Origin of the sequence: Glutamicibacter sp. NPDC090743, from assembly GCF_044769125.1 — a bacterium.
Lineage (GTDB): Bacteria > Actinomycetota > Actinomycetes > Actinomycetales > Micrococcaceae > Glutamicibacter.
Genome location: NZ_JBIVXE010000004.1, coordinates 1 through 57,671, shown reverse-complemented (window position 1 = coordinate 57,671; position 57,671 = coordinate 1). Strand labels below are relative to the sequence as shown.

The following is a 57,671-nucleotide window of genomic DNA, read 5'->3' as shown; positions in this document are numbered from 1 at the left end:
TTTCATTATAAAAAGAACTGGCTTCGATGACTGATCGCGTATCGCGGGTTCTAACAATGATGCAATCAATCCAGCGCTAATACCCACCAATAGCAGAGGTGGAATATCGTGACGGAGCGATTTTCCCTCTGGAAACCGTCGCGCAATTTCTGCTCGCCAAGTTCCCGATGCCATGGACTGACTGATCAAAGATGCAAAAGTATCCCGAGGGTAATACCCGACCTTCAGATCTGGATCGAACCATACCGTATGCCCGGCTTTACGAATTCGCAGGCAAAGCTCCCAGTCTTGAGCTCTCCACAGTTCTTCGTTGTAATAGCCAACTTCCTCAAACACTTCACGTCGGAAAATCCCAAGATATGCAGACTCAGCAGGTCCTTCCGGGGCACCCGAATGATAGGCCGGTCCACCAAAACCAAATTTAGAATGATAGGCAGCGGCGATTCCACGCTGAACCGACGTGCGCCCTCTGGCGTCCATAAGGCCGCCGACATCATAGGCGTTTGCTCGATAAAGCGTTTCAATTCCCCGTTTCGTATAATCCGCTGGTAGCTCGCTATGCGCATCTACTCGAATCACAATGGGTAAGCTTGAAGCGCGAATGGCAAGGTTTAGGGCAATCGGAGTCCTACCTTGAGGATTATTGACTAGGATAATCCTCGGGTCGTGCTCAGCCAATCGCTTTGCAACCGCGTTCGTATTGTCTGTACTCGGCCCTAGGGCCAAAACTAGTTCTTTGTCGCCGTCGTACTCTTGCGCCAGGATCGAGGCCACGGCCTCATCCAGATAATCCGCCTCGTTAAGCACAGGCATCACATAGGAGACACCGGGGAAATCAGACATTCGGCCCTTACTTCTTCGCCTTCAGATGTTGCTGATAGGCCCTGATCACTGTGGTTGGATCGCCGTCCATCATCTGAACACCCTTCTCGATCCAGATGACACGATCACAAGTTTGTTTGATGGAGTTCATCGAGTGGGAGACATTGAAAATAGTTCCCGCACTATCGCGTATCTCTCGAATCTTAGCTTCGCTTCGCTTTTTAAACTTAGCGTCGCCCACGGCAAGGGCCTCGTCAACGATGAGAATATCGTGTTTTTTAGAAGCAGCAATTGCAAACTTAAGTCGTGCGCTCATACCAGATGAATATGTACTCATCGGCAAGTCAATAAACTCTTGGAGCTCTGCGAATTGCGTGATTTCTTCACGCATTTCTTCAACTTTTTCACGGCTATATCCCAGCGCAAGGCCGCCCAAAGTAATATTCTTATCACCCGACAGGTCAGGGATCAGGGCAGCTCCAACACCCAGTAGACTCGGGCGAGAACGTGCATATACAGCACCACTCGAAGGTGGCGTCAACCCAGTAATTGCCTTGAGTAATGTAGATTTACCTGAACCGTTCGAACCGATGACTCCGATTGATTCGTTCTCATAGGCCACGAACGTAATTCCTTTGAGAGCGTGGACGGTGCGAACACCCTTCAACTTTGGACGCAACAATCGACGTGCGCCCGCGTTACCCACAGCTTTGCCGCTGGAAAATACCTCATACTTCACGTGCAGGTTATCGACTATAACTACGGGTTTTCGTGTCCTGTCGATGTTTAATTGTGAATTGGTGATTTCTTCCGGTTTGACCACATCGATAAAGGAAGTGTCATCAGAAAAAATAGGGGCTGGTTCGTAGTCAGGATGCAGCCCTGGATTAATTAGGTCATCAAAACTAATTCGCACGACCGTAACGCTCCTCTGCCTTCCAGAAGTAGATCATCCCGAACACAAATGTGCACACCGCCCACAAGGCTACTACCTGCCACGCCCATGGGTCATGCTGGTAATCATCCATGACCAAACCACGCGCTATCTGCAAGGTTTGGTAAATCGGGTGGACATTGAACACTGCGATTAGGCCCGGCCAGTGGCTCAACAGCCGATCAGCACTGAAGAGTACACCCGACGTGTAGAACATGACGCGCGTGAAAAGTGGGAGAATCTGGGAGAAGTCTCGAATGTGAACGGTTATCCTGGCACAGATCAAAGCCAGTCCCATGTTCAACACTGCATACACTCCTAGTAATGGAATTATACCTAACCAGCTCCATTTTGGCGTTGTCCCGAGGATCATCGCGTAGACAAACATAACACCCAGCATCGGCATCAAAGTCAAAAAGTTCTGGGTGACTTCCGCAACAGGAAGCGAAAGTCTAGGGAATGCGAGTGACTGCACTAATGACTTGTTTCCTGTTATAGACTTGGCACCGTTTGTCAACGATGCGCTGAAAAACTCAAAGAGGAAGACTCCAATAATGACAAAGACTGGATAATCCGGCCCACGACTACCGCCCATCAGAACACCAAAGATGGCACCGTACATCAACGCATTGAATGTTGGTTTGAGAACGATCCAAATCATACCCAGACGATTTTTTTGGTTTCTCGACTGAACGCGGGCCTTAGCAAGTTCGTAAATAAACTCTCGTCGCTGCCACGTCTGTTTCAGATAGCTGACCAGAGTAGGTCTTGCACCAACGCGGTGCAAGCCGTACTTTTCGGCCTCCTCTGCAACTGTCATGCGAAATTTGTCCTCTGTTCAAATGCGTATCGATGCATTAACGGCTAAGCATAGTTGTTCAAAGTCTAATTGATTACACGCTGTTCTTCTGTCTTTCACTCTTCACCACGGTGTAGTTCATCCCACATCCCGCATTATGGCGCTTCAGGAGGATTGACTCGGAGGTACTCGTCCATCGTGTCGTTCTGAAGCGCACTACTTATCTGGGCAATCGCAGATTCGCTCGCCAACTCGATCGACTCACCATCTGCGCTAGTCGAAGTCCCGGCAGTAGGCAGGGTAAACATCGCCATCTTATCTGGGTCAATATTCTTGAGTTCTAGCCCAAGGCCAACAAGCGTCGCAGCGTCAAATTCTTCGTCAAAAGTCAAGTACGGCGAGACTTTATCCACAATCTCGTACAGTCTTGTTGGATTTACGAGTGTGCCTGACGAGAGTAGTTGCTTCGCAGCAGCGGCGATGAATTTTCTCTGGTTTGCGACGCGTTGGTAGTCACCATTAGAAAATGATTTGCGTTCGCGGACGAATCGGAGCGCGCGGTCGCCAGTTAGTGAGATGTCACCGGTTGGGTAGTAATAGTCCGTGTTGTGAGCAGTGAAAGAAATTTCATTATCAACTATGACACCACCCAAAGCTGTGGAAAGTTCTTTAAAACCCTCAAAATCTACCAAGGCAACATGATCTACCTTAGTCCCGAGAAATCCTTCGATCGTCTGCAGTAAGAGAGGAACACCACCAAACATGATCGCGGCGTTCAATTTGTTCTTTCCATATCCAGGAATGTCTACGAACATATCGCGGACCATCGACATTACGTATACCTGTGATCTATCTTCTGGAATGTGTACAAGCATCATGGAATCGCTGCGTTGCGATACGGCACCATCTAGTGCAGCCACTTCGCCACTTCGCTCATCTGCATGATCGACACCAACCAGCAAGACGTTCATTGATTTATCATCGGGATGTTTAATAGGGCGGTCCTGTTGCTCAGTCTCAGAGAAGTCGAAAGATACAGTATTGGACTTGACATTGAATTGACGTTGCAAATCAAACAAGAAGTATCCTGCACCGAGCCCAGCCAAAAGCAACATTGCTACAATAGATGCAGCTACGACACGGATCTTCTTCTTGGTGCGTTCGACTCTGATCCGCGCACGTCGCGACGGAGCTGCCGAATTTCCGTTATTCCATATTTTTTTCATTCCTGCTCCACCTGGTCAGCGGTTCCCCAAAACCAACATTGATCCAGGGTGACTTTGTACAACGCTCTAGATTACATATGAAATTTGTGATTGTCCTGAGTCCCGAAGGAGTTTTCAGAGATTACAGTTGCATAGGCACGAAGACACAATCGAAGGTCACGTCGACTGCATTCGTGGGCGTTAGCTGTCTCTTTCTATGCAGAGCGAGAGGAAGGGCAGCCGAAGAATTTCGGTGCATCCCATGGCTGGGGAATTCAAGGGATGTGCTGTTGATACTAAGTAGTGAGCGCTGCGGGCTACGGATCGAAATAACTGAACCAGTTTGATATGGCAGTGGATCTGCTTACGAGGGTGGTGAAATCGTATAGTAAGGCTGTTGCATAAACAGCTACTAACTGAGGGTCTAGGAGTGATATCTCGTGACGGCACATTCCCTGAGCTTGCAGGATTTACTGACTACGGGCACATCAAGAGGTACGTGTCTGCCGTATACGAGACTGCACGCTATTCCCATTTTGACAATACGGAAAAATTAATTCGCCTTATTAGTTACCGACTGCGCGAAGGCCCAAGATGGCCCAACGCACAGTGACTAGAATTTTGGGTTCTACATAGTCTCGCGCAAATTCCCCAACATCGCCCTATACGTTTCTTCAGTGTAATGGAACGGGGCAGCACCCCACTTGTGACCTTCGGTCTGCGAGACCACATCGTCTTGAAGGGTTCTTACGATCTGAGCCCCCGCTTGGCCCGCTAGTTTGAAGTACCGCTCAGCCTTATGGTTAAAGTCCTGAGCACGCGTCGCAAGGCCATTGTGATCATTGCCGAATTCATCCTTCATCGCCCACGGAATTGCATTCAGATAAAGTCGATCAGACAGACCCCAACGCTCAAGTGTAGATACAAATTGCTTTAGAGCCTTACCCCACAATTCGAAGTGGTCATCTGCTCCAAACGACAAGGCGCGACCGAATGGCCCTGGATGCAACCCTTCAGCAACATGATTACGTGATTGAGTGACCATGCCCCCACTCTTGACGATTCGAACGCCTAGTCTCTCGTCGCAAAGATCCCAGAAGATGGCATCCGGCGTACTACGCCCAATTTCAAAGCGAAGACTTCCCTCAACATCACCCTTGCACATTCGGCTCTGAAAATTTGATTCGATCGGTCCGAAATCGAATTCGGTGGATTTAGAAGGCCTGTAGGCCGAAATTAATGATTGGCGCGCGACATACCCCACCATTTCTAGCCCATAGTCCTTAAACCACGGGACAGAATCTCGAGTGACGCAACTGCCGTAAATGAAAACTCGGGTCATGGTGATATATCTTATCTGACTAGATGCAGATATTTCGGAGGTTCGCAGGCACGAGCCATTCCTTCTTCTAAGCTTACTGAATTGTTGTTCTCGAACCACAGGATTGACCAGAGTTGTCAGGAATTGACAACCAATTGGAGATCTCGGCCTCCACAGTGTCGTCAAAGTTTCCTAGCAGTCGTAGCGTCACACCAATTAGGCCTCTGCAACAACTTCAGGTTCGATGCACATCGGACATTTTGCAGCAACCGCAATCTACTACTTTTTGGTCACCCACGGGCTGGATTACATGAAGTCAAGAAATAAGTCCGGGCCTCCATCGCTCAATCTATTCGTGGGTCACCCAATGTGAAAGTGCCTCCACAAGCCACTGGCCGGAACGGTCAAGTGTCGTTTGGCATAACCTGACTTAGCTCGTTTACAGTGAACTTACAAAATTCTTCAGCCAGGTCGTGAGGCTATCGCCCAGTTCATCGTTTTCTACGGCGAGGGCTATATTTGCTTGTAGATAGCTTAATTTATCGCCTGTGTCGTAACGTCGGCCTCGGAAAATCACGGCATGGACACCAGCTCCCTCGCCGTCGGCAATCGCTAACTCTTGAAGAGCATCAGTTAACTGAATTTCATTGCCTCTGCCAGGAGCAGTGTGCTCCAGAATTTCAAATACGCGAGGGTGAAGCAGGTAACGTCCAATCACGGCCAGGTTACTCGGTGCTTCTTCAGCGTTTGGCTTCTCAACCAATCCTTCAACTTTGACGTAGTCCGCACCCTTCACATGAGATATATCTGCACATCCGTAGGCACTAATCTGTTCTGGATCTACTTCCATCAGCGCAATAACTGAACCACCCGTCTTTTTCTGGGCTTCAATCATGAAAGATAGCAGGTCATCGTCCTCATGGATCAAGTCATCACCTAGAAGGACCGCGAATGGTTCATCGCCAACATGTTGCTTTGCACATAAAACTGCATGGCCGAGACCACGAGGATCTCGCTGTCGTACGTAATGGATATCCCCCAGTGCGGTGGCGTCTTGCACTAGCCCGAGCTTCTTCATGTCTCCCTTGGCTTCGAGTGTCGCTTCGAGGGACGGAACACGATCAAAGTGGTCTTCAAGAGCGCGTTTGTTTCGTCCGGTAATCATCAGGACATTATTAAGCCCAGCACGAGCAGCTTCGGCGACCACATATTGAATCGCTGGCTTGTCTACAACTGGGAGCATTTCCTTGGGCATTGCTTTTGTTGCTGGAAGGAATCGTGTCCCTAAACCGGCTGCCGGAATGACCGCTTTAGTAATGGCGCGAGGTGCAGACATAGTGTTGAATCCCCTATCTTCGGATTAGTTAATGGCGACAGTATTGCGCAACTACCTACGGATGAGTAAGCCTCTTGATTACAGCGCGCGGGAAGTATTCATCTACGTCCCCTCCAAGAGCCTGTACTTCCTTGAGCAGAGATGAGGAAAGATGCGTGTATCGCGTATCAGCCTGAAGGAAGACCGTTTCCACACCTGTGAGATGCCGATTCATCGTGGCCATGGGAATCTCATAGGCGTAGTCAACAGTGCTACGCAATCCCTTGACGATTGCTTCCGCTCCCTGCTCCTTGCAGAAATCAGCTAGCAGGCCCTGGCCCATCGGCACAGCGGAAACCCCACGCAGTCCACCGACAGTTTCTTCTACCATGGCGACTCGTTCGTCTTCGCTGAAGCGATACTTCTTGGAGTAATTCGTGGACACTGCCACGATCACCTCATCAAAAAGGCTCGCCGCGCGCGCAATGATTTCGACGTGTCCATTATGAATTGGGTCAAAAGAACCCGGGCATACCGCTCTTCGCATGAACTGAATCTATCAAGAACTCATGTCAAATTAGCGATCTGATGTGAATGTCTCGTAAAGATTCCATGACTTAATGCCCTTGTTCCTATGTACAAGACGATAATGGACTCATGAGCATTGAATTCACTCCATGGCAGCGAACCGCATATGGTGCCAACCTCCTAGATTCCACAGGCCAGCCTGGAGTGACGGTCTTTGAAGAAATCACCGCATTAGCGAATCATCACAAGGCCATCAATCTAGGCCAGGGGTTCCCTGATTCCGAGGGTCCACCAGAAATCAAGCAAATTGCCATGGACGCAATACAAGATGGCGCTAACCAATATGCACCAGGTTCAGGGACGCTGAACCTCCGCGAAGCTATCGCTGCGCATCAGGAGCGGTTCTATTCGCTGAAGCTTGACCCACAGACTGAGGTCGTCGTTTCCACTGGCGCAACTGAAGCCATCGCTGCTTCCCTGCTGGCTTTCCTGGAACCTGGCGATGAAGTTGTGACCTTTGAGCCTTATTACGATTCCTATGCAGCCATGATTGGGTTGACCAACGCTGTGCATAAGGTCGTTCAGCTCAAGGCTCCGAATTTCGAACCAGATTTGGATGACCTTCGACGTGCGGTCACTGACCAGACGCGGGTAATCCTTGTGAACAATCCCCATAATCCTACTGGCACCGTATTAGATGTATCAGTGCTCCAAGAAATCATTGCCCTGGCACATCAGCACAACTGCATCATCATCTCCGATGAAGTCTATGAACATCTGACTTTCGGTGTGCGACATGTTCCCATCGCGAGCCTGCCCGGTGGATCAGAACGGACCATCACCATTTCTTCAGCGGGCAAGTCTTTCTCCTTTACCGGCTGGAAAGTAGGCTGGGCAACCGGTCCTCGCCAGCTGATTACTGCTGTCCGAACAGTGAAACAGTTCCTGACCTACTCCTCGGGCCCAGCTTTCCAACCGGCAGTAGCGCAAGCCCTGCAACTTCCAGACGCCTTTTTCGAGCGCTTCGCTGCCGATCTCGGACAGTCGGGAGAAATTCTCGCATCAGGCCTGGAAACAGCTGGCATCCCAGTGATTCGCCCAAAGGGGACCTACTTCTTGGTTGCTGATGTACGTGGCTTTGAATTGAATGATGCTGCTGAAGTAGCACGAATGATGCCCGAGCGCCTCGGAGTTGCAGCGATACCGATGTCGGCCTTTGTCCATCCCGGAAACCGAAATGATTACCAGGGCCTGCTGCGCTTCGCCTTCTGCAAAAAGCCTGACGTGATTTCCGATGCGGTTCAGCGATTGCAGCGCCTGCCAGAGGTGCTCTCCAATTGACACGAAAGCCGGCTAAACGGTGGCTTGGTTTCGTCCAGGAACACGCCACGATTTACGACGATGACTTGGTCCCCGGGTCAAAAATACTCGCCATCGGCGACGCGCCCCAGTCGCATGTCAATCTTTCGCATCCGGAAGAAGTCTTCTACGAATATCTCGCGCGCATTGCCAATCATCTGAAGGTCCTGCGCCCAGAAGAGCGTCCAATGAAGATGCTGCATCTCGGCGCAGGCGCCTTGACTCTGGCTCGCTGGGCGAGTGTGGTTTATCCAGCAAGTACTCACGTAGCTATAGACATTGAGCGCGAACTTCTTGATTTCGTTCTCACGCATCTGCCTTTGCCTCAAGGCTGCGATCTATCCCCAATTGTTGCCGATGCAAGGAGCGTGCTTGCCGAACAACTGGTCGATGAAAAATTTGACGTTATCGTATTGGATATCTTCTCTGGGCCGGACGCACCTGAACACCTCACCACCGACGGCTACTATGCAGAACTCAGGAATTCGTTGGCCAATGACGGATTGCTGTTCGTGAACATTGGCGATGATCCTCCCTTGGATTTCACCTGTTCTCAAATTCAGGCAGCAGGTTCCAGCTTTGAATTCGTGATGCTGAGTTCAAGTCCGGAAATGTTTACCAAGCGCTTCCCTGGGAACTTGATATTGACAGCGTCCCGCCAACGATTCCGGGACGATCAAATACTCGAATGCCAGGCAGCGGGGCCATACCCGTCAGAGGTTCGCCATTCGATGGATCTAGATGGGTTCTGCAAACCATAGGTGCGTTTCGCCGTATTTCTTGTCGGCGAACTTCTCCATGGCGCTCGGCCATGTTGGTTCTGGTGAACGACCGGAACGCTCGACGATCACGGTGGCATCTTCAGCTAGGATTCTGGATATCTTCTCGAGCGTGACAGCTAGTTCTTCTTCAGTCAGCGGGTAAGGAGGATCCAGCAAGACCACGTCAAAGGTCTTGCTGGGCACTCCCGAAACCGCGTTGTAATACCCATCGAGGACGCTATCAACACTCCCGCGCTGAACCGTAACGGTATCGGTCTTCAGAACCTTATTCACCATTGCCGCATTTTGCTGGCAAACAGAGACCGCTTTGGGCGCCTTTTCTACCAGAACAACCCGCCGCGCCCCGCGGCTGGCTGTCTCGACGCCTAGCGACCCTGATCCTGCAAAGAGATCCAGTACTCGTGCGCCAGAGAGGATATCCCAGCTTTCCAAACGGGAGAAGAGAGCCTCTTTGACCCGGTCCGTTGTAGGGCGTGTTGCATCACCAGGTACGGACTTCAGTGGACGCCCGCCAGCGGCTCCAGCGATTATTCGGCTCATTGCCTAGATCTACCTTCAATCAGTTCTTATTCAAGTATTCTTTGGTGGATTCATCAAGCCAATTCCCGGCAACCGCCAGGAGTCCGGGGTGTTGACGTCCCCAGTTGCCATCGGCAAGGAGGAGACCCGCATCGGTTCTAGCCCGCTCAATAAGCGAGCGATCCTTGATGATGCTCAGTTCCCGCAACGACGATCGGCTACCCGATTGCTGAACGCCAAGGATATTTCCTTCTTTGCGTTCCGCCAAGTCTGCTTCAGCTAGCTCAAAGCCATCGATTGTTGACTCAATCGTCTTCAATCGTCCTACCGACGGATGGTCCGCGTCCAACCATGTGGTCATGAGGCACGTCCCGGGAAATCCGCCACGGCCTACGCGGCCACGCAGCTGGTGGAGCTGCGAGATGCCAAAGCGCTCAGCGTCCATGATCACCATCAACGTCGCATTATGAACGTCAACACCAACTTCAATGACAGTCGTAGAAATCAGCACGTCAATTTCGCCACGTGCAAAGGAATCCATGGTTTCTTGCTTGTCTGCTGCATCCAGTTGCGAGTGCAACGCTTCGGTACGTATCCCAACAAATTCAGGCATACCACCCAGCAACTCCTGCATGGCTTCGACGCTCATGGTTTGTCCGGCAGAGTCTTCATAGGTCGCTAGGAGTACGCCTTGTTCAGCTGTCGTGTCCGAAATTCTTGGACACACCACATAGACTTGGTGGCCCTTTTCCACTTCCTCAATGATCCTTGAGAACAACCTGTCCCGGAAACCGGTCAGCTGCATGGGCACAATATGCGTTTGGATCGGTGCGCGCCCGGCGGGCAGGCGCTTGATTGTCGACGTGTCCAAATCGCCGAACACGGTCATAGCGACGGTTCTCGGGATCGGCGTAGCGGTCATGACCAGGGTATGCGGAACAGAGCCGGCTGCCTTAGCCCGCAAGGCGTCGCGCTGTTCAACGCCAAAACGATGTTGCTCATCCACCACGACTAGGCCAAGTTCAGCAAATTGCACCTGATCGCCCAGCAGGGCATGCGTACCGATAACCAGTCCTGTTTCGCCGCTGGCAATACCTAATAGGGCTTCACGACGCTGTGCAGTTTTTGCAGAACCTGTCAGGAGCGCGACTCCAGTTCCTTCGCCTTCGCCGAACAATCCGGGTTCTGCAAGGTTGCCAAGCATCTTCTTGATAGACGCATAGTGCTGCGCGGCCAGGACTTCTGTCGGCGCTAGGAGCGCCGCCTGTCCTCCGGCATCGATCACCTGCAAGATGGCGCGAAGCGCGACAATGGTCTTGCCGGAACCTACCTCTCCTTGCAGTAAGCGATGCATCGGATGTGGCTGTGCCAGATCGGCAGAGATTTGTTCTCCGACAAGGAGCTGGTCTTCGGTCAGGGTAAACGGCAGGATGGCATCAAATTTATCGGCCAGTCGTCCTGGCACCTGTGGACGCGCGATAGCTTTCTGCGCTCCCAGCTGGCGACCGCGTTCCCCTAATGCCAGCTGCAGCATGAAGGCTTCTTCAAAGGCAAAGCGCTGTCGAGCCACGTAAGCCTGCTTGATTTCTTTGGGAAAATGTCGATCCAAGAACGCTTGATGGCGTACTGGGTAATGATGGGTGCGTAGCAGTTCTGCTGGAAGAAATTCAGGAAGATTCTGATCTGTGAATTGTTCCATCAACAACGCCATCAAATCCCTGATGCGCTTATTCGGCATCTTCGCCGAAGCCGGATAGATCGGGATAGGGCGCGGATCCGCCTGTGATGCCTCATCCAGGATCGCGTATTCGGGCTGGCTCAGCTGCAGATGGTCTTGGTACCAGCCAACCTTGCCGCTGAACATTGCAATAGTTCCAATATCCAAGTCCGTTCGGGCTTGGTAACCATTGAAGAAGGTCATCTTCAGCTCTTGGCCGCCTGCACTGAGCTCATCGCTAACGGTCACTTCAAAAATGAAACCGCGACGCGAGTGCATCTGCCGCTGGCTAACGTTGACCACCTGGGCTACAACGGTGACGTGCTCGTCAAAGGGAAGCTCTGAAATTGGCGTAAGTTCGCCTACTTCGACATAGCGCCGCGGAAAATGCCAGAGGAACTCCCCCACTGTGCTGTAGCCGAATGCCTTTTCCAGCGCGGTGGCGTTCTTATTACCGAGGAATGTTGAGAGTTCTGCATTCTCAAACGTGGTCAGCGTTGTTTCAGCCATCGTGGGTGCACAGATCGGTGACGCTGATATTCACTGGGTCACCGTATTTCTTGATCAGGTCCAAGGCTTTTTCAGACTCCGGGACATGCACATGTACGCGCCAACGGTAGGTGTCTTCTTCAAGCTGGTTTACCGGGGACATGATCACGGAATTGCCCATGGCATCTAGCTGACCGCGCAGAGTAGCGGCGCCTAATGCATCCAGAGAGACAGTGCACATGACTTCGACGCCGGTTTCAGTGTCATTGTTCAGGTGGACATGCGGATCCTGGACCTGATAGCCATGGAATTTCTCGTAGGACTCAAAATCAGTGGCGTCGCTTCGAATAGCAGCGCAAAGTTCATCGATGATGATCAGCATGCCCACCGCGCCCGCATCTACTACACCGGCTTCAACGAGGGACGGGAGCTCTGTTTCAGTTCCCTTCACTGCCAATCGAGCCGCTTGGCTCATCTGGGTCAATACCGTGTCCAACGCTGCACGGCTCTCTAAATCACACTTCAAGTGAGCAAGGGTCGATCCTGCGGCCAACGCGATGGCGTTGATCACGGAGAGCATGGTGCCTTCGACTGGTTCACTCAGTGCTGACCAGGAGCGCACCTTGGCACGTTCAAGCCCAAGGGCTAGCAGCGGCGCGGTAAGCCGCTCGTAACCGACCCACGGTTCACTCAGGCCGCTGAGGAATACAGCCAACAGGGTTCCAGAGTTGCCGCGCGCCGATTCCATTGACGCGCGCGCGGCAACTTCTAAGAAGCCACCGATGTCGTCGCTTTCCAGTTTACTCACTGCATCGTGACCTGCCCGTGCAGTCAGATACAGGTTACTGCCCGTATCTCCGTCTGCTACCGGGAAAACGTTGATGGCATTGAGCCGGTCAGAATGGTTCCCGAGACTCTTGACACTCCGTGCGAGCCATTCTCTGATGGCACGCACCGAGGTATCGAGTTTTTGGGGAGTCATGGAAAGTTGATCCTTCAGTGGAGTTATCGTGACAGGTCAGTAGTTTCTACGAACTCTGCCATCTTGTCTTCTTGCAGTGCCTTGCCAAACTTCTCAATCACTTCCATATCCGGAATGACAATTGACTGTCCGTCGGCAGAACGTCCCGGACCCTTGTTTGGAAGGGTGAAGAATTCCATATCGCTCGAACGCAGGTTCAGCATGGAGGAAGCGTAAGAGGCAACCTTGCCAGAATCCAGAGTTTCATCAACTGCAATGAACGGTGCAATTTGAGAAACAACTTCAGAGACCTTACCCGGGTTGGTCAGGGTTTCCTTGGACATCAACTGACCAAGCAAAGCCTTGACGAAAAGCTGCTGGTTCTTGACGCGCTCGTAGTCGCTGCCTGGGAAGGACTTGCGTTCACGGACAAATGCCAGTGCCTGTTCACCGTCCAGGGTTTGAACACCCTCTGGGAAGTACATGCCATTAACAATTGACTGCTTGAAGCCTCGCGGGTTATCAACGGTAACTCCGCCCACTGCGTCGGTTAGACCCTTGAATCCTTCGAAATCGACGGACGCGACGTGGTTAATGCGAACGCCAAAGAGCCCCTCAAGGGTTTCGACTGCTTTGGGCACTCCACCGCTGGCAAAAGCACGGTTGATCTTGGCAGTTCCTACGCCCGGAATATCAAGCCAGGTGTCGCGCATGACGGAGGTGACAAACACATTCTCGCGGTCTGCAGGAATATGAACCAGCATCATGGTGTCTGAGCGGCCACCGTTAGGCAGGGTACCAAAGTCTTCGCTGTCCTCATCCGCCTCACGAGTTGCGCGAGTATCGCTTCCGAGCAGCAGGATGTTGACGGCGTCCTTGGACTCGTCATTGACTTCAGGACGAGTTTCTTCCGCGGGGAAGGCATCCGTAATCGTCTGGCTTTCAGAGTCGAAAGTTCTGCCAAGGTTCCAAAGGTAACCGGCGGCAACAAGCGCCGCGACCATGACGAGGGCAAGCACGCTTAAGACGATGGCTCGCCCGCTGCGCTTTTTCTTTTTGCGCGGTCGCGCTGGGTGCTCTTCAAAGGACATTTGCTACCTTTCACAGTTTCAACTCTGTACATCCTATCTTTCAGAGTGCCGATGTAGTCTTATAACGTGTCTAAAATCAGCTTGAAAGCCCGACTGTCACCAAAACTTAACCGAAAACTTGCTCAAACTTCGGCATTGGTGATGAGCGGTACTTTATTACTACCAGTACTTGCAGGCTGCGCATCAGTCGCTTCCGTGGATGCTGCCCCGGACGCAGCCAACCCGCTTTGTGCGGAAATGATGGTTGTCCTGCCCGAAGCCATCGATGATGCCGAGCGTCGTTCAACGACCTCGCAGGCAACCTCGGCCTGGGGCGACCCGTCAAAAGTTGTCTTGCGTTGCGGTGTCGAAGTTCCCGGACCCACTACTGACCCCTGCGTATCCGTGAATGACGTCGACTGGGTAGCGAATGAGGATGAAGAATCAGGTATCTGGACCCTGACTACTTACGGCCGGACGCCGGCGACCGAAGTCGTCTTGGATCCTAACGTCATCCCGTCAAGTACCGTACTAGCCACGCTGTCGGATGCAGCCCAGAAGATCCCGGCTTCCAAAAAGTGCGTCAGTGTTGACAAGTCAGTGAGCTTGTAAGCGGATCGCCTACAAGCAAAACGTGAGGGTGTGTTGATTCTTCAACACACCCTCACCCTTTAACGGCTATTCCCGGATTAGCGCAAACCGATATTCCGGTCGGTAGCCAGCCCAATCAGCTCATCAATAAGTTCACGGTACTCAATTCCCGTTTTGGCCCACATTTGCGGGTACATGCTTGAAGGCGTGAAGCCGGGCATGGTGTTGATTTCATTGATGATCCACTCCCCTTCGGGAGTATAGAAGAAATCAACTCGAGATAGGCCTTCTGCATCAATAGCGTCGAAGGCCTTCACTGCAAGTTCGCGGATCTCGCGAGTGGCTTCTTCGCTCAGATCCGCTGGGCAGCTGAGCTCGGCGGCGGCGCCATCAACATATTTCGCTTCAAAATCATAGAACGTGTGCTCATTATCTGCCACCGCGATTTCGCCTGGCAATGAGGCCCGCGAAGGTTCGCAGCCGCGGCCTTCAAGAACACCGCATTCGATTTCACGGCCGACAATCCCCTGCTCGATGATCACCTTGGGATCTTCAGCACGGGCAATCTCAATAGCGGCACGAAGCCCCGAAGGCTCGTCTACCTTGGTGATGCCTACCGAAGATCCTGCACGTGCCGGCTTGACGAACAACGGGTACTGCAGGTCTTCGCAACGCTTCATGGCAGCTTCGCTGTTGCGCAGCCACTGCTTGTTGGTGATGACTTCGTACGGGCCTACCTTGAAGCCTGCCCCTTCGAAGACAACCTTCATGAAATGCTTGTCCATGCCCATCGCACTGGCTGCAATACCGGAGCCAACGTAAGAAACGCCAGCCATTTCCAGCATGCCCTGAATTGATCCATCCTCGCCAAATGGACCATGAAGCAACGGGAAGACCACGTCGATCTCGCCCAGATCTGCCACCGTGGAGTCCGAGTAGGACAGCAATGATGTCTTCTGCGCGTCGGTGGAAAGATGCACCGGATGATCCACCGAGGAAATTTCTGGCAGCTTGCCAGTATTCAGTGCCCAGCCTTCTGGATCCTCGTCCAGCAGGGTCCAACCGCCGTCGCGGGTGATGCCCACCGGAACAATTTCGAAACGCTCGCGGTCGATAGCGTGCATGACGCCGGCCGCAGTAACGCAGGAAACGGAGTGCTCTGAGGAACGGCCACCGAAGAGCAAGAGGACGCGGAGCTTGCGTTCAGTCATTAGTGACGTTCTCCTTCAGATTTCAATTCACGCGACAACAGGCGTGCAGCCATATTTTCAACGCTCAAGGTGCCCTCCAGGACCATGACCACCGCTTCGGTGATTGGCATTTCCACGTGATGGGCCTGGGACAAGTCGAATACGGCACGTGCTGATTTGATGCCTTCCGCAGTCTGAGACATGCGGTCATTGACCTCTTCCAAGAAGAGCCCCTGGCCAAGCAGGCGTCCTGCGGTGTTGTTGCGGGAGAGCGAGGAAGAACAGGTAGCCACAAGGTCGCCTAGGCCAGAAAGACCTGCCAAGGTGTCCAAACGGCCGCCCAAGGCGAGGACCAAGCGAGTGGTTTCAGCCAAGCCGCGCGTGATGACGGTGGACTTGGTGTTATCGCCCATTCCCATGCCATCGCACATGCCAACGGCAAGGGCGATGATGTTCTTGACGATTCCGCCAAGCTCAACACCCAAGACATCGTCATTCGTGTAGGGACGGAAGTATGCAGCGGAGCACAGTTCAGCAATCCACTGCGCAATATCAGAATCGGTGCAGGCCACGACCGAAGCCGTTGGCTGCTCGCGTGCGATTTCCATTGCCAGGTTTGGTCCGGACAGCACAGCGATCTGCTCTGCAGGCAGCCCGGTGACTTCGGCGATGACCTGGCTCATGCGCAGATCGGTCCCGCGTTCAAGACCCTTCATCAGTGAAAGCAAGACCGCACCGGGTTCAAAGAATTCTTTGAACTTCGCCAATTCCTGGCGCAACGACTGAGCCGGAATCGCCAAGACGACAAGGTCAGCGTCGTTGAGAACGGTCTTCGGATCCGATGATGCCGTGATGTTGGCCGGAAGCTTGGTTTCGCGCAGGTAGCGTGAATTGGTGTGGCGTTCATTGATTTCATTGGCGGCGTCTTCGCGACGGGCCCAAATCTGAACGTCGATGCCCTTGTCTGCAACGGAATCAGCAAGCACCTTGGCGAAGGTTGTCCCCCAGCTGCCAGCGCCCATGACGGCGATTTTGCGTGGTAGCGGCTTAGTCAATGTCAGTCCTCTGGAAGGTGTTGATCAAGGTAATTAGTTATCCGGGGTATCGAAATTGCGGCCAGTCTTCGACTGGCCATGCTTGCTGGGATCCCACCGCGCAGCTGGTGCTTCTTCTTGGCGCAGTTCTGCGGTCAGTGCGGTGATCGCGTCCATGATGCGATCGGTGGCTTCTTGCAGCACTGCCCGAGTCCGCGGGCCATCACGCAAGTCATCAAGATCCACTGGCTGGCCAACTGACACCGTGACGTGCTTTCGCGGGAACGGATACATTTTCTTGGAATAGCGCGGCAACAGTTCCTGGTCGCCCCAGTGAGCCATCGGTACCACTGGTGCGCCAGTCTGCAGGGCCAAACGTGCGGCACCGGTTCGTCCTACCATTGGCCACAGAGCAGGGTCGCGGGTCAGCGTCCCTTCCGGGTAAATGACTATGACCCCGCCAGCGTCCAAGACTTTTCGGGCCGCGGCCAGCGATTCGCCAGCATTGGATGCGCTGCGTGACACCGGAACCTGTCCGGTCTCGCGCAGCATCCATCCGAGCACTGGGATCTTGAACAAGGATTCCTTGGCCAGCCAGCGTGGCAGCCGGCCATTGCTGTAAATAGCATGGCCGACAACCAACGGATCAATCTCGGTCAGGTGATTGGGGCAAAGGATGTACCCGCCCGGAGGGAGGGTTTCGAAGCCCTTCCACGTTTTGCCCATCAAACCGTTCATGGCAGAACGGACAATGCCCGCCAATAGCGAGAAAACCCGTTTAGTCTTAGCAGATTCGCCAGGGGCCAGAATCTTTACCACGAATCGGATCCCCTTTAGTTGCTCAGCTCGACATTTGCGCCCAGGGCCTGCAGCTTCTCCATGAAGTGCTCGTAGCCTCGGTTGATGATCTCAATGCCGGTGACCTTGCTGGTGCCTTCGGCAGCCAGGGCAGCGATCAAATGGGAGAAACCGCCACGAAGATCAGGAACATCGATGTCGGCACCGGTCAGCTTCGCTGGGCCTACTACAACAGCAGAATGCTTGAAGTTACGCTGTCCGAAGCGGCAAGGGGTGGACCCGAGGCAGTCGGTGTGAACCTGGACGGTGGAACCCATGCGAACCAGCGCATCGGTGAATCCGAAGCGGTTCTCATACACAGTCTCGTGAATGACCGATACGCCCTTGGCCTGGGTCAGGGCCACTACCAGCGGCTGCTGCCAGTCAGTCATGAAGCCCGGGTGAACGTCGGTTTCCAGGATCAGCGGATTAAGGTCTCCACCTGGGTGATAGAAGCGAATGCCGTCGGACTTGACGTCGAATTCACCACCGATCTGGCGGTAGACGTGCAGGAAAGCTGTCAAATCACGCTGGGTCGCGTCCTGGACGAAAATGTCGCCCTTGGTGACCAGCGCGGCAGAGGCCCATGATGCGGCTTCGTTGCGGTCAGGCAACGCGGAGTGGTCGAAGCCCGTAAGCTTCTCGACACCCTGGATGCGGATCACGCGGTCGCGGTGCACGGAGATGATGGCGCCCATCTTCTGCAGCAGCGAGATCAGGTCAAGGATTTCTGGCTCAATGGCCGCGTTGCTGACCTCGGTGACACCCTTGGCTCGAACGGCCGAGAGCAGGACCTGTTCGGTGGTGCCGACACTTGGGTATTGCAGTTCAACCTTGGCGCCGGTCAGCCCATTAGCGGCCGAGATGCGGATGCCATCGGCTGCCTTGTCAACGATCGCTCCAAAGTCGCGCAGAACTTCCAGGTGGAAGTCAATCGGACGGTCGCCGATGCGGCAGCCACCCAGATCCGGGATGAACGCTTCGCCCAAGGCGTGGATCAATGGTCCGCAGAAAAGAATAGGGATACGCGAGTCACCGGCATGGGCATCGATCGCCTGGTTCGAGGCGGTCTTGACCTGGGTAGGGTCCATGGTCAGATCGCCGGTTTCAGGGTCCTGGTCAACCTTGACACCGTGGATTTCAAGGAGGCTGCGCACGACAGCTACATCTTTGATCTCCGGTACGTTGCGCAATACCGAAGGGGTATCGCCAAGCAGAGCCGCGACCATGGCTTTTGGCACTAGGTTCTTTGCTCCGCCGACTCGTACGGTGCCCTTGAGCGGGACACCACCATGGATCGTCAGGATCTTACCCATGTATGAATTACCTCATCGCGTAGTCGTTATCGCCCGCCGAAGCTTCTAGGCTTTCGAACTGGCAGGACTAAGTAAGCATACCGCCTCTGTACCTGCCAGTATGCCCAGATCATCTCGTGGCGCACACATTGTGAGCATGCTTTCAGACAGACCTATTCTGCTCTGCCGAAAATCATTCCATTAGGAATGCAATAATCCGCTCACCCCTAACAACGTCAGGGAGGAGCGGACCATTCCAATTACTTTGAACTCGGTGCTTAGCCTGCGGTTCGTGCCGGCAAAGTCTGCGGCTTATGCGCAGGACGCTTGGCTTCGTAGGCGGTGATATCTTCCTCATGCTGCAAGGTCAGACCGATATCGTCCAGGCCTTCCATCAAGCGCCAGCGGGTGTAGTCGTCAATCTGGAACGGTGCCGAGATGGAACCGCACTGGACCGTACGCGATTCCAGGTCAACGGTGACCGTGGTGCCTGGATTGTTCTCCAGTTCCTTCCAGATCAATTCAATGTCGCTCTGGGCCACTTCAGCAGCAACCAGTCCCTGCTTGCCCGAGTTGCCACGGAAAATATCGGCAAAACGAGCGGAGATCACAGCCTTGAATCCGTAGTCCTTCAACGCCCAGACAGCGTGCTCGCGCGAAGAACCGGTGCCGAAGTCGGGACCTGCCACCAGCACGGAGCCGGTATTGAAAGGTTCCTGGTTCAGGATGAAGTTCTCATCCCGTCGCCAACCCGCGAACAACGCATCCTCGAATCCGGTTCGGGTGATGCGCTTGAGGTAAACGGCAGGAATAATCTGGTCCGTGTCCACATTGCTCTGGCGCAGTGGAACACCAATACCGGTGTGGCTGACAATCTTTTCCATGACGGTGATCCTTCCTAGACCGAAGCCGGTGCGTTGACGAGGTCGCTAGGCGACGAGAGGGTTCCACGGATTGCGGTAGCCGCGGCCACCAGTGGCGACACCAGGTGGGTACGTCCGCCCTTGCCCTGACGTCCTTCGAAGTTGCGGTTGGAGGTGGACGCGCAGCGCTCCCCCTCGGCCAACTGATCCGGGTTCATGCCCAGGCACATGGAGCAACCTGCGAAACGCCATTCAGCACCAAAGTCCTTGAAAATCTGGTCCAGGCCTTCTGCTTCGGCTTCCAGTCGAACTCGCGCCGAGCCGGGTACCACGATCATGCGGACATCAGGATCCTTTTCCTTGCCCTTGATGACCTGGGCAGCTGCACGCAGGTCCTCCATGCGGGAGTTGGTGCAGGATCCCAGGAAGACGGTGTCCACGCGGATGTCCTTCAGCGGAGTGCCGCCGGTCAGACCCATGTAGTTCAAAGCACGCTCGCAGGCCTTGCGGTCATTCTCGTCTTCGAAGTCTTCCGGAGAAGGCACATTCTCAGACAGCGAGACACCCTGGCCGGGGTTGGTGCCCCAGGTGACAAATGGTTCAAGTTCATCTGCATTCAAGAAGACTTCAGCGTCGAAGCGCGCGCCTTCATCGGTGTGCAGCTGCTTCCAGTCCTCGACAGCGGCGTCCCAGTCTTCGCCTGCCGGTGCATGCGGGCGTCCCTTGACGTATTCGAAGGTGGTCTCGTCCGGAGCGATCATGCCGGCGCGGGCGCCAGCCTCGATGGACATGTTGCAGATGGTCATGCGGGCATCCATAGACAGCGAGCGAATCGCAGAACCACGGTACTCCAGCACGTATCCCTGGCCGCCACCGGTACCGATCTTGGCGATGACCGCCAAGATGATGTCCTTGGAGGTAACACCAGGCTTCAAGGTGCCTTCGACGTTAATCGCCATGGTCTTGAACGGCTTCAGGCTCAGCGACTGGGTGGCCATGACATGCTCGACTTCCGAGGTGCCGATACCCAAAGCCAGGGCTCCGAAGGCGCCATGGGTCGAGGTATGCGAATCACCGCAGACCACAGTCATGCCTGGCTGGGTCAGACCCAGCTGCGGACCTACCACGTGAACGATGCCCTGTTCCTTGTCGCCCAAGGAGTGCAGGCGAACACCGAATTCCTTGCAGTTATCCCGCAGGGTGTGGATCTGGGTGCGGCTGGTCAGGTCGGCAATGGGCTTGTCAATATCCAGCGTGGGAGTGTTGTGGTCTTCGGTCGCAATCGTCAGGTCCGGACGACGCAGCGGACGGCCAGCCAGGCGCAGGCCCTCGAAGGCCTGCGGCGAGGTCACCTCGTGCAGCAGGTGGAGATCAATGTAGATCAAATCCGGCTGGCGGGCTTCACCTTCGCCTTCTCCTCGGCGCACAACATGTGCATTCCAGACTTTTTCTGCCAATGTCTGGGGCGACTGCATGGCGGACATGCGACACACTCCTCAAGCTACGAACATTTGATACTCCAACTTTGACACTTCATAGATCGACTTTTCCAGTATGCGGACTTGAATCTCAAATACTGAGACGTGATACTGGAACTATGACAACAGGCAGCGGCGTAGGCGTACTGGACAAGGCAGCAGCCATTCTCAACGCATTGGAGAATGGTCCCACTTCCCTGTCCCAGCTGGTAGAACTCACCGAAATCTCGCGTCCTACGGTGCACCGCATTGCCCAATCGCTGGTGCACCATGGATTGGTGGGACGCGACATGCACGGCCGCTTTGAGTTGGGGAACCGTCTGGTGGAACTCGCCAGCGCCGCTGGCGAAGACCGATTGGTCAGCGCCGCGGGCCCCGTGCTCATCAAGCTTCGCGACCTCACCGGTGAAAGCACGCAGATTTTCCGCAAGCAGGGCGATTACCGTGTGTGCATCGCCAGTGCCGAGCGTCCAATCGGCCTGCGTGACACCATTCCTGTTGGAACCCAGCTGTCCATGAAAGCCGGCTCGGCAGCCCAGATTCTGCTCGCCTGGGAAGACAATGAACGCATGGTCGATGGATTGCATCACGCGCGCTTCACGCCGACAATTCTGGCTGGCGTCCGTCGGCGTGGCTGGGCCCAGTCGCTGGGAGAACGCGAGCCAGGTGTTGCTTCCGTATCAGCACCAGTTCGCGGGCAGTCCGGACGAGTCATTGCGGCCCTGTCCTTATCCGGCCCGATTGAACGGCTCACGCGCCAGCCAGGGAAGATTCACCACGAAGCCGTGACTAGTGCCGCCCACGAGCTTTCCGAACTGCTGCGCATCCAGAATGACCGCGCGTAGCCAGCTCATGAAGCACGTTCGGAACAGCTAGCCGAAGTGGTCAAAGCCTGCCTCAGGCTTTGCGACCTTGCCATCAAGTTTCACCACTGCGCGGCGGCCATGAGCCGGCTTGGCAGCACCAATTACAGTGAATTCCTCTGGGATTTCAATTCCCTCTGGGAAGGCAGCAAGGAGTCCAAAATCTTCGCCGCCGTACAATACCCACGACATCGGATCGGTGCCGGTCAGTTCTGAGGCGGCTTCCAAGCGAACAGCATAATCCTGCAGCGCGGAAGACTCTAACTCGAGATTCACATGGCTGGCTTTGGCCAAGCGTCCAGCGTCACGGATCAGCCCATCAGATATGTCCATCATGGCTGTAGCACCAGCTTCCGCGGCACGCGGGCCGGATTCCAACGGTGGCACGGGACGGCACTGCGCCTGGACCAGCCGGCGCACTGCCCGGCTCCAGCCTTGTTCGTTGCGATCATGCTCAAGGACCGAAAGCCCTGCCCCAGCAGCACCGACACGTCCTGCCACGGCAATGCGGTCGCCAACTTGGACTCCGCTCCTCAGGACCTTGCCATGCTCGCATTCGCCCAGAACGGTAGTGGTAACGGAAATTTCTTGGGACTTCCCGAGGTCTCCCCCCAGAATGGTAAGTTCCTGTGCGCCAAGTCCCTGTATAGCCTCGGCAACGCCGCGGCTGAAGTCCCTGACCCATTCCAAGGAAGTATCCTTCGGCAGGGACAAAGAAATCACGGCGCCAGTAGCGTGACCGCCCATTGCATTAATGTCCGAAACATTCTGTGCAATGGATTTCCACCCGATGTCATAGGCTCTGTGCTCTAGCCCGCTGGGCCAGATCAACCGAAAATCTTGATTCTCAACCAGGGTATCCACGGAGACGAGAACTTCCGTTCCGCGCACGCGCAGCGCACCTGCGTCGTCGCCGGGCCCGAGACTTGCTTGTTCTGAATCAAGCAGCGGCAACATCGCGTCCAGGATGCCTTGTTCCCCAAGGTCACCTACCGTTGCATCGACGTTTGGTTGGTTTGTAGTCACAGAGTTCTAATCGGCTTTCTTGGCTGCTGAGGTGATCAATGCAGAATAACTATTGAAGGTGTCCAAATGCTGGTCAACAGGATCAATCACGGCCTGCCTGACCAAGTGGGATACCGAGCGTTCAATGTTCTTCAACGCTTTCCTACGCTTAACTTTAGCGACTATTCGGTTGACAAACGAGCAAGCCAAGCCAAGGACAATACCCAGCAGTATTCCTATGAAAACCAGCAGCGTCGGGACGGCGATTCCTTCGACCCGGGGAGCCTGTGGCAGGTCGAATTGGAAGTATCCAGCCACCGGATAGCCCGCGAGCCACAAGGCTCCGCCCAGGGCAGCAACAAGGGCGACCCATTGGATGACTTTCACTACCGGCCACCACCACGATGACCGTTCAACGCCCAGCGGTGTCCCGGCTATAGCCGCATCGATGCCGTCATCTAGTACCTCCGTATTCGCGTGCACCTTTTCACGCAGTGGTTCTTTCCAGCTTTCCGGAAGATCATTGGAAGCCTCGGAAACATACTGGTCGATGCCATGTTCGATAGCCGCAGTCTCCGCGACAGAAAGCTCTGGCCGCGAAGTCAAGGACAATTCAGGGTCTTCATGCTGGCGCCCGAGATTCATCCGCTTCAGCGGATCGTTGCGCAGCTTCACCAGCCACGTGGTCAAAGGCCATCCTGTTCGCGAAGCACCCCGAAGCAGGTAGGAGGTCTCCACTGCATCAGCAATGTACTGGGCGCCGTGCGCTTTTGCGATCACACACTCCAGCTCTGCTTGGTGCAGCTGGCTAGGCAGGCGCACCTTTTCCACCTGGAGTTCCTCACTTAGGCGGTGGATGACTTGATCAACGTCTGCGCGGAGCCGACGCGTGGAAAGTGCCTTGTTTTTCGCCGCGGCCGCAATCTTGGCATGCACATCTGCGACCCCTTCACCCGTGGCAGCAGAGGCGCAAACGATGGGAAGGTTCTCCAAGCCGGACGTTGCCAAGATGCCGCGCAAGGAATCGACGACTTGCTTGCGTTCTTGTTCTGCAATCTTGTCGATCTGGTTCAGGACGATCAGCAGGTTCCCCTGCTGGCTGCGCAGGGAATTGAGATATCCATGGTGGATTGACGCGTCGGCGTATTTCTGCGGATCAAGCACCCATACCAGATAATCCACTTGGCCCACCAAGCGAGCCGCAATCTTGTGGTGGTCCACTGCCGTGGAATCCATGTCGGGTAGGTCCAACAGCAAGAGACCGGAGTCGAACTTCTTTTTCTTACCAGGTTGCGCCCGGCTGTCCTGATCGCCCATGACATGGCGAGTAGTCACTACCAGCCAGTCCAGTAACTCGCTTGATCCCTCTGGCTCCCAGATTGCAGCGACAGTATCAGTAGTAGTCGGGCGGATGACACCCGTGGCCGCCAACTCCTGCCCTACCAAAGCGTTGAACATCGTTGATTTTCCGCTGCCGGTGGCACCGAAAAGTCCGACAACCACATGTTCGGATGAAAGCTGGCGCCGAGATTCAGCACGCGTGATAATGTCCGCGGCTAGATCGATGGTTTCTGGTTCCAGATATGGTTCTGCAAGCTGCATCGCTTCCACGATGCTGTTGATTTGCGAGTTGAGACCGCTGACTGCTCTGAGAATCTTGCGCTCGGACATTAGTGAGCCCCTTTGCTGCTCAAGGCTGAGGTAATCTTGCCCAATCGATCGGCAAGCTCCGGCTGCGATTTTGCAGCTAGCTCGTCCAGGTAGATCGACGAGGTCCTATCCAGTAGATCCCGTGCCCGGGTGTCAAGCATCTTGCGGGCTTTGGTGGCCATGCGACGTACCGCATCCTCGCCAAAAATTGCTTCCAGCAGTTTCTGCCCTACCAATGCGGAGCCGCCGGCAATACCGATTTCCAGACCGGTGAGGCCCGCTGTTGACGCAAAGACCACGACCATCAGGATGACCGCCACCCCGTTGACTCCAAATGCCGCCATGCGGGCCGTCTTGCGCTTCCCGGCGCCCTCCTGCCGAATCATGTCCAAGACATCTTTTTGCCAAAGCCGGATGCTTTCCGAAGCTTGCTCATTGAGATCCTGTGGCGGGCGCGGCGATTGCAGATTAGAGCGGAGCGCTTGGCCAAATGGCGTGTTCTTCCACGATCTGTCAACGTCATGGCAGGCCTTGGTTGCCTCGGCCATGAAGACCATGTGCAGGCCTGATTCGATGGCTTGTTCAACACGATGGGTCACTGGCGGCTTTCCAGTCAGGAAAGCGCCAACACGATCCCTCATCCGTCCAATGGCGCCTTCGATTCCGCGCAGCAGCTCGCCCGCTCCTACGAAGTCCTGCCACCGGGCCAGGATTTCGCCACGCAGCAATGAGCCGTCATTGAGCGAATCGTTAATTCTGGCCAACGATTGCTCAAAGCGCTCATTGGTAAGGGCACGCAATTCACCGAGCTGTTTCTCCTGCTCTTGCAGTTCAGCGATTAACTCACTGACATCTGCGGTGGTGCGCCGCAACGCGCCATCAAGTGTTTGTGCCGCAATCTGCTGCCGTTTAGCGGAATCTGCTGCCAGTGAGTTCAGCCACGCGAGCAAGGGTTCCACGTGCTCACTTGGAATCAATTTCTGGTCATCCAGCTGCGTCTCGTTCAGGACATGCAGCAACGACGGATCCAGGTCCTTCTCGCTTAACAGGCGTTTCAAATCCGGAACAATATCGTCTTCGGCTCCCGGTGGCACCCTGTTCAAGACGACGCAGACGGTAATTTTCCGTGCGCCGGCTTCGGTGAGCATATCCCAAGGAAGAGCGTCGGCGTATCTATTGGCTGTGGTGACAAAAATCCACAGATCTGCTGCGTTCAGAAGCTGGCCCGCCAATTCCCTGTTCTCGTCGGAAACCGAGTCGATATCCGGGGCATCGAGGATGGCCAAACCTCGTGGAACCTGCTCACGAGGCGTCATCAACAGCGCATGGTTACTGGCTGCTCCGGCATCTGCATTGAAGCCACGGCCAGCTACGCGTTTAAGTTCGGGAAGAATCCGTTCAGATTCAAAGAAGGATTGGTCAACAGGGTTGAAAGCCAAGACCGGAGTCCGCGTGGTCGGACGCACAGCGCCGGAGAGACTGACGGGTTCCCTCAGGAGGGAATTGACCAGAGTCGATTTGCCCGAGCCCGTGGAGCCACCGACGACCACCAGTAGCGGTGCGCCGAGATTCGAAACTCGTGGAATCAGGTAGTCCGAGATTTGATGCAATGCCTTGTTGCGCAGTTCTTCGAAGGCAGAGGCTTCTCGTGGCTGGCCATTTACAAAGGAAAGCTCTTCGAGCAGCTCCTGGAGCTCGCTCAAACGCGCCGCGGAATCACTGCCAATTTCGGTTTGCGAGGCAGTTTCCTGCCCTGAGCTCTTAGCCAGATCTGAATTCGACTCCATGAGAACTATCTTGCCTCATGCCAACAGGGAAACCCGCGAGCCTGATGCAGATTTTGTCCGGGAAACGCAAAAACCGCGGAATTCTCCGCGGTTTTACTGTGGTGACCCCAACGGGATTCGAACCCGTGTTGCCGCCGTGAGAGGGCGGAGTACTAGGCCGCTATACGATGGGGCCGTATGCTGAAGATAAATCTTCAGCTCACCAAATCTCTTTGGTGAAGCGCTGGGATACCAGGACTCGAACCTAGAATGACGGAACCAGAAACCGTTGTGTTGCCAATTACACCATATCCCACTGTGACTTGGCCTTTCCGGAATTCAGCTGAGCGTCATTCCGGTCACTGCCGTAGCACGAGATAAAACTATACCGGCCTAAAGTTCAGTACACAAATCGAGCCTCGCGACCGGTATTCCACGCAGAATCCGCGGAAAATCAGCAAAGAACAGCTGTCAGAGATCCGAAAACCTCCACTAGCCAACCAGAGAAATTCTTGTGAAGTGAGGCACTGTCCGTGAGAAAATACTGGAGTCCCGCGTCAACGGCACATTGATAGCCGCCAACAGGGTCATCCCCTATGTAAAGCGCCTGCGCCGGCAGACCCTCTAGTTCAGCGTACCGGCCAAGGAACGGGACAAAAATGGGGTTTAGGAACACCGGCGGTATCGTATCCAGCGATCCAAGGCGTATAAACGTATCCGCGTGACGCGGTTAATCCTGCCAAACTCCACGCACGCAGGAACCGCACTTCTCGCTGCCCCATGAACTTAAGCCCGCCTGCCATGTACCTCTCCCGGGCATAAGCACCATCATCCGCAAGACCTGCCGCAATTCCGGCCAGTCACTCAGGATACAGATGCGCCAGCTCCGGCTCCGACATGGACGAGAAACCGCGGATTGCGGGCGTTTGCAAATCTACGCGCGCGCCATCAAACTCAAAGCGAACGCCTCGGACAGAACCAGTCACAGGACTGGAACCATCCGAGGCGTTCAACGTGCTTCTCAGCGGGCATTCGGCGAATAGCTAGCGGGACTCGCCAAATGCGCGCAAACGCTTGAGGCTCGACTCGCGTCCAAGAATTTCCATGGACTCGAAGAGCGGTGGAGATACGCGCTTTCCGGAGATAGCAACACGGGCTGGACCGAATGCCTGACGAGGCTTCAGTTCCAGTTCGTCCACAAGCTTCGTGCGCAGTGCTGCCTGGATGGATTCGGCGTTCCATTCGGTAAGGGTTTCGAGGCCCTGGACGGTAGCATCGACAACCTCAACCAGGTTTGCCGGCATTCCCTTGAGCGCTTTCTCGTCGATGACAATTTCGTCATCAGACTTGAAGAGGAATTCAAGCATGTCGGTCGCTTCACCCAACAGGGCAATACGTTCCTGTACCAGTGGTGCAGCCTGGTCCAGGATGACGTTTTCACGTTCAGTCAGCTCTTCGCCCACCAGGCCAGCGGCCTTCAGGTAAGGAACCAAACGATCACGGAAATCCTGTGGTTCGAGCATGCGCACGTGGGTTCCGTTGATTGCTTCTGCCTTCTTCACATCGAAGCGGGCAGGATTGGACAGCACATCTGCTACGTCAAAGGCTTCTACCAGCTGTTCACGCGAGAAGATATCTTCATCAGCACTCAGCGACCAGCCAAGCAGCGCGAGATAGTTCAGCAGTCCTTCCGGGATGAAACCATTGTCGCGGTGCAGGAATACGCTGGATTCTGGATCACGCTTGGATAGCTTCTTGTTGCCCTGTCCCATAACGTAGGGCAGGTGGCCAAAGCGCGGCATGTACTGGGCAACGCCGATATCGTGCAGCAACGCATACAAGACGACCTGGCGTGGAGTCGAGGACAACAGATCTTCGCCACGAAGTACGTGGGTAATGCCCATCAGCGCATCATCGATTGGGTTGACCAGGGTGTATAGCGGCTTGCCGTTGGCGCGCACCACCACATAGTCGGGAACGGATCCAGCCTTGAAGGTGATCTCGCCACGTACCAGGTCATTGAAGGTAATGTCGTGATCCGGCATGCGAACACGCAATACCGGTTCACGACCCTCGGCCTTGAACGCGGATTTCTGCTCATCGGTCAGTTCGCGGTCGAAGTTGTCGTAGCCCAGCTTCGGGTCACGGCCGGCTGCCTTGTGGCGTGCTTCAACTTCTTCTGGGGTCGAGTAGGACTCGTACAGATGGCCTGCAGCACGAAGCTTGGCAATGACGTCCTCGTAGATGCCACCACGCTGCGACTGGCGGTATGGCTCATGCGGACCGCCCGCGTTGACGCCCTCGTCCCAATCGATACCCAACCATGCCAGAGCATCCAAAAGCTGGTTGTAGCTTTCTTCGGAGTCACGCTTAGCATCGGTGTCTTCGATGCGGAAGACCATTTTGCCGCCGGTGTGACGCGCGTAGGCCCAGTTGAAAAGGGCAGTACGGATCAAACCTACGTGAGGGGTACCAGTTGGGGATGGGCAAAAACGAACGCGTACCGGGGTATCTTCGGTAACAACGGGAATCAACGAAAGATCAGTCATGATGTTTTCATTCTATGCCTTCCTCAAAGAAACTTGCAGTTAAAGCGCGAGGCTCCCGATCACATTAGCGATCGAAAGCCTCACAACATCAGTGATGGTTCCTAGCGACGGAAGACGGTTCGCAATGAACCGATACCTTCGACTTCCACTTCTACAACGTCGCCTGCATTTACTAGGCCGACACCCGCAGGGGTCCCAGTCATGATGACATCGCCTGGCAGCAAGGTGAAAGCTTCGGAAGCACGAGCAACCAATTCGTTGACTGGCCAGATCATGTCGTTGGTAGTTCCATCTTGGCGAACCTCTCCATTGACGCGGCTGATAATTCCCAGATCATCCGGGTCGGGAATCTCGGTCTCAATCCACGGGCCCAGCGGGCAGGAACCATCAAAGCCCTTGGCACGAGCCCACTGCGGATCGGTGCGCTGAGCATCGCGGGCGGTCAGGTCGTTTGCTACGGTGTAGCCGAAGATAACGTCCTGCGCCTTGTCGGCTGGAACATCCTTGCAAATACGGCCGATCACCACGGCAAGTTCGCCTTCGAAGGAAACTTCATTTGAAAACGCCGGCAGGGTGACGGGGTCTCCATGGCCGACTACGGAAGTATTCGGCTTCAAGAACATCAGCGGCTCAGCAGGAACTTCATTTCCAAGTTCCTTGGCGTGCTCGCGGTACGTGCGGCCAAAGCCCACGACCTTTGAGCGAGGGATTATCGGGGCTACCAACCGAACATCATCCAAGGAGTGCGTAGCACCAGTGGTCTTGATCCCCTGGAAAAATGGATCTCCAGCCAAAACATGAATATCGTTACCGTCGACGACGCCGTACAGCGGGTCGCTATCTACTACAAATCGTGCAATGCGCATGAATACAAGCCTAAACTATGACTCTTGCAGTTCAACGCTTGGCTATTCCCTCAACCAGTTCTCAAGACAGGCCTGGTTCGCTAGGTTTCAAGTCCAGCTCCGCGAGAGTCGAGGCCCCCAATACACCATACACCCTTCCGTCGGGTAACGACGTAAGACGGCTTCCTAAGCTGTACTCGCTATCCTTGCTACCTATGGTCGCAGTAGTTCTGTCATCAAAATCAACTACTGTTGTGGTTCCAGATGAACTGTGGACGAGCCTGTGACCAGCCGCAATCGCGATATCTGCGTTAGCCCATCCGGCACGTCGATATTTGTTTTTAGTCCCGCTCAGGTCATGCTTTTTGAGCAGTGCTCCATCCAAGGGATCAATGATATTAATACCTTCGATGTCAGCGATCACCAGCATTCCACCGAGCAATTTTGGGGAGTACAGAGCCCCAGTGTCATGAACTGGAGTCTTAACCCAAATTAATTCCTTGGCTTCAATATCGAATTTAAACACCTTAGCCAGCCCTTCTGTATCGGCAATTCCGTACCCATTCCGTACCGACGTCGTCCCATACAGATATTGCTCATCTGCGACCAACCCAATGATTGATTGACCGCCGATGAACCCCTCACCATCACCGTCAAGAACCCAGGAGATTTTGTCGCTTTGCAGAGAAATCCTGCCAATAACTCCGCCAGAGCGACCGTAGTCAGGAACCGTGCCAAAGAAGACGTCCGTGCTATTCGCTGCCCAACCAAACGGACGTGACTGTCGGTACTTCCTCGACAGACGTTCCAAGAGTTGATATGAGTCATCTGCGTCACGATTTGCTAGGTCGATTTTCACGATATCAGCATGCCCATATGATCCTAGATAAAGCTTTGATGGCTCAGCCTCGATCATTTGTTCAATTTGCTGCACAGCGCTTTGATCGGCGGGAGAGGTCCAGCGATCGCCGGCATCCACATTGATCGAAGCTATCCCACGGCCCATAAACGCGCCTACGTAGACTTCGCCTGAGGACGTGCCCAACAATGATTGAATAGCAAAGCTCCCACGTTCAAGCTCTACCTCGACCAATGGAGCTGGAACCATCGTAGTGACATCAATCTTTGTTAATCGGACCCCAGACGAGGTGCCTTGAACAAGAAGTACCTTGCCTTCGCGAGCGAGTAATGCGTCAAATCCTCCAGCTGGGATGGGGCCGAGTTCTACGTCTTTGAGTGTGCGAACATTGGTTTCGTACAGTGATCCGTCTGTCACAGTATAAAAAACCGAATGCAGCCCCGAATCAACGCGGTTTGAAGCAATTCTTTGCGACCAAACACGACGAAGCTTACGAATCGGCTTGTGAGAGGTGCGATCAAAAACAAGCTGTTCCGACAAGCCACTTACGCTAACAATGATTCTAGAACCGAATACATGCAAACTACTGATGAATCCAGTATCTTTCTCAATGGGCAGATTTATTTCGGTGATTTCCTCAACGTCAATGGCCGGAAACACAAAAAGTCTAGGTTCTTGCGAGCCCGTACCAACCCAGACATTGTCTTCATCATCGATCGCAATCTTTCGCGCGTATTCCGTGTCTTCGGAAAGCAAACCCGTGGTTTCAATAGAATTATTCTTGATATCGAGTCCGAATACTGCGCCAGCGGGGAAGCTTCCAACCCATGCCTTCCCCGTAGAATCCAAGGTCATGCCATACAGATATTCAACTTCATCAATAGTTAGAACTTTCCGAAGCTCAGTTGGATTCGCGGCTTCCCACATATAGACATGGTTTGCGCTACTTAGCAAGATGTGTCGTGCCACTGGATCCCACGCCAATGAGCCTACTCCACCACTATGACCGGTGGGGATATCAAGAACATGAACCGGGGCACCTTGTTCCGGGTCAATGATTTGCAGTTGGTTCGCTACACCAGAGATAGTAATGGCGAACCACGAACGAGCGGAATCATCGTATTCAGGTAATTCTAAAACGTCATCCAGCTTCGTTACGGGAAAAGCGTTTTCATGTTTTCGTAGTACTCCCCGAGTATTTCCCGCGTGTTCAAGGTCGCTTAAAAGATCAATTTCCTGGTTCTTCCACGCAACTCCATGCTCATGAACACTGGGCATCGCGTTTCTGGATGATAGGAATGTGCCCTCGTCGACTTCAGTTGCATCACTAATCGTCGCAGCGGCAGCGAAAACCGTCGCCAAGAAGGCTCTACGAGAAATCGTCCGTGCTGAATTTGCTGAACTTTCCGACAACCTATGTCCTCAACTCAGCGACGGCCTCTCAGCCTTACACGGAGTGGATCGCAATCCAAATAACCGTCGCTCAAATATCGTCTCTGGTGATGCTTGAAACTCATTTCCATACACTGAAGACACTAATGGCGCACCTTCGTTTAAAGCAAAACGATCTCCGACTGCACCAAGCATTTTAGTTCGGTGCAGTCGGAGATTGTTTCTCTTACTATGCGAGGCGTTCCAGCCAACCGTGGCGGTCTTCTACGGTACCGCGCTGGATTCCCAGCAGTTCTTCGCGAATTGACATGGTCACCTCACCGGCTGCCGCATTCTCCTCACCAATGAGCTCTTCGCCGTTCTTCAGCAGGCCGATTGGGGTGATCACCGCTGCTGTACCGCAAGCAAAGACCTCGGCAATATCGCCTGAGGCGATGCCTTCACGCCACTCATCCAGGGTGATCTTGCGTTCTTCCACCTCCATACCGCGATCCTTCGCGAGCTGGATGACCGATGAACGGGTCACACCTTCAAGAATGGTTCCGGTCAACGCTGGGGTCACCAGCTTGTTGTCCTTCGTTACGAAGAAGACATTCATGCCCCCGAGCTCTTCAACGGCATTGTCATTGAAGGAGTCAAGGAACAGAACCTGCTTGCAGCCGTTTTCTTCAGCTTCCAGCTGGGCTACGAGCGAGGCTGCGTAGTTGCCACCGCACTTAGCCGAACCTGTACCGCCTCGGCCTGCTCGTGCGTAGTTCTTCGATACCCAAATGGCCACTGGCTTGAGTTCGCCACCGAAGTAATTTCCTGCTGGCGAGGCGATGACGCGGTAGGAAACCTCACGCGCTGCACGCACACCAAGGAATGCTTCGGTAGCAATCATGAATGGACGCAGGTACAGGGCTTCACCGTCACCGGTAGGAACCCAATCGATATCCGTTGCTACCAGCTTGCGCAGCGAGTCGACGAAAACGTCTTCATCCAGCTGCGGAAGTGCTAGGCGCTGAGCCGACTTATTCATGCGGGCAGCGTTGGCCTGCGGGCGGAAAGTCCATACCGAACCATCGGCGTGGCGGTAGGCCTTCAGGCCTTCGAAGATTTCCTGGCCATAATGCAGGACCGAGGCGGCCGGATCCATGGCGATAGGGCCGTATGGCTCAATTCGAGCATCATGCCATTCACCGTTACGGCCGCTATCGTCTGCTGACCAGTCGATGACTGCGGTGTGGTCAGTGAAGAAGTCTCCGAACCCAGGATTAGCCAAGACGCCGGCTCGGTCCTGTGCGCTCTTGCGATTCGTTGAGAGATTTTCGGTGAATTCCATCTAGCCTGGACTTCCTAGTTCAATAAACAAAGAACGGATGCTCCACGCCTCTGCGGAACATCCGTTCGTGGATTTGGCTACTGGTTATCAGCTAACCAGAAACGTCACTTTCAGCTTATGCCAGTAACGCGACAATTGCATCGCCAATTTCACTTGTGGTGCGATTATCGGTCAATTCTTGACGTGAAGTGATCTCTTTTTCAACAGCTTGCTCAACTGTGCGAGCCTCTTCAGCCAACCCGACGTGATCAAGCATCAGTGCCACGGACAGAATCGCCGCGGTTGGGTCTGCCTTCTGCTGGCCGGCAATATCCGGAGCCGAACCATGAACCGGCTCAAACATCGATGGGTAGGTACGGTCCATATTGATGTTGCCACTGGCTGCCAGGCCAATACCACCGGTAATGGCGCCGGCCTGGTCGGTGAGAATGTCGCCAAAGAGGTTGTCAGTGACAATCACGTCGAAACGCGATGGGTCCGTGGTCAAGAAGATGGTAGCCGCATCCACGTGCAGGTAATCGTGGGTAACCTCTGGGAATTCCTGCGCCACCATTTCGACAGTGCGCTTCCACAAATGCCCGGCGTGCACCAGCACGTTGTGCTTGTGCACCAGGGTGACACGCTTGCGTTCACGCTCTGATGCACGGCGGAATGCGTCGCGGACAACACGTTCCACACCATAGGCGGTATTTACCGATACTTCGGTAGCGATTTCATGCGCGGTGCCCGTGCGCACCGAACCGCCATTGCCTACATACGGGCCTTCGGTGCCTTCGCGAACCACCACGAAGTCAATTTCACCCGGGTTAGCCAGGGGGCTCTCAATTCCAGGATAGAGCTTAGCCGGACGCAGATTCACGAAATGATCCAGCGAGAAGCGGAGCTTCAGAAGCATTTCGCGCTCGATAATTCCGGACGGAATGCGCGTATCTCCAGGGGCAGCGCCAACAGCGCCGAAGAGAATGGCATCGTGCTTCTTAAGAGCTTCCAGCGTCGCATCCGGAAGTGTTTCGCCAGTCGCCAGCCAATGCTCTGCACCTAGCTTGTAGTCGGTCAGCTTGATCTCGTTCTTGCCACCATTAGTGACGAACTTCAGAACCTTAACCGCTTCGGCAACAACTTCTGGGCCAATACCGTCACCCGGAATGACCGCAATATCAATTACATTTCCCATGGCACAGATTCTATCGACTAGCGTCCGCCATTTGAGAGTTCATCTCAAATAATGAGATCTGATGAGTTTCCGCCGACATATTTCCTCCCTGGGCATGAGGCATCGCCGTCTTCGTTGCCGATAACCTTGGATAAACAGATCCTTTGCTTCGCTATAAGGATCAATAGCTACCAACACGTCGAATTGCAGGAACACTTGATCTTTGCCAATCCCCACCGTCGAATTGACGGTTGGATCCGCGAGAATCCCGGACGGGTAGATTTCATCACCGGCCTGCTGTACACGCTGTTCTGCATTCCAGCAGCCCTCAGCCTCGCTTCTTCGATGTCAGTTGCCGCCGTTCTCGCCGTTCTGAGTCTCTCTCTTCTCCAGTCAGCGCCGCTGATGGTGCGGCGTCGCTGCCCATGGGCAGCGACCCTCGTTGTCGCCACCGGGCATGTATTGCAACTGGGCTTTGACGGGCTAATGATGTTCTCGCAAGTTTCCGTTCCAATCATGATTTACACCATGGCTGTCTACGGGAAACGCTGGCAGTCATTCAGCACGCTGGGACTGGGACTGATTGGCGCGTTGTTGGCGACGTTCAGCATGTTCGGCGCCTCAAGGTACTCACCTGATCCATCACCCGTCTTCACCTTCGACATGATGATTTCTTTCGTGGGTCTTGCATTGGTCGTCACCCTTTCCTGGACCTTCGGTGACTTAGCGCGCACGAGGCGCCTGGCCATGAAGTCCCTGAAGGATCATGCCGAACGCCTGGAGAAGGAACGCCTCACCGAGCGCGCCCTGGCAGCTTCCGACGAGAGAAACCACATTGCCCGCGAGATGCATGACATCGTGGCCCATTCGCTCTCTGTCATCATCACCCAGGCCAACGGGGCACGATATGCGGCGGCGAAAGACCCGGAGATTGCCATCGAGACCCTGAAGACAGTTTCAGATACTGGCCGCGCATCACTGAAAGAAATGCGCAGGCTCCTGGGAGTTCTACGCAAAGATGAGGAATTGGAGAATCGCCCTCTTCCGTCATTGGCAAACGTACCTGAACTCGTAGAAAGCGTTGCCGTGTCCGGACTGAATGTCCATCTCGAAACTTCTGGAACCCCGCGGAAAGAACTACCGGCAGGCGCGGAGCTCACAATCTATCGATGCGTTCAAGAATCACTCACGAATGTCATTAAGCACGCTGGTCCGGATACACAGACCCAAGTCCATATTGAGTGGACTTCCCGGGGCTTGAATTTGAGCGTCAGCGACGATGGGCGAGGTGCCGGTTCCATCGTCCTGGAAGGCGTAGGACAAGGTCTGAAGGGAATGAAAGAACGCGTAGCCTTGTATGAAGGTACCTGCACTGCACTCCCCCGGACCGGTGGCGGTTTCGCCGTTAATGTTTCCATCCCTTACACCGAGGACTAATATTCAAATGCCTAAAACAGATGCCATCAAGGTCGGCCTGGTCGATGATCAGCTCTTGGTTCGCAGTGGCTTCAGAATGCTCATTAATTCCCAAGAGGATATGGAAGTCATTGTTGAAGCTGGCAATGGCCGTGAAGCACTAGCTGCACCACTGATGGCTCAGGCGGATGTCATCTTGATGGACGTGCGAATGCCGCAAATGGACGGCATCGAAGCTACTGAGCGCCTACTGGATCCAGATAAGAAGGCCGCGGATGGTCCCAAGATCATCGTGCTGACGACTTTCGACATGGACGAATATGCGCTAAGTGCCATTCAAGCCGGCGCCAGCGGCTTTCTTTTGAAGGATGCGCCCCCAGAAGAACTCTTGGAATCGGTGCGCACGGTCAATCGCGGAGATGCCGTCATAGCACCATCGACCACTCGACGGTTGCTGGACCACATGGCGCCAATGCTCAAGAAGAGCTCGTCACAGCACAAAGACCACCTAATTGCCGCTGTTGAATCGCTGACACCTCGCGAGCGGGAAGTGTTTGGTTTGATTGCAGAAGGCTTTTCCAACCCGGAAATCGCAGAAAAACTATTCCTGTCAGAAGCCACAGTCAAAACCCATGTGGGCCATATTCTGGCCAAATTGGAAGCTCGTGACAGGGTCCAGGCTGTAGTCATCGCCTACCAAACTGGTATTGCCAGTGTCTGAGTCTTGGAAAGCCAGACACCGACCCACACCGTACTTTAGGCCTTATGGAAAGGTTCTACCTGTGAATCATGCGAGCAGCACGCACTAATTGTTCTTCGCTAGGATTCCAAGAATTAAATTCCTCAGCTCGTCGCCCGACACCGAGCAGCTCCTTAATGGCTTCAATGCTTCTAAAGGAAGCATTGCCGTCCCCATACGGATTCACTGCGGTTGCCATTGAGTCAAAGACGCCTTGGTCTTCTAGGAGAATAAGCATCTCACGGACTATGTCCTCAGTGTCGGTTCCCACCAATTTTACAGAGCCCGCGACAATACCTTCAGGACGCTCCGTATTCGAACGCATTACAAGGACGGGTTTGCCTAAACTCGGAGCTTCCTCCTGAACCCCACCTGAGTCGGTAAGGACAACAGACGAGAGGCTAAGTAGCTTGGTGAACTCAGCATAATTCAATGGATCAGTAACTATAACGTTGGAAAGCCCTGCAGTTGCGGGGATAATGCGTTCACGTACAGCAGGATTCCAGTGCAATGGCAATACGAAATCCGTATCGGGAGCTGACTTAGCGATTACGGATATTGCATTCGCGATAGAGGCCATCCGTTCGCCATGGTTCTCACGACGGTGAGTCGTCACGGTGACAATGCGTCGCCCCGAAGATTCCAGATCCTTAAGACGCCTGTCGGAGAAACTGATCTCGTCTGAGAGAGTTTCGAGCAGGGCATCAATCACTGTGTTGCCTGTAACTACGATGGCGTTTTCGCTGATTCCTTCGTTCAACAGGTTTCGCTTGTTGAACATAGTTGGCGCTAAATGAAGCGTGGCGAGTTGGCTCGCAACTTTGCGGTTAGCTTCTTCTGGGAAAGGCGAAAGCAAATTATAGCTCCGCAGCCCCGCTTCCGCATGAACGACTGGAATCCCTCGGTAGAAAGCTGCAATGGCACCAGCAACAGCACTCGTTGTATCACCTTGCACCAACACGGCGTCCGGTTCACATGCGTCAAAGACACTATCCAAACCATCTATGATTCGTGCAACCAGACGGTTCAGAGACTGAGCCGTAGTGAATACGTCCAAATCAAAATCAGGAACCACTCCAAAAAGCGTGTTCACCTGATCTAACAGCTCTCGATGTTGACCGGTAACCGCAACCACGCATTCCAACTGGGGGGAGCACTTGGCTGCTCGAATTATAGGTGCGACCTTAATTGCTTCCGGACGCGTCCCGAAAATTACCAGCAGTTTTTTTGCTTTCACGGACTAGATATCCAATTCTTTCCACATACCTCGTGTATCCACCAGGTCTTTGGCTTCCAGAGTACTCTTCGGAATCAATTTAAAAATGTCATGATCGACTAACAATACAATCAATTGTTCGTTATCGAAGGCAACCTGAAGATCAACAAGGTGTACATTATCGAAGTCTTGAAGCGCTCGTGGTAGCTCATCGACGAACGGTTCGACAATACTAAGCCGTACATTTGGAAATTGTTCCGCCAATTCTACGGCGATGTTTACAGCAGGTGACTCGCGAAGGTCATCTACATTTGCTTTGAAAGCCAGCCCCAAGAGCGCCACGCTCTCGCGATTAGTCTCACGTAGGTACTTCGCGATCTTATCCACTACGAACCTAGGCTTAGAATCATTGACTCTGCGCGCTGAACGGATTAAAGATGTCTTCATTGGTGCTGAAGCAACGAGGAACCAAGGATCCACAGCAATACAATGACCACCAACGCCCGGGCCAGGCTGAAGAATCTGAACACGAGGATGCTTATTGGCCAGCTCAATGACTTCCCAAACGTTAACGCCCAGATGATCTGCCACGATTGAAAGCTCGTTAGCAAATGCAATATTGACATCGCGGAACGAATTTTCCGTTAGCTTGGTAAGTTCAGCCGTTCGTGCATCTGTAAGGTGTATTTCTCCTTCGCAGAACGAACGGTACAGGTTCGCTGCCTTTTCTGCGGAATTTCCATCGATTCCTCCAACGACGCGATCATTGCTAATGATTTCTTTCATCATGCGGCCGGGTATGACTCGTTCAGGACAATGGGCAAAGTACATCACCGCATTGCTGAGGTCGGGCCTCAGATCATGCAAGATATCGCGAATCATTTCCGTCGTGCCTACAGGCGAAGTACTCTCCAAAATGAATAAGTCGTCCGCTTTCGCCAACAAAGCTACTGATTCAACGGCCGACCGAATGTAGGAAGTATCTGGTTCAAAATTTGCATCGATGGGCGTAGGCACAGCAATGATGTATACCTTGGATTCCTTCGGAACCGTAGCTACAGAGAGGTTTCCGCTGACGACGCTACTTTTCAAAGCCGCCGATATGCCCGGTTCTTCGAACGTCGCGACACCGTTGCTTAATAATTCGACGGCTTTCTCATTAATGTCTACTCCATGTACTCGCCAGCCGGCATTGGCCAATACAACTGAAGTGGGCAAACCTATATAACCCATGCCCACGACACAGACATCAATTTCCGACATTCTTACTCAACTTCCAAAGTATATTTGCGCTTAGTCAATCTAGCGCTTACTACGGCGATAAAAGAGGGCTACTGCTTATTTCTCTCATCACACAACGAACTGTACAGAGTGGTTATACGTTCCGCATTGGCGGCCCAGGTTCTGGTCGCTAATACTTTTCGACGACCGGCCCGGCCCATCGTTTTTCTTACTGACTCGTCGCCCAGTAAAATTCGTATCTTTTCAGCAAGATCCATCTGGTCACCGGCCTTGAAGAGCAAACCGTCTACCCCATCATCGACGATCTCTCGCAATGCCGGAAGATCCGTAGCTACCACCGGCACTTCAAACGCCATCGCTTCAACTGGTTTGAGCGGGGTTACAGCACGTGTCACATCTAAATCACGACGAGGAACAACAAAAACATCCAACGCTCGATGATATAGGCGTGCTCGGTTCTTCTCAACTCGGCCCGGGAATACTGTTCGGTCTCTAACGCCAAGTTCAGCGGCTAGATCAATAAGTCGAGTCCGTTCGGTGCCGTCCCCTACGATCACTAAACGCAGTTTAGGATTGTTCGGAACAAGCCCGGCGAACGCACGAACAAGCAAGTCGAGTCCCTCATAACCAACCAAGCTCGATACAGTGCCAATCAATTGCATCTCGTCATCAAGGCCAAGCTCCTGGCGACTAGCGGACTTCTCAGGAACATTCTCTATAAATTCTTCTCCCACGGCGTTAGGACAGATGAGTATACGGTCTGGGTCCACGCCGGAGGCAATTAATTCGTTCTTCATGGTGCTGCCAAGAGTGATAACAGCGTCAGCTGACTTGGCGATCTCAGCTTCGCGAGCTCTGAAACTGACGTACCGGAAAGAGTCGCGGCTACGATCGTCGCAGCCAGAAAGCCAAGTGTCAGCAAGCTGTCCACGTACCTCATAGACCCAAGGAATACCGTAGCTCTCCGCGACTTCTTTGACAGAGATACCGTTTAAAAACTCAGTCGTCGTGTGAAGGATCGAGGGTTCAATCTCTTTGACTTGTTCCGATAACAGGTGCGACTGAACGTTTAGGCGTTCAGTTACTGTATCTGGAATACTTTTCGGTAAAAGGCGGTGGTAAGTGACTCCGTCGATCTCGTTGGTTTCCAAACTAGGTAAGACCCCTACAATCCAGGGATAGCCTACGCGCGAAAATGGGAAAACATCCCATCCCGCGTTCTGAATCGATTTTAGTACGCTATGACTCCTCTGCGTGTATCCACTGTTGGTGAAAGGCAAGGAATTAGTAAGCAGGTGCAATACTTTACGTCCCTGCAATCGCCCACCGTTAGCCAACACCATTTTAGGCAACACGGGCGTTGAAAGTACTGTTTTTTCCGCACCATACTGCCTGGCGAGTCGCCGACCTCTTCTTCCCGCCTTGAACGCAGTAACAAAAGCCATCTCGTACTCACCTAAGAAAGCAAGAATCCTGGCTCTGGCACACTGAGTTTTCGCATCTTCGGAGCCCTCCAACACTTTGAAAGCCTCATTCGGCTTTCCTTCCAGTAGATGTATGGAGCTACGCATTCGGTTTGCAAATCCAGTTTTAGACAGGGCTCTGAATTCTAGAATTCGCCCCATTCGCTTAGTGACTTGTAGGAAAAGTTTGCTGGATGCGAACCTACGAGAAACTAGCAAAGCAAAATGAATAGGATCTTCTCTTACACCATTTAATCCTATGCGGGATAAAGCTAGCAGTCCGCGAATCCTAAGAGAGGATTTCATGATTCTCTTCCTTCGATTTGCTGCTGGTGTAATCTTAAAAGATTAAAGTACTCATGACCCAATCGCTCTAAGTCGAAGCGGTTCTTGAATTCACTAAGAACTCTCGGGTTTGGTTGCCAACCGGCAATTCTCGGAGCGTCCGCCGACCAAGCCTGCGCTATCGAGAGCACATCGCCCGAATAAACGGAACCAAGGCCATAGTTCTCAATTAATCCTCGCGCTTCGCCAGTTACTAAGCCGGTGATGTGACATCCGTAGCCTGCTAACTCGAAGAGTTTGGACGGTACAGTGTACTCAAAGCTTTCCCAATCTTCACGAAGTGAGACAATGCAACTATCTGCCCAGTCATACCAAGCTAGAACTTCTTCACCCTTAACCGGAGGGTTAAAGATATCTCCCAGACCCAACTCGTTCGCTCGCTTTCGCAACAAAGGAAGTGTCGATCCACTGCCAACAATTCGAAGATCCATCCAGTTTTTTGAAACCGCCGCTATATCCAGCACCTTCTGTAGCCCTTGGCTCTCCCCTAGGTTTCCCAGGTACAGTACTCGCAATCGACGACTATTGGAGTAACTTCGGCTTTTGGATTTCTTGAATTTCTTGAATCGATAACCATTAGTTACGACATCAATGTCTTTGCAGCCCCGAGCAAACAACTTTTCTGCGTGGCCCGGAGTCACGGCAATAACCTTTGATGCTGAATTCTGCATGTGCCTAATGCTATGTACGGCCATTCGCTCAACAGCTTTCCAACGGATTATGCCTGACTCTTCCAAGAGCTCTGGCCATGCATCACGCATTTCAACGATCATCGGAACGCTGCGCATTTTAGAAACAACGTATCCAGCTACCAGTGTGGGTAAAGCAGGTACAGTTACTATCAATAAATCCGGTTTTGGCGCACGTAAGGCGCAAGGGATCATAAATATGATCATTAAGAACTGTACGAGTATTTTCGAATACCAACGCAGTGCCTTAAAACGGAACGCGAACGAGTATAAAGCAAACTTTCCGCTTACCTTTGCTAATACTGCGTCGCTGAATGGTGTCCAGGCATTTCCCTGTTTCCGATTGGGCGCAACAACGTCGACGTCCGCCCCGTTCTCAAGAAAAGATTCAATGAACGTTGACCAACGCCGCTGCGGCGGAGAAATCTCGGACCCGAATGAATGAGTCAGCAACTGAATTCTCATACTAGTTATCGTCTATTCCATTCATCCGAACATAATCTGTTTTCACAATCCCACGGTCTCACTAATAACCTGTGCTGCGTTGTCACCAGAATCGATAAATTTCGAATACACAGTGTCGGAGGATTGGTACTCTGACACCTCGAAATTCTTAATGAGCAATGCAGAAATTCCCGATTCAATCTCGGCATCCGTCAACGCTGTAAAGTGTTTTTCCCCGTCTTGCAAAGCGTAAGCACGGGCTTTCTGGTCATCCGTGCTGGCATCCAAGTTTGGTATTACCAGCGATCGGATGCTCCACCTAATTAGTTCATGAATGCTGTTATATCCAGCTGCAGATACGACAAAATCGAAGGCTAGCAAATAAGGAGAAATCGGATATTTCCGTATAGTTTTTAAACTGAATTCGCTCTGTGTTTGCCCACTCAATGGAGACGAAGCAATGACCGGAATAACAAGACCGTTCGATAGTTTCTGAATCGCTTCGATCACTTTCTTGCGAGTATCGGAAATATCGTTGATATTTCCGGCCCCAAGCTGAATGAGCGCGTAATGCTTTGAGGGATCCAGCTCCAGCTCTTCAAGGGCTACTTCGCGGGAGAGTAAGGCTCGTTCCGATAGAACGATTCCTCGCACAGGGGTTTGAGTGTTTACCCGGGACAGTGCTCCATGATCTAGATGCTGTCCAATATCCCAAGGAGTTAGAATTTTCGTGCAGTAAGCTTCCATCTCTGGCAGTTGTTCCACGCTAGCCGATTTCTTCCAAAGACCACGGCGTAACCAAATAAACTTTACGTCCGGATAATTATCCAGCACGTCGCGCAGGCCTCTATAAATCCAGGTTCCGTCGAAGACTACGGCGTCAAATTTGTTCCTGCGCATTAATTGGTTGAAGAAGTGGTAAAAATTATTATTCCAGATACGGGCAGGTTGACCAGTAGTACCGGAACTCGCGAAATGCAGATACTCGAATCCCTGCTTCCCGATGACTTCTGCGGAAGTGGAGAGGGTTACGAAGGACGACTGAAATGCCGCCCTCCCGCTACTGGCTATAGCTAAGCATCTCGTTATATGCCCCATACCAGCACCGTTACTGGTCACAAAAAGCACATGTGGCTTTCCAGATTCCTTGGAAAACGTCAAGCCATCAACGTTTCCACTAAACATGTATTTATACGTGGATATAGCGCGCAGCCTATCGAATTTGATTCGAAGACTGCGCGCAATCACCCGTAATGAGTTTGAACTCATGCAGATATGCTTCCCATTGGTCTCAGGACTACTTAAGCGACTTCCTGATCATCAAATGACTGGAGACGATTCATTAACGCATCGATGCCGTAGCGATCAGCGATGTATTTCCTAGCCCTTTCCGACTGCTCAAGATATAGAGCACGATCGGACCAATATCGCATAATAACGCTATGAACCTCATGGGAGTCAGCGTATACAGCGCCATCACCGAAGGTGGTTTCCATGTACTTTGGAAGAATGACCACTTTCCCCGCCGCCATCGCTTCCGCAGTCGACATGCCGAAGGACTCAGTTAGCTTGTCGTCGTGGAAGTACGCCCAGAAATCGACTTTGCTTAGGAAGTCATCAACTTCCAAGGAACCGAACTCATGAACGGTAATACCTTCAGTTGCTCCCTCACCCAACTTCTTACGAAGTTCGGTTGCGCCGCCGAGAATTTCTGTCTCATAGCTATCCGATACGTATGCTGAACGGAACTTCTCTAGGGTCGAAGGCCATTTCAAAGCATGGTCCCTTGAGTGGCGTCCGAGAACAGGCTTCTTCTCAAAGTCAGGTGACGGAACGCTTCCGCTTGCGATCACGCCTGGCCAGGTGCTCTCCAACAGTCTAGACGCTGGAGCCAATGGAACTGAGAGCTTGCGAGTCAGATCGGACTCACCAATAACGTAGGTTTCAGTGCCAAAAAGGCGATCCATGTTATCAACGCAAACTTCCAAATCGAAGACCATGCCACTGCCACCCTTATTGACCGGCGGGTTATTCACAATTAGAAGAGCATGGTCGACGTTAATTTTGGAATCGGCACGCTCCAAGAAAGTCACAACGGATGGATGGCGCACAATCAAAACATGGACATGAGCAATGTCGCCCAAGCTGAGCTGCTCAACTTTGCCACTTCTCTGCTGCGTGAAGAGTCCATCATTAATCGGGGTTGATGCTTTATTTAGCGGAGACTCCAAATGAATAAATCCGACGCGTTTACCGCTTTGTGCAACTGCATTCATTTCCGCAAGGGTCAAGGTCGTTGTCCCACCTGGGAACCGGAAATCTGTCACATAAACAACATCGAATTTACCGAGATCAACACCGCGCTTGCCGGCTTCCATCGTGGAGGGAATCATATATTCACGATTCTGCCCTCGATGGATACTCTCAGGACTCTCTGCGAACTGGCCATGCCACTTTGTGTAGCTTGCGAGGTAAAGAAGACGCGATGGGTCAACGAATCCTCGGCTCATTTCGCCTGCTGTAAGTGAACCTTCACGCGTGCGGGTGAAGGAAAGCGCCATCTGCCCTACTGACTGAATAGGTGTTCCAAATCGCCGCACGAGACGATCTCGGAATTCAGCATCCGCACCGCGGTTGACCGTATCCCAAGGACCAATCTCGTCGAACAAAGATCGACGAACCATCAATGAAGAGAAGTTTGGCTGAGCGAACTGCGGATTGTTATTAATACGCAGGAACTTCAGATCATCTGTGGAACGAGCATGTAACGACATGTTACCCGGTAGGTCAGGATTCTCAATCAAATTCCTCACCTGAAGAGCTATCTTGTCAGGGTGAGACCAGTCGTCATCGTCATGAACAGTGATGAAGTCACCCTGTGCAATTGCTAGTCCTGCGTTTCTCGCGCAATAGGCACCAAGGTTCTCTGACTGACGCAGGACCGTAATTTTGGTGCTCATTGTTTCTGCTTCGACAAGGTACTCTTCGTATTCTTCGCCCGAGCAGTCATCAATGACGATAATTTCGAGATTGTCCCAAGTCTGTTCCAACAAGGAGATCAAGGCAGTCTTCAGGAGCTCTCCACCACGGAATGACGGCACAAGTACGGACACTTTCGGCCCGTCGACAATCTTTTTGGCTTTGCTTCGTAAACGGTCGATCGCTGCGGTTGAGTCCGATCCCCCAAGGTGAACTTCTGCGAGACCTTCCTTTCGAAACAGCCCGTTAAGTTCAGCCAACCATCGTTCAGTAACGCCGTTATCTACATGGTGTACTGAATTTAACCGCAGAAGCTCACCTTGTACCGGGAACTTGTTGCGAATGCCGAAGCGTTTGATCGCTTCGCGTTGCTTCTTGAGGTCTCCAGTCTCAGTCAGCACTTCAACGTAGATAAGTCGGTCGTTACGTCCTAGAGCCTTGATGCCGAAGTAACGTTCCACCAAATTGAACAGGCGCGCGGAATCCTTCATATCGCTTTCAAGCGCTCGTTGGTTCGCTGCCAACCGGGCTAGGGTCAGCAGCATGTCCTTATCCCAAGAACGGACGACTTCTAATCGATTGCGATCGATCATTCCCATGTCTGTAACCGTGAGCATCTCACGGAGCGGCTTATACTTCAACGTACCTTTGGTCGCGGCAAGTGCTATCGAGTCGCGGATACGAATGCTTTTGGAACGAAGCGCGAATGTCTCCATATCTGATCGAATGTGCGGCATTCTGCGTGCCCATTCGTTATCGAGTCCAATTGCCGGCAATGTGCCAGCAGTCGGCGGTAATGAAGAGCCACCAGAAGAAACCGAAACCGGCGATAGATCAATGGAAGCAACTCCATATGACAGCTCGCCGACTTTTGCGTCGAGCTTCTTTAACTGACGCCAAGTTTGACGGCTGAACAATAGTAGCAGCACAGAGGTACCGAGTGCCGCAGCGCCGATACCCAGAACTACAAGTACATTCTCCTTCAACAAGGCACCAACTATGGCGAGAATGATACCGAATGTACTCGCTGCGAGTACGGCAATCTGCCAGGGCTGAAAACCGTGTAATTTTCTTAGCATCGGTAAATCTCTCGTCTTACAGGCGCACTGCAGCGTCGCCTGCAGAAACACCACGGGTGTCGAAAAATGCCTTGCTGGATGTAGCCAGTGCGTCTGGGTTGTAGCTTGCGTGGTTCTGCAAGAGCACAACTACGTCAACATTCCCAACAGCTTCTTCGAGCGATTCAACGCGTGTGAATGACTGTCCGCCAACGAACCATTCATCAATCTTTGGATCGTGGAAGGAGACATCCGCACCACGCTCCAGGAATACTTCTGCCACCGGAAGTGCCGGCGAGTGACGCTGGTCAGCAATATCTTGCTTGTAAGTGACACCTAACAGTAGAACTTTCGCGTTCTTCAAGGCCATACCGGACTCGTTAAGAACGTTCTGCACTCGATCAACGACGTAGCGTGGCATCGAGTTGTTGATTTCTTCAGCTAGTTCAACGAAACGGAATGGGTACCCGAGTGACTTGCGAACCGAGTAGCTCAAGTAATTCGGATCAATTGGGATGCAGTGTCCACCGACGCCTGGGCCTGGGTAGAAGGCTTGGAAACCGAAGGGCTTGGTCTTAGCAGCATTGATGACGTCCCAGAGGTCAATATCCATCTCGTTGCAGAATTTGGACATTTCGTTAACCAAGGCGATGTTGATGTGGCGATAAGTGTTTTCCAGAAGCTTTGCAGTTTCAGCTTCCTTGGCACCCTTGGCGCGGACCACAGAATCAATGAACTGGCTATAGAATGCAACCGCGCGGTCACCGGAATCGACAGTCATTCCCCCGACTACCTTGGGGGTGTTCTTCAAACCGTAGGTTTGGTTGCCAGGATCAATGCGTTCAGGCGAGAATGCCAAGAACAGATCCTGATCAAGCACTGCACCGTTCTCGGTTAAGATTGGCAGGCAAATTTCTTCGGTTGTGCCTGGGTAAGTTGTGGATTCGAGAACTACCAGAGTTTCGCCTGCAAGGTTGTCACGGATGGTTTTCGTTGCTCCGATAACTGCGCCTAAATCTGGGCTACCTGCTTCACCAAGCGGAGTAGGCACACAGATGACGACGACGTCAGCATCTGCAATAACAGATGGATCGTTGCTTGCGCGGTAGCCCTTGCCGAGTAAAACAGAAAGGTCATCGTTAGAGATATCGTCAACATGTGAAATTCCATTATTGAGGTTCTCAACGACAGTCTTATTCAGTTCGAGGCCGGTGACCTGAAGTCCGGCGTGTGTGGCACCCTGGGAAAGTGGAAGGCCAACGTATCCCTGGCCTACGACTACAAGTTTTTGCATATTTCCTATGTCTCTCTCTCAAATATTTTTTGGTTTTTTGCTTGATTGTGAGTTCAAATCCTTGACCCGGATTTGTACCCGCAATCGCAACAAGTCCTCGGTCGAGTCAAACAAGCCTCGACCATTCTAACGTATTTGGAATTATTCGCTTTATGCGAGCCATCTACTACGTAGTAAACATCGATTGCCTTAAAATACGGCCCAGAAAACTACTTATTCCCGTTCCTCGTAGCGTGGGAACACAGGAGAAGGCGTCGGGAGCTCAGTACCTGGAACCAATGCGTTATCAAAGGACTCGAAGGTTCGCGCTGAACCTTCGCCTACTGCCAACGCATTGAGCATAGAAGTCATGGCCTGCGGTAATACTGGCTGAAGCAGCAACGCCACCTTGCGGACAATCTCAATGGTCACGTACAAGACAGTAGCCATACGCTCAGGATCGGTCTTCTTCAGCTTCCATGGCTCCTGCTCAGCGAAGTAGGCATTGGTATCGCCCAGAACGTGCCAAACGGATTCAAGTGCCTTGCTGAATTCCTGACGCGAGAAAGCAACGCGGTTGATCTCCAGCAGCTTGCCGGCTGCTTCCAGAATCTGCTGGTCAGCTTCCAGCAATTCGCCCGGGGTTGGGACTGCTCCCCCACAGTTCTTTGCGACCATCGAAAGTGAACGCTGTGCAAGGTTGCCGAAGTTATTGGCCAGATCACCGTTAATACGGGCAACGATGGTCTCGTGGTTGTAGCTGCCATCGGCACCGAACGGAACTTCCCGCAGGAAGAAGTAGCGCACCTGGTCTAGGCCATAACGGTTCACAAAATCATCTGGGGAAACAGTGTTGCCCAGGGATTTGGACATCTTCACGCCGTTATTGTGCAGGAATCCATGGATCATGACGCGCTTAGGCAATGGCAGTTTTGCAGACATCAAGAATGCTGGCCAGTAGATCGCGTGGAATCGCGAGATGTCTTTGCCGATCACGTGGACATCTGCCGGCCAGTATTTCTGGAAAGAAGCAGACTCAACGTCCGGGAATCCAACGCCCGTCAGGTAATTGGTCAGCGCGTCTACCCACACGTACATGACATGCTTCTCGTTGCCTGGTACCGGGATGCCCCAGTCAAAAGTTGTTCGAGAGATCGAAAGGTCCATCAGACCGCCTTCGACAAACCGTACCACTTCATTGAAGCGGGAACGTGGCGCGCCGAATTCAGGGTTGTTCTGGTAGTACTCCAGCAACTTGTCCTGGTACTTGGATAAGCGGAAGAAGTAGGACTCTTCTTCAGTCCAAGTAACTTCGGTGTCGGTTTCAACGGCATAACGAATACCGTCCTCGCGCACTTCCGTCTGGTCTTCGGTGTAGAAGGCCTCATCGCGTACCGAGTACCATCCTGCGTACTTATCCAAGTAAATGTCATCATTGGCTTCCATGCGGCGCCAGAGTTCCTGCGCAGCCGCATGATGGTCTGCATCAGTGGTACGGATGAAGCGGTCGTAGCTTGTACCCAGCTCATCATTCATGGCCTGGAATGCATCCGAGTTACGCTGAGCCAGCTGAGCCGGCGTGACCCCAAGATTCTCTGCGGTCTGCATCATCTTCTGGCCATGTTCATCGGTGCCGGTCAGGAAGAAGACGTCAAAACCATCTAGGCGCTTGAATCGAGCCATGACGTCGGTAGCCACTACCTCGTAGGCATGCCCAATGTGCGGGGTACCATTCGGGTAAGAAATAGCCGTGGTGATGTAAAAAGGTTTCTGCTGAGAAGTCACGATATAAATTTACCTTAGCTAGCGCCAGAAAGCGGATTTCCAGATAGTACTGACTCATCACATGATTTTGTCCAAATACTCCCAGAAGGCGCCTCGAAGTGTGCGGCGGATGATCTGCTGGTCAGTTTTCCATTCCCCAAGCACTTGAGCGCAATCCTTGAGCAAAGTCCTGTCAATTTCGGGTGGCAGCTGCGGTTTGTCAGCGATGAGTTCTACCACGTCAGACTGCGTAGTAGAGGCAAGCCAAGATTCGGCAACTTTGGCGCCGATTTCTTCCGCTGCTGAGAGCTCCTTTTGCTCGTATGCAGCTGCACCTTGATATCCAGAATTGTTACGACCGCTTGAGTACACCACTTCAGTTTCTGTTTCTGTAAGTGATTTGGCTGCAGACCTGTGCGCCATAACGGAAGGGGTTGGAACAATTGGTTTTAGACCCGGTTCAGAGATAGGCTCTGCCGGCGATTTAGCGATCAGTGTGGTTTTCTCAGAATGGTTTTTATCCCATTCAAGAACTTGGGTAAAGGCACTGTCTAGCAGTTGATCTGGAATCGTTTCAATGTAATCAGCTGTTAAAGCTAAGTGCTCGGCAACTGAAGCGACGCCCAGACGGCTATCCGGTTTAGCGACGCCAAGTAAGACGACTTTCATACCGAGATCTTGGGCTTCTTCCACTGCTTCCGCTAGGTCGTCATCCCCTGAAACTAAGTACGCAATAGAAGCTGAACGGTTACGCGCAACTCCAACGAGGTCTAACGCAAGCCGCAAGTCCACCCCCTTTTGCTCACCGTTATAAGAGATCCGTCCTAATCGAACCTTCACTCCTGGTACGAGGCCAATACGCTTGTGGTGCTCAGTAAATAGACCGTCTTTAGACGCGTCGTACCAATACACACGCAGATTGTTCAGGCCCGTATTCCTCTTGACCGTTTGGACGATACCTCGTACCAGCGATTCATAATGTGTAATAAATGCTGACCGCAAGGTAGTGCCAGCGACACGGTGACCTCCCAACGACAACAGGAAACCGGCGTCGATAAATATTGCAGTTTGAATCATCATGTCTCGATCGTACTAATTTCCCTGCAAGAAAGATGCAGTCAAGGTTTCAAAACAGCCATACCTGTAATTCTTCTTTCGACGATCTTCAAAAACAGCACCGCCGGCTGGAGCATTTGACCATGCCATCCATCTGAACTTCGGCCGTTTTTGGCTACACAGGAATGAACTCGATCCGTCTAAGGAAGCTGCGGAGCTGATGCTTGGACGTATGCGACCGTGGAATGGAAGAACCCATAATTGTCGAATTTCCCCTTGACTTGTTACAGGAGTTGATAGGTTACTCCGACAGCCGATTAGCTTCCATGGATGGCGAGTAAGTGAAGTCGCACAAGCTAGCTCGGGTATTTCCTGAAAGTGGTGATTATCAACTGGCAGTAGAGAAGAAAATTGAACTGAACCGGGAAAATACGAGTTGTTGAAGATACCAATATGGCCATGCAAAGGATCATCATTCTGCCGACTAGTCTACCCGCGTGTTCCCGGACAGACCAGCCCAACTCACCGTATAGGCCTTGGTCCCCCCACCAGCGGTCAGTGCTCACCCGCTTCTTGAACGACCTGGACTTCCACCAGCTCTGCGAAGACCGGTTCAGCCAGTACGCGCCCCTCCACCGCGACCCACCGGCCAGAAAGGATCCTCGGTGCTCCTGCTCTGTCCCCAGCCGCCGACGGTGAGCAAGTCAGCGAAATCGACCAGCTGTGCGCTGCACCGGAGCTCTTCGCCCCTGTGGCGTCGGACGCCACGGTTAGCGGCTTCTGGGCCGCTGCAAGCACACATCGGATTGTTATTCCAGCGGTGGCAGCACGTAAAGTTCGCTGCCTGAACTTGTGGTTATTCTGCTGCTCTTAGGATCTTTGAAAGGATTGTTCGTTCGGGCTTGGTGGAGCCTGGAACTCAGCGTCGTTGCGTCAAGGAGCTCGTCGGTGCGGACCGGATTAATAACGGACTCCGAGAACCCTCAGGTAGAGGGTTTCGATGGCCGACAGATGGTTGATGAAAAATGCGGGCTAGCAGAATAGATATACTTCTCTGAGAACAAAAGCCACCTCGTAGAAGAATAGGTAGTCGGCATCTTGGAACTTAAGATCAATGAACGAACGGGATTAAGAGAAGGAATATACCCACGTCTGAGAGTACCGCTAGTACATCAGCGCAGCACTAATGCTCTGAGATTCAATGGGCAGAAGACTGCTGTGCATTCAGTTCCGCTGAAGAACGGATTGACCCTAGATTTCTACGCGAATTTAGGCGCTAGCGATGAACTAGTAGTCACATTCCATGGCGCCATGCCACGAACACTAAAAGAATACCCTTGGTTTACACGAATTCGCTCGGTTTCAGAAAAAACCAAAGCTATGATTTCGTTCGCTGATCCAACCCTTCAACTTGATCAGGAAAGAAAAATGCTTGTGTCCTGGTATTTCGGCGCACCAGGTTGGGATCCGATCACCGACATTCTTCAGGTGGTCCGTCGCGCTCAGGGAAAGACCGGCTCGAAGCATGTAGCTTTCATTGGCGGTTCAGGCGGAGCCATTCCTGCTCTAAGGGCCGCGGCACTCCTCCCAGGGTCGTTAGCATTCATCCAAGACCCACGAATTTCGTTTGATCCATCTAATCGACATCTAGCGAAGTATTTCGAAGTGGCGTGGCCAGGCTGGGACATGATGAGTGTTATAAAGGCGTTCCCTCTGAATTTCGAAGTTACCGACTACTATCGACTAGTCCAGCCTAAGAACCTCGTCTACTGCATACAGAACACGAGGGACGAAAAGTACTACGACGACCAATTCATGCCGTTCTCTAAATCTCTCGGTGTTAGCGACGGCAACGGCACCTCTCGAAATGGTCTCTATCATTTCGAATCTTACGACGGAACATATGAAGGCCATGGAAAGATCACCAGTGCCGAGTTCGACAAGTATTACACAAAAGCTTTCGAAACTTGGAGAAGTATAAGATAACTCCGTTCATTTCAATTTTGTTGATCCCAGGAGAACAATGGCCCTTGGTCGACATCGCTAGATCAATATATTTTCCATTATTTTTAATTAGTTCAGTTAAACGAATATGATTATTTTCGTTCACTCAGCCCCTCAGATCCAACTAATATGACATCAGATGGGGTCGAAATCAAATATAAGATAATGAATAGACAAGAAACTCAAAATTTATGAATGTAAGCGTTAACCCAAAAACGGGTCTTAAAGAATCTTTTAACGAATTCTACAAATTACCTTTGGTCCACCAAAGGAATGTTGGAACGCTGCGTCTAGACGGTCAGCCAAAGGCTGTGCACACCGTCCCGCTACGCTCCGGTATCACGTTAGACTTCATTTCTCTACTGGGTCGTAATGATGAGCTTATCGTCGCACTACATGGTGCAAATATGGCAGAACGAAACTTTTATCCGAGGTTTGAGCGTGTTAATAGTCTTCGTACCAAGACGAAAGCTTTAGTGGCTTTTGCCGATCCGACACTTAATTCCGATCCTGAGAAAAATATGCTTCTCTCATGGTTCCTGGGTGGGCCTGGATGGGACCCCGCCATCGCAATGCTTAAGGTTGTAGAAAAAGCCCAGCGCAAAGTCGGGGCCAAGCATGTAGCCTTCGTTGGAGGATCAGGTGGCGGTTTCGCAGCACTAAGACTCTCAGCCATGGTCCCAGGCTCGTTAGCTTTCGTCCAAGATCCTCAAACAGTTATAAATAGCTACTTACCCAAAGTCGTCAATCGATACTTTAGAACAGTCTGGCCCGGCTGGAATCCGGAATTGCTTGCAGAGGCATTTCCCGAGCGTTTCGACATGGTAAGCCATTACCAAGAACTCAGGCCACAGAACTTCGTTTTCTATACCCAAAGCCGTTCAGATTCTATGCATTTTAATTCCCATTACACACCGTTTAAATTGGTATCGGGAGTTAAAGAAGATCAGGGAATGAGCCGCATGGGTACGAGGAATTTTATACTCTATGAGGGCGAGGTACCCGGGCATGGCAATATTACCCCGCCAGAATTCGATAGCTTCTACGCAAAGGCAATGAATTTCTGGCGTGAAAACAGGAAATAAACAAACTTAGGGGCGAAGAAGTTGTAGTTCTCCACCCCTAAGTTTCCACCGACACGATTTTCGGTTACAGTGCTCTGAAGCCAGGAGAAACTCTAAAAGCCTTCTTCGTAACTGGCTTCACGCGATGACCGAGACGATTCACTATTTCCAGAGCTTCCTCAACGGACTTTCCTGTTCCCGCCAGGCAAACATCGAAATGGTCCTTCTGATACCGAGTCACATGCCCGTGTACGCCAAGCTTTGGTATCTGGGAGATTAGTAAACGACGAGCCTCTGCTTGCTGTTTTTCTCCAACCATCAATCGAACCGTACGCCAAGATATATTTTGGATAATTGGCATCGGAGCGACAGTAATGTTAATCGCAGTTTCTGAAGTGAATAATCGCAATAAATGGGATAGTGCAAAGTACCAATTCGAAGAATTTTCCAACGGCATTGAGTCAGGGAAATAGTGATCCACGATGCTTACTGGGACGTTGATGCTTTTACCACTGCCAGGATAAACGTGAGGTCCTAGTCCCGCCGAAGGATTGATTTCGTTCACCATTGCCACGGCTGATTTGTCGGTTGGGCTCAAAGTCAACACATCTACACCACCGTGTTGAAGTCCCTGCACTCCCCTAATTGTGTCTATAGCCATCTTAGCAATTGTCGGTGAAAGTTCATCGGTTACATCCGTACTGTCACCCCCCTTGGAAATGTTCGCGGATTTCCTCAAAAAGACCGTTTCCCCTGCTTGGACAACAGACTTCAAATCAAGCCCGAGAGTTGCTAACGTCTCATGCACTTCTTCATCGACCACAATTTTGCATCCGCCCAAATGCGGGTTGACTTTACGGGCGACGTTTTTGTTGTCGATGAGTTCTTGGATATTACTCTTTCCGTCACCTGACACGTTTGCAGGCGACATACTGCTGGCTGCAATGACTCGATCTCCAGCTACAAAAACTCTAACGTTGCTTCCCGGTATATGTTCCTCAACGAGGAGCTCCGGACATCCCAGTTCATCAATGAGGTGGTCCAAGAGACGTTGGAACGTTGTTGCATCGGATACTTTCGGGAAAACACCCTTTGCTTTGGCCCAGGAGTTAGGCTTGAGGCATACTGGGAAGCCGATTTCTTCCGCGTATTCCAGAATTACTCTCCGGTCAAAAGGTGGCGAAAAATAACGCCCCCTTGGAGTCGGTACATTTGATTGTACAAGTAAGTCCTTCGTGGCCTGCTTGTCGTCACAGATTTTTGCGATTGCGTCCTGCTCGGCACCAGCAAGTCGTGTCTGCCTAAAATGAAGTGTCTTTCGACCATCAGAAATTGAATACCGGGCATGCGGTTGCAATTGCACCCGAAGACCTCGACGCCATGCTTCCAGCGGGATCAAAGCCCATAAACTATTCGAAAGCGAGAAGAAATTCGATCCCAAATCATCCCACGCCTGGCATTGTGACAAACTCACGAAGGCTCCTTATCCAAGTACTAAAAAAATGACTTCTTTGTTACTGATACTCTAATCAATCTGCTTAGACATCTTACCGGAATGATAGAGGTGCACGGACGATGCGGCTAATAGTTCGAACACGGATTGAGCTGGTCAAGTCTCAAAGGCCATCTCGTTCTGCCCATAGACGGTACAGGCAAAAGGCCACGCCGGCCGAAGAAATTCCGATACCACCGATGCAACCGCCGCAGTCATGAGTCTGCTATCGAAAGACATCACTAAGCTAGTCCAACCACGTGATGAAGGTGCCGGAGGCCTGACCCTTCTATATTTGTCAAGCCGGTAACACCTCCGGAATAGCGGCATTGAGGATCCGGTAGATCTTCCTCGCGAGGTAGCGTTTGATGCATCGGCGGATCTCCCGAAGGCTCTTGCCTTCCTGGGTGCGTTTCTCCACGTAAACGCGGGTTTCTTCGTCATAGGCCATCCGGACCAGTGCTGCGGTATGTAGCGCCTTATTGAGCTTCCGGTCCCCGCCACGGTTCAGCCGATGCCTGACCGTATTCCCTGAGGACGCGGGAATCGGGTTCACCCCGGCCAGAGACGCGTAGGCGGCCTCTGATCGCACCCGGCCCTGGTGCGACCATGCAGTCAGTCACACGGCCGCGACCACCGGTCCAATGCCCTTCACGTCCAGCAGATCCTTAGCTTCGCTGAGCTTGACCAGCTCGTTGATCTTCTCGGCGTTGGCCTTCAGGTGATCATCCAGCTCGGTCACCCGCACGGCGAGCCGGACGGCTTCAGACCGGGCGACCTGCAACTCCAGAGCCTCGTCACGGGTCCGCCACATCGACACCTCGCCGATCTGGGCGCCGCTCATCCGTTTGCGGGCGTCAATACCCAGCGGGTTCACCCGGAGCAGGGCGGTGAGCGCGTTGACGTGCCGGGTCCGCTCGGTGGTCATCGCGTCCCGTGCGGTCACCAGCACCCGTAGCGCGGCCCGGGCGCCCTCGTTGAGCCGGGGGCGGCGTAACCTGTTGGTGTCCGTCGGCAGGACGGTGGAGGCGATCCGGTAGGCGTCCATCGGGTCGGATTTGCCGACCCCGTGCCGGGCCTTGGCATCCATCCGGGCGGCCTCGGCGACCGGGTACCCGGCATCGGCGACGGTGCCTGCGAGGATAGCGCCGTAGGACGCGGCGCCCTCGATCACCCACAGGGTGCTCGCGTCCCCGCCGGTACGCCGTCCGACCCAAGCCAGGGCTCGTTTGATCCCCGTGTCTGAGGTCGGGAAGTCTCGGGTCTCGATCAGTTCACCGGCAGCGGTGAGGATGGCGTAGACGTGCTTCTTCGCGTGTGTGTCGACACCGACGACAAATGGGTGGGTTTGCGAGACGATAGACATGGTCGCTTGCTCTTCTCTTCATGGACGACAGGGCAATCGGCCGCGTGCAGCCGGTACCGGTCCGGGTAGAGGTCACCGTCGGAGCATTACTGTGATGAGCCACGCCACCAGCTGGTGGCGGGCAGCCTTCTGATCAGGCTACCGGGGTGGGCCGGGCAGGTGCCGGCCGACCACCCCAGGCTCGGACAAGTCAGGGCTACGGCACCCCGCGGGGCCAAGTCTGTCAAGAGTCACGAGACAAGGGGAGGCGGCTGGTTCCTACTCTGCCAGCTGATCCCAGACCAGCTACTCCCAGACTCACAGTCTGTCAGGCTGGAGTGAGACCACTGATTCATAGCAAGTAAACCTCCCCTCAGACAGGGCGAGAACAGGTACAACCGCCATCATGAGCATCGATTCCATCCACCCCACCCCGGGGAACATGCCGGAGAATGGAACTGAACCGTCCCGGAAATCATGCCGCCGTCTTATGTGCGGCTGCGTCGGGTAACGAGCCTGTCATTTCATCATAGTAGACTCGCTCAAATTCCTCTGGAGTTTGGTGATCCAGCGAGGAATGCAAGCGATCATTGTTGTACCAAAAGACCCAGCCGAAGGCGACCTCAACGACGTCGGATTCGGTCTTCAACGCACCAGTACGGAACGGTGAACCCTTGGCCACGGCCTCGTTCTTGAACAAGCCCATCACCGTCTCCGCTGCGGCATTATCGTAAGCGTCGCCGACACTGCCAATCGACGGAACCAGCCCCTCAATTTCCAAAGTGTCGGTGTACCGGATCGAGGTGTATTGGCTTCCCGCGTCCGAGTGATGCAAAAGCCCCTTGTCAACCGGACTATTGCTGTATTTTCGGCGCCACAGGGCCATTTTCAGGCACTGCTCCACGAAAGCGGTGTCTTTCACAGTAGAGGTTTCCCAGCCGACGATGGCCCGCGAATACAGATCGATCACCAACGCCACGTAGACGAACCCGGAATACACCGGCACGTAGGTGAAGTCCGTGACCCAAATCCGGTTTGGTGCCTCTGCCGTGAAGTCTCGGTTCAGCAGGTCACCGGCCCTGCGTCCGTCCTTGCCAGGGATCGTGGTGCGGGTCTTGCGGCCCCGGATCATGCCGTTCATGCCCTCGTCACGCATGAGCCGGTCAACGGTGTGTTTGGAGACCGCGGGGAAGCCGTTGCGCCGCAGCCAAGCGGTCATCTTTCGCCGGCCATAAAGGATCTGGCTTCGGTCTTCCTTTAGCGTCTAACACTTTGAGGCTGCGTAACGTGTCAATGACCTTCGCATCTTCAACTGCTCGCAGGGCCGGAGGCCTTGTTTTCCAGGCCCGGTAGGTTCGTGCGGCAACCTGCACGCCCTGCTCACGCAGGACGGCGCAGATCGACTCGACCGCATGACCTTCGGCCCGCTGCTCATCAACGAATCGGCAGATTAGCGGCGGCGAGGGTCGAGGTCCCTCGCGAAGAAAATTGAGGCAGCTTTCAAGATTTCGTTGGCTTCCTTCAAATCCCGATTCTCCGCCCGCAACGCCTTGAGCTCATCGAGTTC

At 53.0% G+C, this 57,671-nt stretch carries 44 protein-coding genes, 2 tRNA genes and 2 pseudogenes (1 of these 48 running past the window's edge); 9 read left to right on the top strand and 39 right to left on the bottom strand.

The genetic code is table 11. The features are described 5' to 3' along the window. The 7 genes from ACIQTS_RS09010 to coaD form a co-directional block, all read right to left on the bottom strand. Positions 1-843, bottom strand: partial view of a glycosyltransferase family 2 protein gene (locus ACIQTS_RS09010; RefSeq protein ID WP_402472838.1) — the 5' portion only. 195 nt of this gene lie to the left of the window's left edge; only the first 843 of its 1,038 coding nucleotides appear in the window; its start codon is at positions 841-843; its stop codon lies off the left edge, out of view. A gap of 7 nt (positions 844-850) precedes the next feature. Further along, complete coding sequence (locus ACIQTS_RS09005) at positions 851-1,738, bottom strand: ABC transporter ATP-binding protein (protein ID WP_402472835.1); 888 nt, start codon at positions 1,736-1,738, stop codon at positions 851-853. Further along, complete coding sequence (locus ACIQTS_RS09000) at positions 1,728-2,576, bottom strand: ABC transporter permease (RefSeq protein WP_402472832.1); 849 nt, start codon at positions 2,574-2,576, stop codon at positions 1,728-1,730. The genes ACIQTS_RS09005 and ACIQTS_RS09000 overlap by 11 nt, the downstream gene beginning before the upstream one ends. A 134-nt stretch (positions 2,577-2,710) precedes the next feature. Continuing rightward, positions 2,711-3,781, bottom strand: a complete 1,071-nt coding sequence (locus ACIQTS_RS08995) for an LCP family protein (RefSeq protein ID WP_402472830.1) — start codon at positions 3,779-3,781, stop codon at positions 2,711-2,713. Between the two features lie 607 nt (positions 3,782-4,388). After that, positions 4,389-5,102: a DUF6270 domain-containing protein gene (locus ACIQTS_RS08990; RefSeq protein WP_402472828.1), complete on the bottom strand. Its 714-nt coding sequence runs from the start codon at positions 5,100-5,102 to the stop codon at positions 4,389-4,391. 418 nt (positions 5,103-5,520) lie between these two features. Continuing rightward, positions 5,521-6,417 carry a UTP--glucose-1-phosphate uridylyltransferase GalU gene (gene galU / locus ACIQTS_RS08985; protein ID WP_402472825.1) on the bottom strand — a complete coding sequence of 299 codons (897 nt, stop codon included), beginning with the start codon at positions 6,415-6,417 and terminating at the stop codon, positions 5,521-5,523. Positions 6,418-6,472: 55 nt separating this feature from the next. Next, entirely contained in the window at positions 6,473-6,943 is a 471-nt protein-coding gene (coaD, locus tag ACIQTS_RS08980) for a pantetheine-phosphate adenylyltransferase (RefSeq protein ID WP_105661166.1), read from the bottom strand. A gap of 110 nt (positions 6,944-7,053) precedes the next feature. On the opposite strand from coaD, the gene ACIQTS_RS08975 reads away from it, so the two are divergent. Next, positions 7,054-8,265, top strand: coding sequence for an aminotransferase class I/II-fold pyridoxal phosphate-dependent enzyme (locus ACIQTS_RS08975; protein WP_402472822.1), 1,212 nt, complete (start codon positions 7,054-7,056; stop codon positions 8,263-8,265). Continuing rightward, positions 8,262-9,044, top strand: coding sequence for a spermidine synthase (locus ACIQTS_RS08970; RefSeq protein ID WP_402472819.1), 783 nt, complete (start codon positions 8,262-8,264; stop codon positions 9,042-9,044). The genes ACIQTS_RS08975 and ACIQTS_RS08970 overlap by 4 nt, the downstream gene beginning before the upstream one ends. Here ACIQTS_RS08970 and rsmD read toward each other — a convergent pair. Genes rsmD through ACIQTS_RS08950 form a run of 4 tightly spaced genes read right to left on the bottom strand, consistent with a single transcriptional unit; the run spans position 9,021 to position 13,842 of the window. Continuing rightward, positions 9,021-9,605 carry a 16S rRNA (guanine(966)-N(2))-methyltransferase RsmD gene (gene rsmD / locus ACIQTS_RS08965; protein ID WP_402472817.1) on the bottom strand — a complete coding sequence of 195 codons (585 nt, stop codon included), beginning with the start codon at positions 9,603-9,605 and terminating at the stop codon, positions 9,021-9,023. The genes ACIQTS_RS08970 and rsmD overlap by 24 nt on opposite strands. A 19-nt stretch (positions 9,606-9,624) precedes the next feature. After that, on the bottom strand, positions 9,625-11,811 hold the full coding sequence (locus ACIQTS_RS08960) for an ATP-dependent DNA helicase RecG (protein WP_402472814.1): 2,187 nt from the start codon (positions 11,809-11,811) through the stop codon (positions 9,625-9,627). Continuing rightward, positions 11,804-12,772 (bottom strand): DAK2 domain-containing protein, encoded by a 969-nt coding sequence (locus ACIQTS_RS08955; RefSeq protein ID WP_105659158.1) that lies wholly within the window; start codon positions 12,770-12,772, stop codon positions 11,804-11,806. Before ACIQTS_RS08955 ends, ACIQTS_RS08960 begins: the two co-directional genes overlap by 8 nt. 23 nt (positions 12,773-12,795) lie before the next feature. Next, the gene (locus ACIQTS_RS08950) at positions 12,796-13,842 is read right to left on the bottom strand and encodes an LCP family protein (RefSeq protein WP_402472811.1); all 1,047 of its coding nucleotides are present in this window, start codon (positions 13,840-13,842) and stop codon (positions 12,796-12,798) included. Between the two features lie 141 nt (positions 13,843-13,983). On the opposite strand from ACIQTS_RS08950, the gene ACIQTS_RS08945 reads away from it, so the two are divergent. Then, positions 13,984-14,433: a DUF3515 domain-containing protein gene (locus ACIQTS_RS08945; RefSeq protein ID WP_105659156.1), complete on the top strand. Its 450-nt coding sequence runs from the start codon at positions 13,984-13,986 to the stop codon at positions 14,431-14,433. Between the two features lie 77 nt (positions 14,434-14,510). On the opposite strand, the gene ACIQTS_RS08940 is transcribed toward ACIQTS_RS08945, so the two are convergent. The 6 genes from ACIQTS_RS08940 to leuC all read right to left on the bottom strand — a co-directional run bounded on the left by ACIQTS_RS08940 (position 14,511) and on the right by leuC (position 21,106). Next, positions 14,511-15,623, bottom strand: coding sequence for a D-alanine--D-alanine ligase family protein (locus ACIQTS_RS08940; protein ID WP_105659155.1), 1,113 nt, complete (start codon positions 15,621-15,623; stop codon positions 14,511-14,513). Beyond that, positions 15,623-16,657, bottom strand: a complete 1,035-nt coding sequence (locus tag ACIQTS_RS08935; protein ID WP_402472809.1) for an NAD(P)H-dependent glycerol-3-phosphate dehydrogenase — start codon at positions 16,655-16,657, stop codon at positions 15,623-15,625. Before ACIQTS_RS08935 ends, ACIQTS_RS08940 begins: the two co-directional genes overlap by 1 nt. Before the next feature lie 33 nt (positions 16,658-16,690). Further along, positions 16,691-17,374, bottom strand: coding sequence for a 1-acyl-sn-glycerol-3-phosphate acyltransferase (locus ACIQTS_RS08930; RefSeq protein WP_105661158.1), 684 nt, complete (start codon positions 17,372-17,374; stop codon positions 16,691-16,693). A 95-nt stretch (positions 17,375-17,469) separates the two neighbouring features. Next, the gene (gene murA, locus ACIQTS_RS08925; RefSeq protein WP_402472807.1) at positions 17,470-18,789 is read right to left on the bottom strand and encodes a UDP-N-acetylglucosamine 1-carboxyvinyltransferase; all 1,320 of its coding nucleotides are present in this window, start codon (positions 18,787-18,789) and stop codon (positions 17,470-17,472) included. Positions 18,790-19,046: 257 nt separating this feature from the next. Then, positions 19,047-19,652: a 3-isopropylmalate dehydratase small subunit gene (gene leuD / locus ACIQTS_RS08920; protein WP_013348787.1), complete on the bottom strand. Its 606-nt coding sequence runs from the start codon at positions 19,650-19,652 to the stop codon at positions 19,047-19,049. Between the two features lie 14 nt (positions 19,653-19,666). Beyond that, positions 19,667-21,106 (bottom strand): 3-isopropylmalate dehydratase large subunit, encoded by a 1,440-nt coding sequence (gene leuC / locus ACIQTS_RS08915; RefSeq protein ID WP_041649644.1) that lies wholly within the window; start codon positions 21,104-21,106, stop codon positions 19,667-19,669. Between the two features lie 122 nt (positions 21,107-21,228). On the opposite strand from leuC, the gene ACIQTS_RS08910 reads away from it, so the two are divergent. Further along, on the top strand, positions 21,229-21,954 hold the full coding sequence (locus tag ACIQTS_RS08910) for an IclR family transcriptional regulator (protein ID WP_105659150.1): 726 nt from the start codon (positions 21,229-21,231) through the stop codon (positions 21,952-21,954). 27 nt (positions 21,955-21,981) lie between these two features. Here the strand turns inward: ACIQTS_RS08910 and thiL are convergent, their stop codons facing one another. From thiL to ACIQTS_RS08860, 10 genes are all read right to left on the bottom strand, one after another. Continuing rightward, a complete protein-coding gene (gene thiL / locus ACIQTS_RS08905) occupies positions 21,982-22,998 on the bottom strand; it encodes a thiamine-phosphate kinase (RefSeq protein WP_402472804.1) in 1,017 nt (338 codons plus the stop codon). A gap of 6 nt (positions 22,999-23,004) precedes the next feature. Beyond that, positions 23,005-24,648, bottom strand: a complete 1,644-nt coding sequence (locus ACIQTS_RS08900) for a GTPase (RefSeq protein ID WP_402472802.1) — start codon at positions 24,646-24,648, stop codon at positions 23,005-23,007. Next, complete coding sequence (locus ACIQTS_RS08895; protein WP_402472799.1) at positions 24,648-26,414, bottom strand: dynamin family protein; 1,767 nt, start codon at positions 26,412-26,414, stop codon at positions 24,648-24,650. Before ACIQTS_RS08895 ends, ACIQTS_RS08900 begins: the two co-directional genes overlap by 1 nt. A 99-nt stretch (positions 26,415-26,513) precedes the next feature. Further along, positions 26,514-26,589: transfer RNA gene (locus tag ACIQTS_RS08890), tRNA-Glu, on the bottom strand. 48 nt (positions 26,590-26,637) lie between these two features. Continuing rightward, positions 26,638-26,709: transfer RNA gene (locus ACIQTS_RS08885), tRNA-Gln, on the bottom strand. Positions 26,710-27,436: 727 nt separating this feature from the next. After that, a complete protein-coding gene (gene gltX / locus ACIQTS_RS08880) occupies positions 27,437-28,942 on the bottom strand; it encodes a glutamate--tRNA ligase (RefSeq protein WP_402472796.1) in 1,506 nt (501 codons plus the stop codon). Between the two features lie 101 nt (positions 28,943-29,043). Continuing rightward, a complete protein-coding gene (locus ACIQTS_RS08875; protein ID WP_134780362.1) occupies positions 29,044-29,808 on the bottom strand; it encodes a fumarylacetoacetate hydrolase family protein in 765 nt (254 codons plus the stop codon). A gap of 61 nt (positions 29,809-29,869) precedes the next feature. Continuing rightward, positions 29,870-32,059 carry a hypothetical protein gene (locus tag ACIQTS_RS08870; RefSeq protein WP_402472794.1) on the bottom strand — a complete coding sequence of 730 codons (2,190 nt, stop codon included), beginning with the start codon at positions 32,057-32,059 and terminating at the stop codon, positions 29,870-29,872. Between the two features lie 208 nt (positions 32,060-32,267). Next, positions 32,268-33,362, bottom strand: a complete 1,095-nt coding sequence (locus ACIQTS_RS08865; protein ID WP_402472791.1) for a branched-chain amino acid aminotransferase — start codon at positions 33,360-33,362, stop codon at positions 32,268-32,270. Positions 33,363-33,477: 115 nt separating this feature from the next. Beyond that, complete coding sequence (locus tag ACIQTS_RS08860) at positions 33,478-34,536, bottom strand: 3-isopropylmalate dehydrogenase (RefSeq protein ID WP_402472789.1); 1,059 nt, start codon at positions 34,534-34,536, stop codon at positions 33,478-33,480. A 51-nt stretch (positions 34,537-34,587) separates the two neighbouring features. On the opposite strand from ACIQTS_RS08860, the gene ACIQTS_RS08855 reads away from it, so the two are divergent. Both ACIQTS_RS08855 and ACIQTS_RS08850 read left to right on the top strand, forming a co-directional pair. Further along, on the top strand, positions 34,588-35,952 hold the full coding sequence (locus ACIQTS_RS08855) for a sensor histidine kinase (RefSeq protein WP_402472787.1): 1,365 nt from the start codon (positions 34,588-34,590) through the stop codon (positions 35,950-35,952). Positions 35,953-35,959: 7 nt separating this feature from the next. Further along, positions 35,960-36,652 carry a response regulator gene (locus ACIQTS_RS08850; RefSeq protein ID WP_402472785.1) on the top strand — a complete coding sequence of 231 codons (693 nt, stop codon included), beginning with the start codon at positions 35,960-35,962 and terminating at the stop codon, positions 36,650-36,652. A gap of 55 nt (positions 36,653-36,707) precedes the next feature. On the opposite strand, the gene wecB is transcribed toward ACIQTS_RS08850, so the two are convergent. The 9 genes from wecB to ACIQTS_RS08805 form a co-directional block, all read right to left on the bottom strand. Continuing rightward, positions 36,708-37,907 carry a non-hydrolyzing UDP-N-acetylglucosamine 2-epimerase gene (gene wecB, locus ACIQTS_RS08845; RefSeq protein ID WP_402472783.1) on the bottom strand — a complete coding sequence of 400 codons (1,200 nt, stop codon included), beginning with the start codon at positions 37,905-37,907 and terminating at the stop codon, positions 36,708-36,710. 3 nt (positions 37,908-37,910) lie between these two features. After that, the gene (gene wecC, locus ACIQTS_RS08840; protein ID WP_402472781.1) at positions 37,911-39,149 is read right to left on the bottom strand and encodes a UDP-N-acetyl-D-mannosamine dehydrogenase; all 1,239 of its coding nucleotides are present in this window, start codon (positions 39,147-39,149) and stop codon (positions 37,911-37,913) included. Positions 39,150-39,217: 68 nt separating this feature from the next. Continuing rightward, positions 39,218-40,897, bottom strand: a complete 1,680-nt coding sequence (locus ACIQTS_RS08835) for a glycosyltransferase family 4 protein (RefSeq protein ID WP_402472779.1) — start codon at positions 40,895-40,897, stop codon at positions 39,218-39,220. Further along, on the bottom strand, positions 40,894-42,090 hold the full coding sequence (locus ACIQTS_RS08830) for a glycosyltransferase (RefSeq protein ID WP_402472776.1): 1,197 nt from the start codon (positions 42,088-42,090) through the stop codon (positions 40,894-40,896). The genes ACIQTS_RS08835 and ACIQTS_RS08830 overlap by 4 nt, the downstream gene beginning before the upstream one ends. A gap of 42 nt (positions 42,091-42,132) precedes the next feature. After that, on the bottom strand, positions 42,133-43,338 hold the full coding sequence (locus ACIQTS_RS08825; RefSeq protein WP_402472774.1) for a hypothetical protein: 1,206 nt from the start codon (positions 43,336-43,338) through the stop codon (positions 42,133-42,135). Positions 43,339-43,370: 32 nt separating this feature from the next. After that, the gene (locus ACIQTS_RS08820) at positions 43,371-46,181 is read right to left on the bottom strand and encodes a glycosyltransferase (RefSeq protein WP_402472771.1); all 2,811 of its coding nucleotides are present in this window, start codon (positions 46,179-46,181) and stop codon (positions 43,371-43,373) included. Next, on the bottom strand, positions 46,144-47,400 hold the full coding sequence (locus ACIQTS_RS08815) for a nucleotide sugar dehydrogenase (RefSeq protein ID WP_402472769.1): 1,257 nt from the start codon (positions 47,398-47,400) through the stop codon (positions 46,144-46,146). Before ACIQTS_RS08815 ends, ACIQTS_RS08820 begins: the two co-directional genes overlap by 38 nt. A gap of 213 nt (positions 47,401-47,613) precedes the next feature. After that, positions 47,614-49,164, bottom strand: coding sequence for a methionine--tRNA ligase (gene metG / locus ACIQTS_RS08810; protein ID WP_402472767.1), 1,551 nt, complete (start codon positions 49,162-49,164; stop codon positions 47,614-47,616). A 57-nt stretch (positions 49,165-49,221) separates the two neighbouring features. After that, positions 49,222-50,223 (bottom strand): NYN domain-containing protein, encoded by a 1,002-nt coding sequence (locus tag ACIQTS_RS08805; RefSeq protein WP_402472765.1) that lies wholly within the window; start codon positions 50,221-50,223, stop codon positions 49,222-49,224. A gap of 473 nt (positions 50,224-50,696) precedes the next feature. Here ACIQTS_RS08805 and ACIQTS_RS08800 point away from each other — a divergent pair. The 3 genes and pseudogenes from ACIQTS_RS08800 to ACIQTS_RS08790 all read left to right on the top strand — a co-directional run. Continuing rightward, positions 50,697-51,030, top strand: a pseudogene (locus ACIQTS_RS08800) (IS1380 family transposase); the annotation flags it as partial. Positions 51,031-51,510: 480 nt separating this feature from the next. Then, on the top strand, positions 51,511-52,185 hold the full coding sequence (locus tag ACIQTS_RS08795) for a hypothetical protein (protein ID WP_402472764.1): 675 nt from the start codon (positions 51,511-51,513) through the stop codon (positions 52,183-52,185). 209 nt (positions 52,186-52,394) lie between these two features. Further along, positions 52,395-53,288 (top strand): hypothetical protein, encoded by an 894-nt coding sequence (locus tag ACIQTS_RS08790; protein WP_402472762.1) that lies wholly within the window; start codon positions 52,395-52,397, stop codon positions 53,286-53,288. A gap of 64 nt (positions 53,289-53,352) precedes the next feature. On the opposite strand, the gene ACIQTS_RS08785 is transcribed toward ACIQTS_RS08790, so the two are convergent. The 3 genes and pseudogenes from ACIQTS_RS08785 to ACIQTS_RS08775 all read right to left on the bottom strand — a co-directional run bounded on the left by ACIQTS_RS08785 (position 53,353) and on the right by ACIQTS_RS08775 (position 57,344). Continuing rightward, positions 53,353-54,741, bottom strand: coding sequence for a hypothetical protein (locus tag ACIQTS_RS08785; protein ID WP_402472759.1), 1,389 nt, complete (start codon positions 54,739-54,741; stop codon positions 53,353-53,355). 316 nt (positions 54,742-55,057) lie between these two features. Continuing rightward, positions 55,058-56,125 (bottom strand): annotated as a pseudogene (locus ACIQTS_RS08780) (IS110 family transposase). Between the two features lie 454 nt (positions 56,126-56,579). Next, positions 56,580-57,344, bottom strand: a complete 765-nt coding sequence (locus tag ACIQTS_RS08775) for an IS3 family transposase (protein WP_402473344.1) — start codon at positions 57,342-57,344, stop codon at positions 56,580-56,582. Positions 57,345-57,671: the final 327 nt, after the last annotated feature.

Coding starts and splice junctions, on each gene's coding strand:
- ACIQTS_RS08855 (WP_402472787.1), top strand. CDS start 34,588: ATGAGATCTGATGAGTTTCCGCCGACATATTTCCTCCCTGGGCATGAG.
- ACIQTS_RS08955 (WP_105659158.1), bottom strand. CDS start 12,772: ATGACTCCCCAAAAACTCGATACCTCGGTGCGTGCCATCAGAGAATGG.
- ACIQTS_RS08860 (WP_402472789.1), bottom strand. CDS start 34,536: ATGGGAAATGTAATTGATATTGCGGTCATTCCGGGTGACGGTATTGGC.
- ACIQTS_RS08990 (WP_402472828.1), bottom strand. CDS start 5,102: ATGACCCGAGTTTTCATTTACGGCAGTTGCGTCACTCGAGATTCTGTC.
- ACIQTS_RS08995 (WP_402472830.1), bottom strand. CDS start 3,781: ATGAAAAAAATATGGAATAACGGAAATTCGGCAGCTCCGTCGCGACGT.
- ACIQTS_RS08835 (WP_402472779.1), bottom strand. CDS start 40,897: ATGAAATCCTCTCTTAGGATTCGCGGACTGCTAGCTTTATCCCGCATA.
- ACIQTS_RS09000 (WP_402472832.1), bottom strand. CDS start 2,576: ATGACAGTTGCAGAGGAGGCCGAAAAGTACGGCTTGCACCGCGTTGGT.
- ACIQTS_RS08930 (WP_105661158.1), bottom strand. CDS start 17,374: ATGAACGGTTTGATGGGCAAAACGTGGAAGGGCTTCGAAACCCTCCCT.
- murA (WP_402472807.1), bottom strand. CDS start 18,789: ATGGGTAAGATCCTGACGATCCATGGTGGTGTCCCGCTCAAGGGCACC.
- rsmD (WP_402472817.1), bottom strand. CDS start 9,605: ATGAGCCGAATAATCGCTGGAGCCGCTGGCGGGCGTCCACTGAAGTCC.
- galU (WP_402472825.1), bottom strand. CDS start 6,417: ATGTCTGCACCTCGCGCCATTACTAAAGCGGTCATTCCGGCAGCCGGT.
- ACIQTS_RS08940 (WP_105659155.1), bottom strand. CDS start 15,623: ATGACTGAACGCAAGCTCCGCGTCCTCTTGCTCTTCGGTGGCCGTTCC.
- leuC (WP_041649644.1), bottom strand. CDS start 21,106: ATGCAGTCGCCCCAGACATTGGCAGAAAAAGTCTGGAATGCACATGTT.
- ACIQTS_RS08865 (WP_402472791.1), bottom strand. CDS start 33,362: ATGGAATTCACCGAAAATCTCTCAACGAATCGCAAGAGCGCACAGGAC.
- ACIQTS_RS08790 (WP_402472762.1), top strand. CDS start 52,395: ATGAATGTAAGCGTTAACCCAAAAACGGGTCTTAAAGAATCTTTTAAC.
- ACIQTS_RS08895 (WP_402472799.1), bottom strand. CDS start 26,414: ATGGAGTCGAATTCAGATCTGGCTAAGAGCTCAGGGCAGGAAACTGCC.
- gltX (WP_402472796.1), bottom strand. CDS start 28,942: ATGACTGATCTTTCGTTGATTCCCGTTGTTACCGAAGATACCCCGGTA.
- wecC (WP_402472781.1), bottom strand. CDS start 39,149: ATGTCGGAAATTGATGTCTGTGTCGTGGGCATGGGTTATATAGGTTTG.
- ACIQTS_RS08795 (WP_402472764.1), top strand. CDS start 51,511: ATGCCACGAACACTAAAAGAATACCCTTGGTTTACACGAATTCGCTCG.
- ACIQTS_RS08850 (WP_402472785.1), top strand. CDS start 35,960: ATGCCTAAAACAGATGCCATCAAGGTCGGCCTGGTCGATGATCAGCTC.
- ACIQTS_RS08960 (WP_402472814.1), bottom strand. CDS start 11,811: ATGGCTGAAACAACGCTGACCACGTTTGAGAATGCAGAACTCTCAACA.
- ACIQTS_RS08975 (WP_402472822.1), top strand. CDS start 7,054: ATGAGCATTGAATTCACTCCATGGCAGCGAACCGCATATGGTGCCAAC.
- coaD (WP_105661166.1), bottom strand. CDS start 6,943: ATGCGAAGAGCGGTATGCCCGGGTTCTTTTGACCCAATTCATAATGGA.
- ACIQTS_RS08830 (WP_402472776.1), bottom strand. CDS start 42,090: ATGAGAATTCAGTTGCTGACTCATTCATTCGGGTCCGAGATTTCTCCG.
- ACIQTS_RS08910 (WP_105659150.1), top strand. CDS start 21,229: ATGACAACAGGCAGCGGCGTAGGCGTACTGGACAAGGCAGCAGCCATT.
- ACIQTS_RS08825 (WP_402472774.1), bottom strand. CDS start 43,338: ATGAGTTCAAACTCATTACGGGTGATTGCGCGCAGTCTTCGAATCAAA.
- ACIQTS_RS08950 (WP_402472811.1), bottom strand. CDS start 13,842: ATGTCCTTTGAAGAGCACCCAGCGCGACCGCGCAAAAAGAAAAAGCGC.
- ACIQTS_RS08945 (WP_105659156.1), top strand. CDS start 13,984: ATGAGCGGTACTTTATTACTACCAGTACTTGCAGGCTGCGCATCAGTC.
- ACIQTS_RS08805 (WP_402472765.1), bottom strand. CDS start 50,223: ATGATGATTCAAACTGCAATATTTATCGACGCCGGTTTCCTGTTGTCG.
- leuD (WP_013348787.1), bottom strand. CDS start 19,652: ATGGAAAAGATTGTCAGCCACACCGGTATTGGTGTTCCACTGCGCCAG.
- ACIQTS_RS08900 (WP_402472802.1), bottom strand. CDS start 24,648: ATGTCCGAGCGCAAGATTCTCAGAGCAGTCAGCGGTCTCAACTCGCAA.
- ACIQTS_RS08875 (WP_134780362.1), bottom strand. CDS start 29,808: ATGCGCATTGCACGATTTGTAGTAGATAGCGACCCGCTGTACGGCGTC.
- ACIQTS_RS08815 (WP_402472769.1), bottom strand. CDS start 47,400: ATGCAAAAACTTGTAGTCGTAGGCCAGGGATACGTTGGCCTTCCACTT.